The following is a 56,412-nucleotide window of genomic DNA, read 5'->3' on the forward strand; positions in this document are numbered from 1 at the left end:
CGTCGAACCTGTCCCCCCGGCCATTGCCACGGAACTCGTCGAACCTGTCCCCCCGGCCATTGCCACGGAACTCGTCGAACCTGTCCCCCCGGCCATTGCCACGGAACTCGTCGAACCTGTCCCCCCGGCCATGGCCACGGAACTCACCGAACCCGCGGAACTCACCGAACCTGTCCCCCGGACGAGCGCGGAACTCGCCGAAGCCACGGAACTCGCCGAACCTGTCGCCCCGGCCACCACCGGGGAACTCACCGAAACCACGGAACTCGCCGAAGCCGCCGACCTGTCCATGGCCGGGTCCGATCCCCGGACCGAATCCGGGGCCGAATCCGGGGCCGAGCCCGAACCCCGGACCCACTCCCGGCCCGAACCCCGGCCCCACTCCCGTGCCGCCTCCCGGGCCCACTCCTGGGCCGCCTCCCGGGCCCACTCCTGGGCCGCCTCCCGGACCACCGCCCGGAACGCCTCCTGGAACGCCTCCCTGGCCTCCTCCCACGCCGCCGTCCCGTGCGATGCCGGGGACTTCGCCGCCCTTCGCCACGGCCGCCGGGGCGGCGAGCCCTACCGCGGCGACCGCCGCGGCCAGCACCACCAAGGGAGTCGAGGGGGCCGAGAGGGTACGAGTAGTACGCATGTGATCCTCCGTGGAAGGCGCCCCGGGGACCCGTACCCGGTCGATCGGTGACAAAGCACCTCCCGCCACCGACCCTCGGACGCGCTCCACGCGGGCGCATTTCGGGAGTGGTCCGTCTCGGTGAGCGAATTCACCAGGACTTTCACCCCATTGAATATCGATGCAGGTCACGGACCGTCAGAATTGACCCTTCCGGACCGCCTCGGATGGCGCACGGAAAAACGGCGCCGCCACCCGTTCGCGTGCGTCCCGTCGCCGGTTGCGCGCGCCGGACTTAGCGTTCTCGCATGCGCGATTGACGCGGCGACGGCCGGGTCGAGAGGGGACGTCGAATGCCTGCGAGAGAGCTGACCGGATTCATCGAGGAGGAGCGGGAGCCACCGAGGAAGCGGGCACCGTGGGGCGTGATAGCGCTTGCCCTGCTGACCGGACTCGCCCTGATCCGCAACGGCTCCGGGGAGTTCGACGTCGGCCCGCCACAGCCCGCGACGGCGGCCGCGCCGGACATCAGGCACACGCCGCTCCCCTCGGGCGCGGGGCCGCAGCCTCTGGCGCGCTCGGTGCCGGGTCGGATCAGGGTCCCCGTGATCCAGGTCGACGCGCCCATCACACCGGTCGGCGTGGACGCGGACGGCTGGGTCGCCGCGCCGCCGCCGCAGGACCCGAATCTGGCCGGCTGGTTCAACGGCGCGGTCACGCCCGGGGAAAAGGGCACGTCGGTCGTCGTCGGCCATGTGGACAACGACGCGGGACCCGCCGTTTTCTACGGACTCGGCGCCCTGCGGAAGGGAAACCGCGTCGAAATCAACCGCCAGGACGGGAAGACGGCCGTATTCGAGGTGTACGGCGTCGAGGTGTTCGAGAAGAACAATTTCCCCGGAGACCGTGTGTACGGCTCGAAGGGCACGCCGGAACTGCGGGTCATCACCTGTGGCGGCGGTTACACGAAGCAGAGCGGATATGAGGGGAACGTCGTCGTGTTCGCCCGCCTGGCCGAGGTTCGCTGAGCGGACCCCGGCCGGGCGGGCGGCGGGCCGTGCGCGTGGCCCGGCTCAGGTGTACTCCCGGCGCGGCACGGTGAAGTGGTGGCCGTCGTCGAGGAGCTTGGGGAGGTACTTGCGCAGCGCGCGGACGGTCTGCGAGCGGTCGCCCCCGGCATCGTGGGAGAGCACCACGACCCCGGGGGCGGCGCCGTGCTCGATCCGGCGCACGATGGCGCCGGTGCCGGGGGTGGTCCAGTCGAGGCTGTCGACGGTCCAGGCCAGCGGTTCCATGCCCAGGTCGGCGTTGATCTCGAACACGTCGCGGTTCCAGGCGCCGTAGGGGGCCCGGAACCACAACGGCCGCTCGCCGTAGGTCTTCTCGACGATGTCGCTGGTGCGTTCGATCTCGTCGCGGACGCGGCGGCGGCTGAGCTGGGTGAGCAGCGGGTGGCTCCAGGTGTGGTTGCCGACGACGTGTCCCTCGTCGGCCATCCGGGCCAGCAGGTCCCGGTTCCAGCCGGCCATCTCCCCGCAGACCATGAACGTGGCCCGGACGTCGTACTGGGCGAGGATGTCCAGGACGTGCGGGGTGAACTCGGGGTTGGGGCCGTCGTCGAACGTCAGCATCATGGTGTCGCCGCGGCCGGAGAAACGCAGGATCGGCGTGGTCCGCACCTTGGCGGGCAGCGGCGCGGCCCGCTGCGGGACGTCGCCTGCAAGGGGCTGCAGACGGTAGGCGGAGGACTTGAGGGCGCTGCGCGCCTCGGGGCCCGCCGCGGGGGCGGACGGTACCGGAGTGTCGGAGGAGCCGGAGAGCAGCAGACCGGCCGTGCCGGCCGCTCCCGCCGCTCCGAGAGCGAAGGCCCCGGCGAACAACGCCCGGCGCCGCGTGAGCAACTGATCCTTCTGCATGACTCATCAGTGTCCGGGCCTTCCGCCTCTCCACCGGCACGGCGACCCGAAAGCACCCGCCCGGCCCAGCGCCCGGCGGCAGTTGCGCGCGGGTGCCTCAGCGGCGGCGCACGAGCGGGAACGGCAGCGTCTCACGGATCGTCAGGCCGGTGAGCAACATGACCAGCCGGTCGACGCCGAGGCCGAGGCCGCCGGTGGGCGGCATGGCGTACTCGAGGGCGTCGAGGAAGTCCTCGTCCAGCTCCATCGCCTCCGGGTCGCCCCCGGCGGCGAGCAGGGACTGGGCGGTCAGCCGGCGGCGCTGTTCGACGGGGTCGGTGAGCTCGGAGTAGGCGGTGCCCAGTTCAGTGCCGAAGGCCACGAGGTCCCAGCGTTCGGCGAGCCGCGGGTCGGTGCGGTGCTGCCGGGTGAGCGGGGAGACCTCGGTCGGGAAGTCCTTGTAGAAGGAGGGCGGCCCGGTCCTCTCCTCCACCAGCCGCTCGTACATCTCCAGGACGATCTCGCCGGGGGTGTCGTCCGCGGTGTACGGCACGCCGGCGCGGTCGCAGTGCCGGCGCAGTGCCTCAGGGTCGGTGCCCGGGCCGATCTCCTCCCCGAGCGCCTCGGAGATCGCGCCGTGCACGGTCCTGACCGGCCAGGGCCCGGAGATGTCGTACGCGGTGCCGTCCCTGTGGACGACCGGGCGGCCGAAGGCGGCGGTGGCGGCGCCCTGGATCAGCTCGCGGGCGAGGTCGAGCATGACGTCGTAGTCGGCGTAGGCCTGGTAGGCCTCCAGCATCGTGAACTCGGGGTTGTGCTTGTGGGAGACGCCCTCGTTGCGGAAGGTGCGGCCCATCTCGAAGACCTTCTCCAGACCGCCGACGCACAGGCGCTTGAGGTACAGCTCGGGCGCGATGCGCAGGTACATGTCGAGATCGTAGGCGTTGATGCGGGTGGTGAACGGTCGGGCGTTGGCGCCGCCGTGGATCTGCTGGAGCATCGGCGTCTCGACCTCGAGGAAGCCGCGGTCCAGCAGTCCCTGGCGCAGGGCCTGTAGGGCGGTGGAGCGGATGCGGAGGACCTCGCGGGCCTCGGGGCTGGTGACCAGGTCGAGGTAGCGCAGGCGCACCTTGGCCTCGGGGTCGGCCAGGCCCCGGCGTTTGTCGGGCAGCGGGCGCAGGCACTTGCCGAGCAGCCGCCAGGAGGTGACGAAGACGGTCGGCTCGCCCTGGTCGCTCCTACCCGCCCGGCCGGTGGCGGTGATGTGGTCGCCGATGTCGGTGTCGGCGATGAAGCGCTTCAGGGCGGCGGGCCCGGTCCGGTCGCGGGTGAGGGCGAGTTGGTGGTCGCCGGACCAGTCGCGCAGCACGACGAAGACGATGCCGCCGAAGTCCCGGACGAGCAGGATCCGGCCGGCCACGGTGAGCTGCTCCCCTTCGCGGACCTCGGCGAGGGTGCGGGTGCGGGTCTGCGTCCCCACCGGGTAGGGGTCGGTGCCGGCGGCGCGCAGCCGGTCGAGCCTGGCGTGCCGGACGCGGACCTGCTCGGGCAGGCCGGCGAGTGGACGGCCGGCTCCGGCCCGTGTCTCCTCGTCGAGTCCGAGCGCCGTCAGCGGGGGCAGGCCCGCGGTGGTGGCCGGGCGTGGTCCGGTGGCGGGGTGGGCCGGGTGGCCCTTGCCCCAGAGGGTGCGCAGCGAGGGTACGGCGACGAAGCCCTCGGCGATGCCGGAGGCCAGGCCGATCCGGGCGAGGGAGGCGGTCTCGCCGTAGCAGATGAAACGCGGGTACCACTCGGGGTGGTACTTGGCGTTGGACCGGTACAGGGCCTCCAGCTGCCACCAGCGGGACAAGAACAGCAGCAGGCCGCGCCACAGCCGCAGCACCGGTCCGGCCCCGATGCGGGCGCCCTCCTCGAACACCGAGCGGAACACCGCGAAGTTCAGCGAGATGCGGCGTACGCCGAGTTTCGGGGCGGCCGCGCAGAGTTCGGCGACCATGTACTCCATGACGCCGTTGGGTGCGGCGCGGTCCCGGCGCATCAGGTCCAGGGAGACGCCGTCGCGGCCCCAGGGCACGAAGGACAGCAGGGCGAGCAGCCGGCCCTCCGCGTCGAGGGCCTCGACCAGGAGGCAGTCGCCGTCGGCAGGGTCGCCCAGGCGGTCCAGGGCCATGGAGAAGCCGCGCTCGGTCTCGGTGTCGCGCCAGGTGTCGGCCCTGTCGACGATCTCCTCCATCTCGGCCTCGGTGAGGGTGGCGTGCCGGCGGACGCGGCAGATGGCGCCGGTGCGGCGGACGCGGCGCACGGCCTGCCGGGTCACGCGCATGTCCCGGCCGTCGAGGTCGAAGCCGGCGACGTGCACGATCGCCTCGTCGCCGAGCTGGAGGGCACCGAGTCCGGCGCGGGCGTAGGCCCGGGCGCCCTCCTCGGAGGCGCCCATGACGGCGGGCGCCCAGGCGTAGCGGCGGGCCACGTCCAGCCAGGCGGCGATGGCGTGCGGCCAGGCCTCGCGGTCGCCGACGGGGTCGCCGCTGGCCAGGCACACGCCGGCCTCGACGCGGTAGGTGACGGCGGCCTTGCCGCTGGGTGAGAAGACGACGGCCTTGTCGCGGCGGGTGGCGAAGTAGCCGAGGGAGTCGTCCTCGCCGTAGGCCTTGAGCAGGGCGCGGATACGGGGTTCCTCGTCGCCGTGCAGGGCCGCCTCCAGGCGCTGCGAACGGAACAGCGTGGCGGCGGCGTTGAGCAGGGCGAGCGCCCCGAACAGGCCGAGCAGGAAGGTCACCGGGCGCGGCGGGCGGCCGTCGAAGTCGCGGGCGGAGACCAGTCCGCCCATGACCCGGTTGGCGGACCACGCCAGGTGCAGGCCGGAGGGCAGGGTGCCGGGGAAGAGCGCGACCAGGCCCCAGCCGGCCAGGACGGCCACGGCGAGGCCGGCGGCCAGCACGGCCAGCGCCCGCCACCAGGCGCCGCGGCGGGAGGCGGCGTAGAACTCCCCTCTGGCCGCGATCAGCAGCACCAGCGCCAGACCGCACAGGACGAGGGACGGCGCCGACTCGGCGTACTCGCCGACCGCGAGGCCGAGGACGTCGCTGAGGATCACCAGGCTCAGGTAGCCGACGACCAGCCACCAGGCGACCTTCTTGCGGGCGGCGGTCGCGCCGGCCAGCAGGACGAGGAAGACGGCGTAGGCGAGGTTGGCGCTGACCGGGACGAGGAGCAGGTCCAGGACGCGGACGACGGGGTGGAGCAGGACGCGCAGCGGGGCGATGAGGTCCAGCAGCGCGCACAGCAGGGCCAGAGCGCCGAAGAAGGTGGCGAAGCCTTGCGGCACCCTGCTGAGGAGGCCGCGCCCCCGCGGCGGCCGGGCGGGGTCGGCGGCGCCCCGGGACGGGACGGCGCCGGTGGTGGCGGTCATGGCTCTGACGTGGTGGCGCTCATGGTTCCGACTGTAGGAACAGGGCGCGCGGGGCGCCCGTCGAGAGGCGCCCCGCGCGGCTGTGTGAACCGGGGATTCCGATAGCCTCGCACATGTGACGGAACAGCACGAGCAGCACGAGCGGCACGCGCACCGGTTCGAGCGGGGCACGGACGGGCCGAAGGTCATCGTCGCCGGCGTGGACGGCTCCGACTCGTCGATGCGGGCCGCCGCGTACGCCGCCGGTCTCGCCCGCCGGCAGGGCGCGCTGCTGGCCGTGGTGTACGTGCAGCCGGTGATGACGGCGGGGGCGGCGCTCGGGGCGCCGGTGGCGGACACGACCGACGAGATCGCCGAGGACCTCGTGCAGCAGATCCGGGAGTCCGCGGAGCGGCTGAAGGGGATATTCGAGGTCCGCTGGGAGTTCCACACCTTCCGCGGGGACCCGTACAACGGCCTGGTGAAGGCCGCCGGCGAACTGCGGGCGGACGCGGTGGTGGTGGGCGCCTCCGAGCAGGCCGGCCACCGGATCATCGGCTCGGTCGCGGTCCGCCTGGTGAAGGCGGGGCGCTGGCCGGTGACGGTGGTTCCGTAGGGCCCGTTCCCGGTGCCCGGACTCCGCGGCGGGCGACCTGGACCGCCGCCGGGTCGGTGCGTGGCGTCTTCCGTACCCGGGCGGTGGTGGGCCACCATGACCGCCGTCAGCCGTTTGCCGTCTGTGAAGAGGTGAGACGCATGGCCGGGCTCCGGATGGGTGAGGGCATTCTCCGCCGTAAACCCATCGAACACATCGAGGAGACGGAAGCCGCCGAGGGACCACGGCTGGAGCGATCACTCGGGTTGTGGCAGCTGACCGCGATCGGCGTGGGCGGCATCATCGGCGCGGGCATCTTCACCCTCGCCGGCACGGTGGCCAACGGTACGGCGGGTCCCGCGGTACTGGTGTCCTTCCTCGTCGCCGGTGTCGCCAGCGCGGCGGCGGCCCTGTCGTACGCCGAGTTCGCGGGCCTGATCCCGAAGGCGGGCTCGGCCTACACCTACGGGTACGCGGTGCTCGGCGAGTTCGCCGGCTGGTTCATCGGCTGGGACCTGCTCCTGGAGTACACGGCGATCGTGGCGGTGGTCGCGATCGGTATCTCCGGCTACTTCAGCTTCCTGGTCGAGGACATGGGAGCTCATCTGCCCGCCTGGATGCTGGGCGCGCCCGGCACCGGCGCCGGGCACAAGATCGACCTGTTCGCGGCGATCCTGTGCCTGCTGATCGCCTGGCTGCTGAACCTCGGCATCCGCAGCGCGGCCCGCTTCGAGACGCTCGTGGTGGCACTGAAGGTGCTGGTCGTGCTGGTCGTGATCGTGGTCGGCGTGTTCCACATCAACACCGCCAACTACCACCCGTTCTTCCCCTACGGCGTCGGCGGGGCGTTCACCGGTGCGGCGACGGTGTTCTTCGCGGTCTTCGGCTACGACGCGATGTCGACGGCGGCCGAGGAGTCCAAGGACGCGCAGCGGCACATGCCGAAGGCGATCATCTACTCGCTGGCGATAGCGATGGTGCTGTACGTGGCGGCCTGTCTGGTGCTGACCGGCATGCAGAACTACAAGGGCATCAACAAGGAGAGCGGCTTCTCCACCGCGTTCAAGTCGGTGGGGCTGAGCCGGCTGGCGGACGTGATCGCGGTGGGCGCGATCATCGGCATCCTCACCGTGATGTTCACGTTCATGCTGGGCGTGACCCGGGTGTGGTTCGCCATGTCCCGGGACGGGCTGCTGCCCAAGTGGTTCGCGAAGACGCACCCCACGCGGCACGTGCCGACGCGGGTGACGTGGATCGTCGGGGTGGCGTCGGCCGTCATCGCGGGGTTCCTGCCGATCGCGGAGGCGGCCGAACTGACCAACATCGGCATCCTGCTGGCGTTCGTGGTGGTGTGCACGGCGGTGATCGTGCTGCGCTACCGGCAGCCGGACCTGCCGCGCGGTTTCCGTACACCGTGGATGCCGTTCGTGCCGGCGCTGGGTGTGGTCTTCTCGCTGTGGCTGATCACGTTCCTGAAGTGGGAGACCTGGGTGCGGTTCGCCGTGTGGTTCCTGATCGGGTGCGTGATCTACTTCGGGTACTCGTACAAGCGCTCGGAGCTGGCCGGGCGTTAGGGTCTGCCGGGCCTGGGGCCGGGGCGGCGTTCAGCGGGCCGGGAGGGCGCGGAGGAAGTCCGCGACGATCTCGTTGAACTCCTCCGGCTTCTCCAGGTTCGGGTAGTGGGCGGTGCCCTCGATCGTCACGGAGCGGCCGTCGGGGACGGTGCGGGCGAGGCGTTCGGCCTCGGCGATGAGGTCGGGTGCGTCGAGGGCGCCGTTGACGGTGAGCACGGGGACGCCGATCTTCGGCACGCGGTCCCAGGTGCCCGTCAGGGGCACGTGCCGGTTCTCCTCATCGGCGGTGTGCTTGGACAGGGTGTGCAGGGCCATGTCGCGCAGCCGGCGCAGGATGTCCTGGTCCATGTCGTCCGGGGTGCGGTACGGGCCGGGCGCGAAGCTCAGGAAGGACGTGAGCCAGCCGTCGATGTCGCCGGCGCCCAGGGCGCGGTCCGACTCGGCCTGCATCTGCCGCGCCCAGGGGTCGGTGTACTGGAACTCGCTGGTCGCGGCGCCGCAGGCGACCACCCCGCGGACCAGTTCCGGGTACTCCAGCACGGTGTCGGTGGCGATGGCGCCACCCATCGAGACGCCGACGAGGACCGCCGGTCCGGCGTCGAGGTGGCGCAGCAGTGCGGCAAGGTCGTCGGCCCACCGGAACGGCTTGGTCGCGTTGGCGGAGAAACCGTGGCCGCGTACGTCCGGGGCGAGGACCCGGAACTCGGCGGCGAGGGCCGAGGTCTGGGCGTCGAGGACGCGGTGGTCGACCCAGCCGGAGTGCAGCAGGACCACCGGGTCCCCGCTGCCGGTGTCGAGGTAGGCGAGGTCGCCGTCGGAGGAAGGGAGGAAACGCAGATCCGCAGCAGCATTCATGACAACCAGGGTGTCATTCCGCAAGGTGTTTGGCAACCCAGGTGTCATGATGGGGCGATGAGCGACATGGACAGCGAGATCGAGGACAGCCCCGACGCTCCCCTCCCGCCGGACGAACTCGGCCACCGCCTCACCGAGGTGTTCGACCTGGTGGGCCCGCTGTACCGGCGGGTGCAGCGCAAGGTCGAGCAGGGCGAGGCCGTCGAGGGGCTGTCCGTCGGCGTACGGGCCGTGCTCGACCTGCTCCACAAGCACGGCCCGATGACCGTCCCGCAGATGGGACGCGCGCAGGCGATCAGCCGCCAGTTCGTGCAGCGCATGGTGAACGACGCGGCGGCCCGCGGCCTGGTGCGGAGCGTCCCGAACCCGGCGCACCAGCGCTCGTCGCTGATCCGGCTCACGGACGCGGGCCGGGCGGCGATCACCGCGGCGCTGGACCGTGAGCACCTGCTGCTGCGCCGGGTCGGGGGCGATCTGACGGAGTCCGAGGTACGGGCGTGCCTGCGCGTGCTCGGGGAGATGCTCGACCTCTTCGAGCACGTGGACGTCGACTGACCGGCCTCACTCCCCCATGACGAGCCCGTCCTTCGCCGCTCCCCGGCTGAGCACCGCGGTGCGGATCCGGTCGCGCACGCCCTGGAGGTCGGCGCCCCGGGCGATGGCCTTGCCCAGGTTCACCACGCGGCCGGCGTCGAGGTCGAAGACCTCGGGCACGAACTCGGCCCGGGCCACCTCCCAGCGTCCGCCCGGCCGGGCGGGCGGGGAGAAGGTGAAGCGGGCGAGCGTGCTCTGGTTGGCACGCGGGTTCGGCCGGCCGCTGTCGTCGGTCGCCGCACCGGCGATCTGGTCACCGAGGCCGTAGACCACCCAGGTGCCGTTGACCTTCTCGTAGGCCTGCGGGACGTGGGCGTGGCTGCCGAGGATCAGGTCGACGTCGGGCCGGCCGCCGGCGTGTGAGGCGGTCAGCTTCCGGGCGAGGTCCAGTTGCTGCGCGTCGGGCGCGTCCTGCCACGCCTGGCCCCAGTCCAGGGACACGACCACGACCTCCGCACCCGCCTGGCGGGCGGCTCTGGCGTCCTCGACGATCCGCTTCTCGTCGATCACCCGGACGGCCCACGGCTGATCGGGCGGGAGGTCGTCGTTCGTGCCGTCGGTGTAGGCGAGATGGGCGACCACGGTGCGCCCGGCCTGGAGGAGTGTGCCGCGCGCCTCGACCTCGCCGCGCGCCGAACCGGCGTGCCGCAGCCCGGCCTCGTCGAGGGCGTCCAGGGTGCGCCTGACGCCGTCGGCGCCGTCGTCCAGCGCGTGCTCGGAGGCGGTGGAGCAGCTGTCGTAGCCCGCCGCGGCGAGGGACGGCGCCAGTTCGGGCGGGGACTTGTAGTCGGGCGCGCCGGTGTAGGGCGGGCTCGCGCCGAAGACGGTGCCCAGGTGACACAGCGCCAGGTCGGCCCGGGAGACGATGTCCTTGACGCCTTCGAGCATCGGCCGGAAATCGTGGCCCGCGCCGCCCGCGTCGAAGGCGGACCGCTCCAGTACCGAGGCGTCCGGCAGGATGCCGCCGGAGGCGACGAGTGTGAACGCGCCGGGCGCGGTCGCGGCGTTCGGGGCGGCCGGGGCGGCCCGTCCGGGCGGAGTGTGCTGGTCTTCCCGTTGGTGGGCCTGGCAGGCGGCGGCCGCGGCGAGGAGGGCCGTCACGACCAGGGACACCTGCTGTCTGCGTGCGATCATCAGTTCACCCCATGGCGGTCGTATGGACAGACAAATGGGTACGAATCTGACGGCTTTCGCAAACGGTATCGGCCCTTCGTTAGCCCGTCCGTGTGTGGCAAGGGGCCTGACGGACCGTTCGTCGTACCGTTCGTCGACGCGATCGACCGTCCGTCGCACAGCGGTGTGCGCGCCCTGTCCCCGTGCGGTCCCCTGCGATGCCATACGGCCATGACGGCCGGAACCACCCTCCCGCACGGGACGACGACCGCCGAGCACGAGCTCGCCGCATTGCAACGCGAGCACGGCCGACCGCTCTTCGCACTGCTGCTGCGTCTGTGCGACGGCGACCGCCAGCGCGCCGAGGACCTGCTCCAGGAGACGCTCGTACGCGCCTGGCAGCACCCCGAGGCGCTGCGCGCCGACGCCTTCGACTCGGTGCGGCCGTGGCTGCTGACCGTGGCGCGCCGGCTCGCCATCGACGCGCGCCGCGCCCGTCAGGCCCGGCCGCCGGAGGTCGGGGACGCGGACCTGGAGAACGCGCGGGTCATCGCCGACCACGCCGAGCGGTCCGCCGCGACGCTCGACGTCCGGGAGGCTGTGAAGACACTCACTCCCGAGCACCGTGAAGTCCTGGTGCTGGTGTACTTCCGGGGGGCCAGTGTGGCGGAGGCCGCCCGGACCCTGGGGATCCCGCCCGGTACCGTGAAGTCCCGCGCGTACTACGCGCTGCGCGCCCTGCGCCGGATGCTTCCGGGATACGCGGCCGACCTGCGGTGAAACCGACTGCCGAGTCAAACCTCCGTAAAGCGCCTTGCCGTGGACCACCGTTGAGTAATCGGCTGTCCTCATCCGTGTTCCGACGGGGCGGGCCCCCGGGACCCGGGGTCGGGCGAGGAGCGCGCACCGGAGGAAGGCAGGAAGGGATGCTGCACAGAGGTCACGAGAGCACTGACGGCCCGGGCGGCGGCGAACTGGCCGTCCCCATGGCCTGGTTGTACGCCGAGTACATCGCCGACGAACTGCTGCGCACCGGCGATCTGATGCCGCCGACGTCGTTCGAGTTCCGCGCCGGGCGGGACGCGCTGGCACTCACCGTCTTCCTCTCCGACACCGGCGGCGAGCTCTCCCGTGTCCGGGTGGTCTCCCAGCTGGAGACCTGGCTGTCGCTGACCGCGTACGACCAGCCGTGGCAGGACTGGGTGTGCGAGCGGATGGCCGGCCTGGCGGCCGAGGCGGAGGCCGGCGGGGTGCCCTCGCCGGACCTGGCGCTGGCCGAGGCGGCCTGGCGCTGGCTGGAGGAGACCGAGCTGCTCGCGCCCGATCTGGACGCGGTGCCGGGCGGCGCGGGCGTGGTCGGCGAGGACGAGGGGCCGAAGGTGTGGACGCCCGCCTGGCAGCTCGGACTGCCCCTCGGGCACCTGGCCATCCACCTTTTCTAGATTCCGGCCTTTTGGATTCCGGCCAATCCGCGGGACCGGCCGCTGCGAACGTCTTGATTACGATTCGGGACATGGCTGAGTGATTCCGGTGCCGGGTGCGTACGGGTGGCAGCAAGGAGTAACCCCACCCGCACTGACAGGCACGAGGATTCGGCATGAGGTCCCTGGAACGGCATCGCGATGCCGGCGCGTACGCGCTCGGCATGCTGGACGAGGCGGATGCCTTCCGCTTCGAGGACCACCTCATGGAGTGCCCTCGCTGCGCGGCGCACGTCAGCGAGTTCGGACCCACGGCGCGGCAGCTGATGCTGTACCGGCGGGCCACGCGGCGCTACGTGCACCCCATGCCCCGGCCCGGCGCCGCGCTGCTGGACCGGCTGGTCGGCGAGGTGGCGCGGCGGCGCCGGGCCGGACGCCGGCGCGCCCTCTACGGTCTGGCCGCCTCGGTGGTGCTCGCCGTGTGCGGACCCGCGGTCGCCGCCGTCGCCGGACACCACGACGGGCCCGCCCGGTACACGGCGACCGACGCGACCACGGGGGTGTGGGCCGAGGTCAGGGCCGCCGACCGGGACTGGGGCAGCGATGTGGAGGTGCGGGTCGAGGACGGGGCGGGCCCCCATTCCTGCCGGCTCGTCGTGGTCGGCCGCGACGGCTCGGAGCAGACCGTGACCACCTGGAGCGTCCCCCCGCACGACGCGGGGACCAGTACGGTGGCGGGCGGCACGACGATGCATCCCGGCCAGATCGCCCGCTTCGAGGTGCGCACCGCGGGCGGACGGCCCCTGGCGACCCTCGACTCGCGCTGAGCCGTCACTTGAGCAGCCGGGACAGGCGCCGGTCGGCCAGCGGTTTCCCGCCCGTCTGGCAGGTCGGGCAGTACTGGAGCGAGGAGTCGCTGAAGGACACCTCACGGATGGTGTCCCCGCACACCGGGCAGGGCTCGCCGGTCCGGCCGTGCACGCGCAGGCCGCCCTTCTTCTCCGCCTTCAGCCGTCCGGCCGCAAGGCCCCTGGAGCGCGCGACCGCCTCCGTCAGGGTGGTGCGCAGCGCCTCGTACAGGGTGCGCGTCTCCCGCGGCGTCAGAGAGGCGGCCAGCTTGAACGGTGACATCTTCGCGGCGTGCAGGATCTCGTCGCTGTAGGCGTTGCCGACACCCGCGATCAGGCTCTGGTCGCGCAGGGCGCCCTTGATCTGGCGCCGCTCCCCCGCGAGCAGCCGGGCGAACCGCTCCTCGTCGAAGTCGTCGGCCAGCGGGTCGGGACCGAGGCGGGCCACACCGGGCACCTCCTGCGGATCCCGTACGACGTACACCGCGAGCCGCTTCTGGGTGCCGGCCTCGGTGAGGTCGAACCCCGCGCCGGTCTCCAGGGCGACGCGCAGGGCGAGCGGCCCCTTGCCGGGGCGGGGCGCGCCGTCGGGCAGGCGGTCCTTCCACTGGAGCCAGCCCCCGCGGGCCAGATGGGTGACGAGGTGCGGGCCGCCGTCGGTGCGCAGGTCCAGGAACTTGCCGTGCCGGTGCACCGCGGTGACCTCGCGGCCCTCGAGTGCGGTGACCGGGGGGTCGTACGTCTTCAGCACGCTGATCGCGACGGGCAGCACGCGCACGATCTCGTGGCCGACCAGGTGGTCGGTCAGGAAGTCCTTGAGCGCTTCGACCTCGGGCAGTTCCGGCATACGTCCAGAGTGCCACCGGAGCCCCGGTACGCCATGCGGTGCGGCTCTCGGCTCTCAGCTCTCCTCGGGGACCGCGAACTCGCACCACACGCACTTGCCGCCGCCGCGCGCCTCCACGCCCCACACGTCGGTGAGCCGGTCCACGAGCAGCAGTCCCCGGCCGGAGACACCGTGCTCTCCCGGTTCGCGGCGGCGCGGCAGAGCACTGGAGGAGTCCTCGACCTCGATCCGCAGCCGACGGTCGCGGCCGCTGAGGACCCGCAGGGTGACGATCGCGGCGCCCTCGGTGTGCACCAGGGCGTTGGTGACCAGTTCGTCGGCCACGAGTTCGATCTCGTACGAATCCTCCTGGGTGCCCCAGGCCCGCACCGCCGTGCGGATCATGTGCCGGGCCCGGGTCAGGGCTTCGGGGTCGCCGGGGGCCACGTACTGCTGGAGCCGGCCGACGGGCTGCCGCTCGGACGGCACTTGGCGGCGCAGCACGAGCAGGGCCACGTCGTCGTCGCCGCCGCGTGCCTCGGCCATCTCGATCAGCCGGTCGGCGAGGTCCCGTACGTCGCCGGGTCCGGCGGCGATGGACCGCGCCAGGGCCCGTAAGCCGTCGTCGAGGTCGGCGCCGGGCTGTTCGACCAGGCCGTCGGTGCACAGCACCAGGGACTGGCCCGGGTCGAGCTCCATGGTGCCGACCGGGTAGTCCAGGCTGCCGAACTCGGCGGACAGGCCGAGCGGCAGTCCCCCGTCGACGGCGATCCGGTGGCAGCTTCCGTCGTCCTGCCGGACCAGCGGGTCGATGTGCCCGGCCCGCACCAGCTGGACGACGCCGGTGGACAGGTCGGCCTCCGCGTACAGGCAGGTGGCGAAGCGGTCGGTGTCGAGTTCGTGCAGGAAGACGGAGGCGCGGGCCATCACGGTGGCCGGGGCGTGGCCCTCGGCGGCGTAGGCGCGCAGCACGATGCGGAGCTGGCCCATGACGGCGGCGGCGTGCGTGTCGTGGCCCTGGACGTCGCCGATGACGGCGCCGACCCGGCCGCCGGGCAGCGGGATCAGGTCGTACCAGTCGCCGCCGATGTCCCGGCCGAGGGAGCCGCCCGCGTAGCCGGAGCGGTAGCGGACGGCGACGTCGGCGCCGGGCACGCTGGGGATGGTGCGCGGCAGCATGGCCTGTTGCAGGCCCTGGGCGAGGTCCTTCTCCTGCTCGTAGAGCATGGCCCGCTGGAGGCTCTGCGCGATGCTGCTGCCGAGGGCGATCAGGACGTTGCGCTCCTCCGGGGTGAAGCCCCGCCGGTCGCTGTAGAGCAGGCCCACGCCGCCGATCGGGCGGGCCTGGGCGATCAGCGGCAGATAGGCCGCCGAGGTGATGTCGAGTCCGGTGATGTGCGGCCACAGGATGGGGTAGCGCTCGGCGAACTCCTGCGGGGACTCGATGAAGCGGGGGCTGAGGGTGCGCACGGCGTCGCTCATCGGGTAGGGCTCGTCGATCCGGGTGACACGGGTGCCGGGCACGGAGGAGCCCTCGGGGCCCTCGGCGACGAGCCGGATGCGGCCGGCCTCGACCAGGCCGAGCACCAGGCTCTTGGAACCGAGGAGGGCCAGCCCGTGGGAGTCCTTGACGACGTCGATGACGTCCTGCACGGTGCGCGCGTGGGCGAGGGCGGCGGTGGCGGTCTCCACGACGTTGGTCTGGTTGCGCCGGGCCGCGGCCTGGGCGGCCCGCTCCCGGCGGGCGGCTATGTCGCCCAGTTCCTCGGAGGCGTCCCGGATGATCCCGACGATCCTGCGCGGCCGCCCCGTCTCGTCGCGGCGGATGTGGCCCTGGACGTGAGTCCAGCGCAGGCCGCCGTCGCGTCGGCGCAGGCGGACGTAGGTGCCGTAGTTCTCGCGGCCTTCCTTCATCGCCTGGGCCACCAGCGAGTCCAGTCGCTCGCGCTCGGACCGCAGCAGCCGCTCGCCCACGGTGTCCGGACGGCCGTCGTTCTCCTCGGGGGTGATGTCGAAGATCCGGTGGGCCTGGGCGTCCATGTGCACGAGCCCGGCGTCCAGGTCCCAGTCGAAAGTGCCCATGCCGTTGAGCGCCAGGATGGGAGCCGGGTGGGCGGGCCAGTCCTCCGGGAGTGACAGGGCAGGCGCTCCCTGTTCAGCCATGGGGACACCTTGCCAGGGATTGACTGATTCTTCGAGCCGGGGGTGGGGTAGCCGGGGCCCGTGACTTTCCGAGAGGAGAGGAGCGCTCGACCGTGGGTTGGTTCACCGCACCCGAGTACTGGCTGAGCCGGCTGGTCTTCCAGCGGGCGCTGGCCGCGGTGTATCTCGTCGCGTTCCTGACGGCGGCCCTCCAGTTCCGCGCGCTGCTCGGCGAACGGGGCATGCTGCCGATCCCCCGTTTCCTCGAGCGGGTGCCGTTCACCCGGGCGCCGAGCCTGTTCCACCTGCGCTACTCCGACCGGCTCTTCGCCACGGTCGCCTGGACCGGCTGCGCGGTGTCGGCGGCGCTGGTCGCGGGCGTGGACTCGCTGGTGCCCTTGTGGGCCGGGATGCTGCTGTGGCTCGTCCCCTGGGCGCTGTATCTGTCGATCGTCAACGTCGGGCAGACCTGGTACGGCTTCGGCTGGGAGTCGCTGCTGCTGGAGACCGGGTTCCTCGCGATCTTCCTCGGCAACGACGAGGTGGCCCCGCCCGTCGTCGTGCTGTTCCTGCTGCGCTGGATCCTCTTCCGCGTCGAGTTCGGCGCCGGGCTGATCAAGCTGCGCGGCGACACCTGCTGGCGGAAGCTGACCTGTCTGCACTACCACCACGAGACGCAGCCGATGCCGGGCCCGCTGAGCTGGTTCTTCCACCACCTGCCCGGGCCCCTGCACAAGGCGGAGGTGGCCGCCAACCACGTCACGCAGCTGATCGTGCCGTTCCTGCTGTTCACTCCGCAGCCCATCGCCACGGCCGGTGCCTCGCTGATGATCGTCACCCAGCTGTGGCTGGTGCTGTCCGGGAACTTCTCCTGGCTGAACTGGATCACGATCGTGCTGGCGCTGTCGGCGGTCCGCTTCCCGGGGAGCGCGCCGTCCGTGCCGGCCGCGCCGCTGTGGTACGAGGTCGTGGTCCTCGCCGTGGCCGCGCTGGTGGTGTTCCTGAGCTACCGCCCGGTGGTGAACATGGTCTCCCGCCGGCAGGTCATGAACCGCTCCTTCGACCCGCTGCACCTGGTCAACACCTACGGCGCGTTCGGCAGCGTCAGCCGTGTCCGCTACGAGGTGGTGGTGGAGGGCACGCTGGACGAGGTGCCGCACGAGGACGCGGACTGGCGGGAGTACGAGTTCCGGGGCAAGCCCGGTGATCCCCGGCACTGGCCGCGCCAGTTCGCGCCCTACCATCTGCGCCTGGACTGGATGATGTGGTTCGCCGCGCTGTCCCCGGCCTACGCGGGCGTCTGGTTCGGCGCCATGGTGGAGCGGCTCCTGGAGAACGACCGAGACACCCTCAGGCTGCTGCGCCGCTCCCCCTTCCCGCCCGACGAGCCCCCGCGCTACGTCCGCGCCCGGCTCTTCCGCTACCACTACACGACCTGGCGGCAGCTGCGGGCGACCGGCGCCTGCTGGGACCGCACCTATGTGCAGGACTTCCTGCCGCCGACCCGGCTGGCCACCGGCACCCGGGAGCCGTGACCCGGCCCCGTTGCCGGGCCGGTACGGCCACGGTCATGAGAGCCACGGGCACCTTCACCGTGAAGTCGTTCAGCCCCACCGGTCGAGCGGCACGGCGCGATCCTGCCGCGCCGCCTGCGGTTCCGGGCCTCACACGCGCCGCAGCCGCAGCGTCACCAGCTCGAACGGCCGCAGCCGCAGGACGATCCGGCCGCCGTCCCGCTCCGGTGCCGCCATCTGGGGCAGGGGCCGCTCCAGCAGGTCCGTCACCGTCACGTCCGCGACCTCGAACCCGGCTGTGAGCGTCGCCCTCGCCCGGCCGCCGTGGGCCTCGTGGAAGCGGACCACCACGTCACCGCTGCCGTCGTCGGCCAGTTTCACCGCCGTCACGACCACGGCGTCCTCGTCCACCGCCACCAGGGGAGCCACGTCCCCGCCCCCGGTCAGCCGCCGCTCGGGCACGTTGATCCGCCAGCCCTCGCGGACCGCGTCCCCGATGTCCGCGCCCGGCACCAGGGCGTGCCGGAAGCGGTGCACGCCCTGGTCGGTCTCGGGGTCGGGGAAGCGGGGGGCGCGCAGCAGGGACATCCGGACCGTGGTGGTGGTGCCCCGGTCGCCTTCGGTGCGGACGGTGCGGGTCACGTCGTGGCCGTACGTGGAGTCGTTGACGACGGCGACGCCCCAGCCGGGCTCGGCGACGTACACGAAACGGTGGTTGCAGGCCTCGAACTTGGCCGCGTCCCAGGAGGTGTTGGTGTGGGTGGGCCGGTGGAAGTGCCCGAACTGCGTCTCCGACGCGTACCGTTCGGCGTGCACGTCGAGCGGGAAGGCCAGCTTGAGGAACTTCTCCGTCTCGTGCCAGTCCACCTCCGTGTCCAGCACCAGCCGCCGCTCACCCGCCGGAAGCGACAGCACCTGGGTGACCCGGGAGTCTCCGAAGGACCGTACGACCCGCACAGAGGCGCCGTCCTCGCCGGCCGTGACGGACTCGGCGTCCGTGAGGTCGGCGACCGTGTTGCGGTAGAACTCCTCCACGTCCCAGGCGTCCCACATGTTCGGGAGGTCCGGGTGCAGTTGGAGGAGGTTCGCGGCCCGGCCCGGAGCGATCGTCTCGCGGCCGGCCTCGATGTCGTACGCCGAGACGACCACACCCCGGTCGTCGATCCCGATCCGCAGCAGTCCGTTGTCCAGTTCGTGGCCGCCGCCCGCGCGGGGCCTCAGCTCCGTGCTTCCCCCGGTGGCCGGGGTGGCGGCGCCGCCTGCCGGGACGCCCGCCCGCGCGTGCGGCGCCGCGTTGAAGACCTGCGGTGTGGTGCCCTCACCAGCCAGCGCGCGCTGGGCGGAGTCGATGATCCGGTTCAGCTCCCCGGCGATCCGCTCGTACGTGGCCCGTGCCTCGCGGTGCACCCAGGCGATGGAGGAGCCGGGCAGGATGTCGTGGAACTGGTGCAGCAGCACGGTCTTCCAGATCCGGTCCAACTCCTCGTAGGGGTAGGCGAACCCGGTGCGTACGGCCGCCGTCGCCGCCCACAGCTCCGCCTCCCGCAGCAGGTGTTCGCTGCGCCTGTTGCCCTGCTTCGTGGCGGCCTGACTGGTGAGGGTGGCGCGATGCAGCTCCAGGTACAACTCACCGACCCAGACAGGGGCTTGCGGATACTCGGCCTCCGCCTTGTCGAAGAAGGCCCGCGGTGTCTCCCACACCACCCGCGCCGAGCCCTCGAGGTCGCGCAGCCGGGCCGCCTTGGCGACCATCTCCCGGGTGGTTCCGCCGCCTCCGTCGCCCCAGCCGGTGGGGGCGAGGGAGTGCCGGGCGGCGCCCTTGTCCTTGAAGTTGCGTGCCGCGTGGGCGATCTCGCCGCCGGTCATGGAGCAGTTGTAGGTGTCGACGGGCGGGAAGTGGGTGAAGATCCGCGTGCCGTCGATGCCCTCCCACCAGAAGGTGTGGTGCGGAAACGCGTTCGTGCGTGACCAGGAGATCTTCTGCGTGAGCAGCCGGGTGGAGCCCGCTGCCCTGATGATCTGCGGCAGGCCGGCGGCGAAGCCGAAGGTGTCGGGCAGCCAGGCCTCGTCGTTCTCGATGCCGAACTCGTCGAGGAAGAACCGCTTGCCGTGCACGAACTGCCGGGCCATCGCCTCCGAGCCGGGCATGTTGGTGTCGGACTCCACCCACATGCCGCCGGCCGGCACGAACCGCCCGTCCGCCACGGCCTTCTTCACCCGCGCCCACACCTCGGGCCGCCGCTCCTTGAGCCACGCCCACTGCTGGGCCTGGGACATGGCGAAGACGAACTCCGGCTCCTCCTCGAGCAGCGCGGTCATGTTGGACGCGGTGCGGGCCACCTTGCGCACGGTCTCGCGCAGCGGCCACAGCCACGCCGAGTCGATGTGGGCGTGCCCGACCGCGCTGATCCGGTGCGCGGAGGCGACGGCGGGCGCGGCCAGCACCTCGGTGAGCCGGGCACGGGCCCGCTCCGCCGTGCCGTTCACGTCCTGGAGGTCCACCGCGTCGAGCGCCCTGTCCACCGCGCGCAGGATCTCCCAGCGGCGCTGCGAGTCGATTGGCAGCTCGGCCATCAGCTCGCCCAGCACCTCCAGGTCGATGACCAGCTGCCACACGCTGTCGTCGAACACGGCGAGGTCCATGCGCGTGAGCGTGTACTGCGGCTCGTCGCCCGCCGTCTCCGGGTCGCCGAGCGGGGTGGGCAGGAAACCGGGGACGACGGGGTTGGAGGCGGCCTCGATGTGCAGGCGCACCTCCTCGCCGCCCAGGGCGGGGGCGCCGACGCGGACCCACTGGGTGCGCGGGTTGAGCCCTTTCACCGGGGTGCCGTCCGGCCGGTAGACCAGGCCCTCGCACTGGAAGCCGGGCATGTTCTCGTCGAAGCCGAGGTCGAGCAGCGCTTCGACGGTTCTCCCGGCCCATGCCTCGGGCACGGTGCCGGTCACCCGGAACCAGCTGGTGCCCCACGGCGCACCCCACCGGGTGCCCACCTCGATCGGCTCGGGCTCGGCGGCGAGCCCGTCGGCGACCGGCACGGGCTCGCCGGGCGCGTGCCACACCGCCACCTCCAGCGGGACGGACTCCGGATGGACGGCGGGACGGATGCGCTCGTCGAGCACACGCCGGAGGCGGGCCTCCACCAGGCTGCGGTCGTCATGCATGAGGGAGGCTCCGTGGGGTGGGCGGGCGGCGGTTCGGGCCCGGCGCGGACATCAGTGGGTGCGGGGGCCCGGCCGTTCCCCGTCTGCCGTGCCCTCGCCCGGCTCGTCTCCCTCGGCATCCGGCTGCGGCGCGCTCGGGCCCCGCAGTTCGAGCCGGCCGTCGCCCTGCTCGGGGCGGCCGCCGCCGGACTTCCGGTCGCCGTGGCCGTTCAGGTTCTGCCGGACAGAGTCCAGGATCGTCAGGCCCTGGGCGACCAGACCGGCCGCGATCTCGCCGAGTCCGTCGGCGCCGTTCAGGACGTTGACGTTGGCCCCGGAGAGGCCTCCCGCCGCCTCCTTCACGATCAGCGGCAGCTGGTCGATCAGCATCCGGTCCAGGGCGACACGGTCGTACGACGACGCCGCCTCGGCCTGGATCTTCATCCGCTGCGCCTCCGCGGCCGCGAGGACCCTGACACGCTCGGCCTCGGCCTCGGCGGGCTTCACGATCTCGGCCACCAGCTCCTGCTGGCGCAGCCTGGCCTGCCGCTGAGCCATTTCGGTCTGGGCGTCGAGCACCTCCTGCCGGGCGTGGGCCTGCGCCAGCGGGCCGGCCTGGGCCGCCCGTGCCTGGGCCCGGTCCACCTCGGCCGAGTACTCCGCCTTCACCACGGCGGTCTGCCGGGCGTATTCGGCCTGCTTGCGCGCCGCCTCCTGCTCCGCCTGGGCGGCGGCCTGGTTGGCCTGGGCCTGGGCGATCTGGGCCTGCCGCCGGATGGCCGCCTTGTGCGGTGCGGACATCGCGTCGATGTAGCCGGTGTCCCCGTCGTCGATCGACTGGATCTGCAGCGAGTCCACGATCAGGCCGATCTTCGCCATCTCGGTCTTCGAGGTGTCCAGCACCTCGGCGGCGAGCTTCTGCCGTTCGGTGACGATCTCCTCGACCGTCATCGAGCCGATGATGGCCCGCAGGTGTCCGGCGAAGATCCGTCCGGTCAGGACCGACATCTGGTCCTGGTCGGAGAGGAACCGCTGGCCCGCGTTGATGATGCTCTCGGTGTCGTTGCCGACCTTGAAGGCGATGACGGCGCGCACGTGCAGCGCGATGCCCTGCCTGGTGACGCAGGTCTCGACGACCTCGGACTCGCACATCGACAGGGTGAGGAAGCGGACCTTGCGGAGGACGGGGAGCACGAACTTGCCGTGTCCCGTCACCACCCGGAACGGCGCGCCCCCCAGTCCCCGCCTGCCTCCTGAGACCAGCATCGCCTCGTCGGGGGCGGGAACGCGGTAACCGAACATGGCCTGTCCTCCTTAGTCCGGATCAGCCCGGATCGACAGGATCGTCCCGCAAACACTCCAAGGGGTCGCCCCACGCGATGACGTCGACCTCACGGCATCCGCGTGATTCGACCACGAGCACCGTCGCACCGATCGGCAGCGGTTCCTGCGACCAGGCGAGGAAGGTCTCGGAACCGCCTCTGACCCGCACCAGGATCTCGCCCGGACCGGCGGAACCGCGCGTTCCGATGAGAAGCTCCCCCGTGCAGCCGATCACGGCCTCGTCCTGTGCCATCGCCGACCGGTTCCCCTCGTACGCGTCCTCTGCCTTCGACCTTAGACCCACTCGGACGAGCCGCACACGCCGCTGCACCGGCCTTTCCGCGACGGGCCACCTCTCGACGTGGTACCCGCCGCCGGGCACAGTTCTCCCTACGCACTCGCGAGTACGAAACCGCCCGCCCCCTTCCGAGGAGCGCCCGTGACCAGCTGGTGACCAGCTGGGCCGGCCGCAGGTGCCGCCGAGATCGCCGCGGCCGTACTCGAGGAGCGGGCCACGCCCCGCGAGATGGTGGCCGAGCACCTCGCCCGGATCGAGCGGCTCGACGCCGCGTCGGCGCCTTTTGCACCGTCCGCGCCGAGAGACCGCGCTGAAGGTGCCGGCGGCCGTCGCGGCCTCCAGGACGTGCTCGGCCAAGGCGCGGCCGACGCCCGGCCGGCCCGGTCGGGGTCGGCCATGAAGCCCGCGTTGGCGACACGGGCGGCGGGACCGCCGTAGTTGGGGGTGACGTAGGCGGAGCCGACGGCCGCCCCGGTGTCGCCCTCGGCGACGTACACGCGTTTGGCGGGGCCCATCCACAGCGCCCGGGCATCCTCCTCGGAGGTGTCCGGGTCCCAGGCGTAGGTCTCGGCGGCGGCGACGATCCGGTGCCAGAAGGGCCAGATCCGCGGCCAGTCCTCGGCCGTGGCCTCTCAGATCTGCATGGGCGTGAGTCTGGCACGCCCATGCGGTCGGCGATCGCGACGGGATCCCGCCGGGTCAGTCCACGCTGGGCAGGATGTGCGGCTCGGCCAGGTCGTCCTCGTAGCCCGCCAGGCGGATCGGGGCCGAGCGGGCCCACACGTCGAGGCTGCCCAGGTCTGCGGGCCGCCGGCCCGCGCGCTCCGTGCGTTCGTTGGGGCGCTGCTCGCGATTCGTCTTCTCCGGTGTCACCGCGCACTCCTTATGTGTCGGTCACCCTCGGGGCATACGGCCGGTCGGCACCGCGCCGCCCGAAGCCCGCTCGGGTCTGGTCTTAGGCATCTCGGACGCGGTGGCGTCGGCAACTGAGGTGCGAGCAGGCCGTGGTGCACCGGCTTGCCCCGGGACGGACCATGGGTGTGGATGGAACCCCTAGTCGCTGTCCGTCCACCCCAGATTAACCAAATGAGCGGCCCCCCGCTCGATGGGGCTGCAAAGAGCAGGTAACTATCTGACGTCGCGCGTGTTGATTGGACCACTTACAGGGTGATTTGTCGCATCATGTGCCGGGCGGGATTCATCCCTGGGGGCTACCCGGCGCACCCGTGGGACCGTTCAGGTTCCGTTGGCCCCGCCGCAAGCTCGCCATGATCTGCTGACCCACCACGACGGCTTTCTCGCGGGAGGACCGACGCATGGAGCTGCGCAGCGCCGAGGAGCTCATGGACCTGCTGTACGCCTGCCCGCCCGATGCCCGCGCCCACGCGCTGCGCACGGCCGCCCTGCTGCGCCGGCGCCACCCGGCCGACAAGGAGCTCCAGGTGGCGGGCCTGGTCCACGGCATCGGCCGGCTGTTGCGACCGGGCGGCGGGGCCGGTGCGGGCGACCCGGCGGCGGACGCGGTGCGCGCGCTGCTCGGCGGGCGCGTCTCCCGCCTCGTACGGTGGCATGCGGCGCCCGCCGACGGCCGCCTGCCCGAGGATGACGCGCTGTCGCTGCGCCAAGCGGCCGAGGAGGCCCGCACCGCCGGCTTCGACGCCGGTGTCCTGGAGGACTGGCGCACGGTCCTGGAGCTGGTCGCGGCGGGCAACTTCCGGCTGCGGACCGTGGACTGACACGGTGTCGGACGGGCCCGGCCGAACAACCGGAGGGCCGTCCCGGTCAGCGGTTCACCACTTGCCCGGCGCGTAGTCCTTGAGAAAGACGCCGTACAGGTCCTCGCCCGCCTCGCCGCGGACGATCGGGTCGTAGACGCGGGCGGCGCCGTCCACCAGGTCGAGCGGGGCGTGGAAGCCGGCCTCGGCGAGGCGGACCTTGTCGGGGTGCGGGCGCTCGTCGGTGATCCAGCCGGTGTCGACGGCCGTCATCAGGATGCGGTCCTTCTCGAACATCTCCTCGGCGCTGGTGCGCGTGAGCATGTTCAGGGCGGCCTTGGCCATGTTGGTGTGCGGGTGGCCGGCGCCCTTGTAGCCGCGGTTGAACACGCCCTCCATCGCGGAGACGTTCACGATGTAGGTGCGGCGGGCAGCGGCGGCCGCCATCGCCGGGCGCAGACGGCTGATCAGGATGAAGGGCGCCGTCGAGTTGCACAGCTGGACCTCCAGCAGCTCCACCGGCGTGACGTCCTCCACCGCCTGGATCCAGCTGTTGGTGTCGTGCAGGTCGGGCACCAGCCCGCCTGCGTCGATGGCCGTGCCGGCCGCGATCCGCTCCAGGGACGCCGAGCCGGAGACCAGGGCCAGGTCGGTGACGTCCTGGGCGGTGAGCGCGCCGCCGCCCGCCACCGGCAGCTCGGCGACCGCTCCCGAGCCGAACGTGCCGATCACCTCGGCCGCGGGCAGCTCTCCGGCCGGCAGCGGGGCCGACTCGGCGGCGACCAGCTCGCTGTAGGCCTGCGGGGAGCGCCGCACGGTCTGGGCGGCGTTGTTGATCAGGATGTCCAGCGGTCCCTCGGCCGCGACCGAGTCGGCGAGGGCCACCACCTGGGCCGGGTCGCGCAGGTCGATGCCGACGATCTTCAGCCGGTGGATCCACTCGTCGCTGTCGGGCTGGGCCTTGAAGCGGCGGATGGCGTCAGTGGGGAAACGGGTCGTGATCGTGGTGTGCGCGCCGTCACGCAGCAGCCGCAGAGCGATGTACATGCCGATCTTGGCGCGGCCGCCGGTGAGCAGGGCGCGCTTGCCCGTGAGGTCGGCGCGGGCGTCCCTGCGGACGCGGTTCTCCATGGCGCACCGCGGGCAGAGCTGGTGGTAGAAGTAGTCGACCTCGACGTAGCGGGTCTTGCAGACGTAGCAGGAGCGCGGGCGCTGGAGTATGCCCGCGATCTGCCCCGCCCGAGTCGTGGACGAGGGCAGGATGCCCTCGGTCTCGTCGTCGATGCGCTGCGCGGAGCCGGTGGCCGTGGCCTCCGTGACCGCCTTGTCGTTCGCGGTCTTGGCGGCCCGGCGCTCCTGGCGGCGGCGCTGCTTGACCGTGCGGTAGATGTGCGAGGTGGCCCGACGCACGGCGATGGCGTCCGGGTGGTCCACCTCGATCCCGTCGAGCTCCTTGAGCACGCTGAGGCACACGGCGAGGCGTTCGGGGTCGATACCGGGCCCGTACACCACTTCGTCCGTGGCCGTCGAGCCGTCGTCTGTCACCGTCATCGCGCTGCCGTTCCCTGATCACCCGTGCGGCGCTCCGACTCGCGCCCGCTTTCGAACCGGGGATTTTACGGCAGCACCGGGCCGCTGGGCCAAACCACGGTGATCAGGGCCCGCAGACCGTGATCAGGGTCTCCACCTCCTCGGACACGGCGCGGGCGAGCCGGTTCAGGTCGGGCACGGCCTTGGCGTCGGCGACGAGCCCGTAGTGGACCTGGCCGCGGTAGGTGGAGACCGCGACGGCCAGGGACTGCCCGCGGGCCAGCGGCGCGAAGGGGTAGACCTCGGTCAGCGGGTGGCCGCCGAGCTTCAGGCCGATGCCGGGCAGCGGCACGCTGGTGACCAGGATGTCGAACCACAGCCGGGCGGCCTGGGCCACCAGCGGTCCGCCCAGCCGGTGGCCGAGGGCGGGCACGTGGTCGGCGAGCAGCGCGACGGCGCCCGCGCCCCGGTTGGGTCCGGCGTCCTTGTTGCGGTCCATCGCGGTGCGGACGGCGCCGAGGCGGCGCAGCGGGTCCGGGTCGCAGACGGGGAGTTCCATCAGGTAGCCGGAGAGCCGGTTGCCCTGCGGGTGGGCGCTGCGCGGGCGGCGCCTGGACACCGGGATCAGGGCGCGGGGCGCGACCCCCTCGGTGCCCTCGCCCCGCTCGTCGAGCCAGCGCCGCAGGGCGCCGGCGACGACCGCGATCAGTACGTCGTTGACGGTGCCGCCCACGGCCTTGCGGACCAGGTGCACGTCGTCGATGTCGACGACCGCGCCGGCGGTGCGGCGGGTTCCGGTGGGCTCGGCGGTGAGCGCCGGGGTGGAACGTGTGGCGAGGGACGAGCGGGCGACCGACGCGCCGATGTCCAGGGCGCGGCCCACGTCGGACAGGGCGCCGCGCAGCGCCTCGGGCAGCTTGCGGACGTCGGGCAGCGGACCGCGTGCGGGCGCGGCCCGGTGGGGCCGCGGGGTGGGCATGTCCATGGGGTCCAGGACGGCCGCGGCGAGGGTCAGGGCGCGCAGGCCGTCCGCGAGGGCGTGGTGGAACTTGAACAGCACGGCGAAGGAGACGCCGTCCTCGCCCGGCAGCACGTGTGCCTCCCACGGCGGGCGGTTGCGCGCCAGCGGGCGCTGCATGAGCCGGCCCGCCTCGGCGTGGAAGTCCGCGGCCGGGGCGTGCAGCCGGACGTGGTTGAGCGGGTCGAAACCGGGGTCGGGCTCGCGGGCCGCGCCGCCGAAGCCGAGCGGAGGACGCAGCGCCTGGGCGAGTGGCCGGCGCAGGTCGAGCGGCCGCCACACGTCCCGGATGCGCATGCGCAGGCCGGGCACGCCGGCCGCGCGGGCGGCGAGCAGGTCGGCCGCGTGGGCTCCGGCGGTCGGCGAGTGCGCGGAGAAGACCCCGAGGGCTCCGAGGTGCATGGGGTGGTCGGCGGACTCGATGTTCCAGAACGCCAGGTCGAGGGGAGCGAGCAGGTCGGGAGTCAATGGCTTGCCTCGCATCGGCGGTGGGTGTCTTAGCAGTCAACCGCGCTCGACTGATTACAGTCAAGTACGATCAAGCTACGCTCAGTTAACAACAGATTAAGTGCGACCCTGGGAGAAAGCGGTGGGACACATGGGGCCTTTGTGGTCACTTCGGGCCCGCCGCGGGTGTCACCGCAGCGCGGGCGGCGCGGCCTGCGCGGACGTGCCCCACGCCGAGGGCCGCGGTCCCACGGTGCAGCTGAGGGTGCCGAGCGACCGCAGGGCGCGGGTGGTCAGATACGTCCGGTCGTGCGGCACTGCGCCGGCCCGGACGGACTGGATGTAGCGGTCCTCCCGCGAGGTGCCCGGCGCCGTGATGGTGAGGCCGCCGCCCGGGTGGAAGCCGCGGTCCAGGCGCAGGTCGACGCGTTCGAAGACGGGCGTGGACAGGCCCCAGGTGGGGTGGCCCGGCTGGATGGGGAACAGGCCGATGGAGGCCAGCACGTTCCAGGCGGACATGGTGCCCAGGTCGTCGTTCCCGCTCAGCCCGGCCGGCTCGTCGGTGAACAGGGTCAGCGCGGCGTGCACCACGTCGGTGGTCTTCCACGGCTGCCCCGTCGACAGGTAGGTGTACGGCGCGCCGAGGTCCGGCTCGTTCATCGGGTTGTACTTGTCGGTGCCGTAGTAGGCGTACGGCCCGCTCACCCATGTCTCGCGGACGGTGCGCTCCGGGTCCTTCAGCAGGTCGGCGTAGGCGAAGAACGCGTCGAGCCGCTCGTTGGCGGCGCGCCGGCCGCCGATCAGGCGCACCAGGCCCGGCAGGTCCTGCGGCACCAGCCACTGGTACTGCCAGGACGTGCCCTCGTGGAACCCCGCGCTTCGGGCCGGGTCCGCCGTCCGTTGAAGGCGCCGGAGGCGTCGCGGGCGCGGAGGAAGCCGGTGGCAGGGTCGAACAGCGCGCGGTAGCCGCGGGAGCGGGCGGCGTACCGCGCGGCGTCCCCGTGGTGGCCGAGAGCACGGGCCATCCGGGCGAGCATCGCGTCCGACAGGGCGTGCTCCAGCGTCGCGCGCTTCGGCGGCCGGTGCGGCGGCGGGAGCGGCGGTCAGCGCGGACGCTGCCACCGCCCCCGCCGCGCACAGGCGCAGGCGCCGGGTCCATCTCATGCAGGAAGACCTCCGAAGGAGACGTCACTGCCTGCATGATCGGGTCTGAAGGCCCGTCAGCCCGGCAACCGGCGGGTGTCGCGCGCGACGCGTCGCGGATCAGCGCCTCGTGCGCGCCCCGGGACCGCGCCGCGCCGGACTTGAGAAACCCTGCGGCCGTAGATCGTCGGACCGTCGGACTCGTCGCGGACGCCCGCCGGGCTACGGGACGCGCTGTCCCTTGCCGAGGGCGATCACACCGCCCTGGGAGACGGTGTACAGCTCGGCGTCCCTCTCGGGATTGACGCCGATCGTCGCTCCGGGCGGCACCTCGACGTTCTTGTCCAGGACCGCGCCGCGCACGATGGCGCCACGGCCCACCCGGACGTTGTCGTGCAGCACCGAGCCCTGGACGACCGCGCCCGGGTCGACCCGGACACCCGGCGACAGCACGGAGCGGGTGACCTGCCCGCGGATCAGGCAGCCGGCGCTGATGATCGACTCGCCGGCGATCCCTCCCGCGTTGAACCGGGCGGGTGAGAGCTGACCCGAGTGGGTGTAGATCGGCCAGTCGCGGTTGTAGAGGTTGAACGCCGGGCGCTCGGCGATCAGGTCCATATGGGCGTCGTAGTACGCGTCGAGCGTGCCGACGTCCCGCCAGTAGCCCTGGTCACGGCTGGTCTCGCCGGGCACGTGGTTGGCGCCGAAGTCGTACAGCTGCGCCTCGCCGCGGTCGGTGAGCTGGGGCAGGATCGAGCCACCCATGTCGTGCACCGACCGGTCGTCCTCCGCGTCCCGCTGGAGCGCCTCGATCAGCACCTTGGTGGAGAAGACGTAGTTGCCCATGGAGGCGAAGACGCACTCCGGGTCGTCGGGCAGCCCCGGAGGTTCGGCGGGCTTCTCCAGGAAGCGCTGCACGGTCTGCCCGTCCGAACCGGGGGTGATCACCCCGAACGACGACGACTCGGCGCGCGGCACCCGGATGCCCGCGACCGTCACTCCCGCGCCGCCCTCGATGTGCTGCTGGAGCATCTGCCGCGGGTCCATGCGGTAGACGTGGTCGGCGCCGAACACCGCGACGTAGTCGGGCTGTTCGTCGTGGATCAGGTTGAGCGACTGAAGGATCGCGTCGGCGCTGCCCAGGTACCAGCGGGGTCCGAGCCGCTGTTGCGCGGGGACCGGGGTGATGTAGTTGCCGAGCAGGCTGGACATCCGCCACGTGGTGGTGATGTGCCGGTCCAGCGAGTGCGACTTGTACTGGGTCAGCACGCAGATGCGCAGGATGTCGCCGTTGACGAGGTTGGACAGGACGAAGTCGACGAGCCGGTAGGTGCCGCCGAAGGTGACCGCGGGTTTGGCGCGGTCCGCGGTCAGGGGCATCAGCCGTTTGCCCTCTCCGCCCGCGAGGACGATCCCGAGGACCGAAGGTCCACCACGACGCATGGTCGCTCCCCTCACCCGGTTGCCTGCCTCCTGCCCCTGAGCAGGAGGGACTGAGCCCTAAGCCTGTTCGAGGATCTCCTCGTAGAGCCGCACGGTGCGCCGGGCGACCACGTCCCAGCCGAACTCCTCCACCACGCGCCGCCTTCCGGCCTCGCCCATGCGGCGGGCGCCGTCCCGGTCCGCGAGCACCGAGTCGAGGGCGCGGGCGAGCCCGGTCTCGAAATCGTCGTCCACGGGCACGAGTACCCCCGTCCCGCCGTCCTCGACCACCTCGGGGATCCCGCCGACCCTGGAGGCCACGACGGGAGTGCCGCACGCCATCGCCTCCAGGTTGACGATGCCCAACGGCTCGTAGACCGAGGGGCAGACGAAGACGGCGGCATGGGTGAGGAGCTGGATCACGTCCGGGCGCGGCAGCATCCGCGGAATCCAGTGCACGCCGTCGCGGGTCAGGCTCAGCTCCTGGTACAGGTCCCGGAACTCCCGGTCGATCTCCGGAGTGTCGGGCGCCCCCGCGCACAGCACCACCTGCGCGGCGGGGTCGATGGCCCGTACCGCCCGCAGTAGGTGGGGCACGCCTTTCTGCCGGGTGATGCGGCCGACGAACAGCACGTACGGGCGGTCCGGGTCGAGGCCGACGCGGTCGAGGGCGGCGGTGCCGTGGTCCGGCCGGTACAGGCCGGTGTCGATGCCGTTGTGGATGACGTGCACCCGGGCCGGGTCGAGCGCCGGGTAGCAGCCGAGGATGTCCTCGCGCATGGCGCCGGAGACCGCAACGACCGCGTCGGCGGACTCGATCGCGGTGCGCTCGGCCCAGCCGGACAGGGCGTAGCCGCCGCCGAGCTGTTCGGCCTTCCAGGGGCGCAGGGGCTCCAGGGAGTGCGCGGTCATCACGTGCGGCACGCCGTACAGGAGTTTGCCGAGGTGCCCGGCGAGGTTGGCGTACCAGGTGTGGGAGTGGACGAGTTCGCGGCCCTGGAGCGCGGCGGCCATGGCGAGGTCCACGGAGAAGGTGCGCAGCGCGTCGTTGGCGCCGTCCAGCGCGGACCAGGGGCGGTGGCGTACGACGCCGTCGGCGCGGCCCTCGCCCCAGCAGTGCACCTCCAGGTCCACCAGCGGCCTGAGCTCCCGCGCGAGGAACTCGACGTGGACGCCCGCACCGCCGTACACGTCCGGTGGGTACTCCCGGGTCAGCAGTCCCACGCGCACCCGCAACCCCCTGGTCCGAAGCGGCCGGTCGCCTTCATGGTCACTCAGATGTGGCCCGTGGGGAAGAGCCCGGCACCCGGGTGAAGCAGCAATCCCCGCAGAGTCCGCCGCCGGGGACGCGGTAGTAGAGGCAGCAGCTGCGCCGCCGGAAGCCGGGGCGGGGGCCGGGGCCGGTGAGCGTGCCGGCCCCGTCGAGGAGGGGATGGGCGAGGAGCCGTGCGGTCAGTTCCCGGGCGTGGTCGCCGACCTCGGTACGGCCGGTGTCGCGCGCCCGGTTCTCCAGCAGGCGGGCCGCGGCCGCCAGCGCGGAGGCCGCGTTGCCCCGCAGCAGCCCCGGCGCGAGGCGGTACCGGGCACGCAGGGCGACCGCCAGGGGTTCGAGGTGCCCGTGCAGGACGACGTCCGCGACCGTCTCCGGGTCCGCCGGGCGGGCGCGCACCTCGGTGAGCCAGAGGTCGTCCGGGGCGCTGCCGGCGGGGTCCCAGCGGATCAGGCGGGCGTCCAGGTCGGGGAGCCGCCCGTACAGCACGGCGCAGCCGAGCGCCGCCGACCACAGCCGGGCGGCGAGCGCCTGGTGCGCGACCGAGGCGGCGACCCGGGCTTCGGGGGCGCCGATCCCGTCGGCGACCCGGCGGACGCGTACCCCTAGGGGATGCCCGTCGGGGTCGGTGGCGAGGTCGGTTGTGGGGTCGTTGGCGGGATCGGCGTAGGCCTGGGCGAGGGTGGGCAGCGCCCGGTGCGGCGGGGCGCCCGTGCGCAGGACGAAGAAGCCGCCGAGGTCGTTCAGTGCGGCGAGGCCGGGGGCGAGGTTCACGGGAAGCAGTAGTACCAAGGCCCGTCGAGGGGTGCGCAAGGGGTTCCGGCAGGGGCTCCGCCGTCCCGTGTCGCCCACCCAGGGGAGGACGGCGGGCGGGACGTACTCCATCGGCAGTAGGACCTATTGACTGCTCAGGGACGACGACGGGAGGCGATCGGCACGGCAGGGTGGTCAACCATGGAAGCCGACCGTTCGTCGCGCCGGGGTCGCCGCCCCAGCCCCACGCGGAGGTGCAGCTCATGAGCGCCCTCGCGCTGTCCGTGCTGCTGTCGTCCGTGTCCGCCGTCGCCTACGCCGGTGGTGCGATCGTCCAGGAGCGGGTCGCGGTGTCCTTCCCCGGCGAGCAGTACGCGCCCCTGCGCCGGCCCGCCTGGTGGGCGGCGCTGGTGCTGAACGGTCTCGGCGGACTGCTGCACGTGGTGGCCCTGGCCTGCGGCCCGCTCAGCCTGGTCCAGCCGCTGGGCGCCCTGACCATCGTGTTCGCGCTGCCGATGGCGGCGCTGTTCGTCGGCCGGCGGGCCGGCGCCGCCGCCTGGCGCGGCGCGGTCATGGCGACGGTGGGGCTCGCGGGCCTGCTGTCCCTGGTGGGCGCCTCCCACACGCAGTCGCTGAACACCGGGCAGCGCACGGGCCTGGCCGTGGTGACCGCCGGTGTGGTCGCGACGCTCACGGTCGCGGGCCGGGCGGCGCACCGGCATCCGGCGGTGCGCAGCGTGCTGCTCGCCACCGGCTCCGGCATCGCCTTCGGCATGTCCTCGGTGTTCACCAAGACCGTCACGGTCGACTTCACCGACGGGATCGCGGCGGCGGAACTGCCGTCCCTGGCCGTGATAGGCGTCCTGGCCACGGCCGGGATCCTGCTGTCGCAGGCCTCGTACCGGGGCGGTGGTCTGGCGGCGCCGCTGGCCACGCTGACGGTGGTGAACCCGGTGATGGCGGCCGCGGTCGGGCTCACGCTGTTCGGCGAGACCTTCCGCTACGGCACGACGGGCACCGTGCTCGCCCTCGGCTGCGGTGTGGTGGCCGCGGGCGGGCTGATCCTGCTGACGACCGAGCGCATCGAGCGTACGGCTCCGGTCGTGGTGACCGGGGTGGTGACCGGGCCGGCGTCCGCCGGGGAGGCACCGCCCGCCGAGGTGGCGCTGACTGCCGAGGTGGCGCTGTCCGCCGCCGAGGCGTCCGAGGCCTCCGGGCGGGCCGTGCCGGTGGACCCGGTGGGCGCGGTCGTCGTCCCGGTCGCAGCGGCGGCGCGGGAGCAGGACCCCGCGCAGGGCGAACCGCTGCTCGTCCTCGGTCCGTTCTACGGTGCCCTCTACGGCGGGCAGTTCTACGCGAACCCCTGCGTTCCGGTGCCCGTGCCCGACCGGCCCCGGTCCCGGGTCGGATCCTGACGCCGCCGGCCCGCGGACATCAGATCCTGACGCCGCCGGCCCTCAGATAGGCGAGCGGGTCGACGTCGGTGCCGAACCCCGGCCCCGTGCGCACCTCGAAGTGCAGATGCGGTCCGGTGACGTTGCCCGTGGCCCCGGAACGGCCGATGCCGCGCCCGGGGGCGACCGTCTGCCCGACCCGCACGGATATCGCCGACAGGTGGCCGTACTGCGTGTAGTGGCCGTCGGCGTGCCGGATGACCACCTGGTAGCCGTAGGCGCCGCCCCAGCCCGCGCTGACCACCCGGCCGGCCCCGGCCGCCTTCACGGAGGTGCCGGTGGGGACCGCGAAGTCGACGCCGGTGTGGTAGCCCTTCGACCAGTGGGAGCCGGTCGCGTGGTAGGGCGTGCCGACGCCGCCGGCGACGGGGGCGACGAAGGTGTGCTCGATGGAGTGCGGCCGGGACTTGGCCGTGCCGGAGGCGGGCTTGGCCTCTCTGGCCGGGCGCGTGGCGGTGGACGTCTTGCGGTGCGGCTCGGACGTCGTACGCGACTTGGGCACCGCGAGCCGCTGGCCCGGCAGGATCAGGTTCGGGTCGGCGCCCACGGTCATGCGGTTGGCGGCGTACAACTGCCGCCAACCTCCGGAGACATGACGCTCCTCGGCGATGCCGGAGAGGGTGTCGCCGCGGACCACCGTGTACATCTCGGCGGTACCGGCCCGCGCCTGCGGCGCGGTCTGCGGCCGTACGTCGACCTGGCGGGCGGGGCTCTTGGCGCCGCGCACGGTCCGCTGGGCGGCGGTGTCCGGGTGGACGTCGGGTGCACCCCCTCCCCTGGTGAGGCCGGCCCGCGTCGAGCACACCGGCCAGGCGCCGGGCCCCTGCCCGTCGAGCACCTTCTCCGCGACGGCGATCTGCTGGTCCCGGGTGGCCAGGTCCGCGCGGGACGCGTACCGCGTCCCGCCGTACGCCGCCCAGGTGGACCGGGTGAACTGGAGCCCGCCGTAATAGCCGTTGCCCGTGTTGATGTGCCAGTTGCCGCTCGACTCGCAGGCGGCCACCTTGTTCCAGGTGGAGGCGTCGGCGGCGTGCGCGGCTCCGGCGCCGATGAGCGGAATGGCCATCCCGGCGCCGCCCGCCGTGACGGTGAGCGAGGCGCGGTTGATCCTGTTCGGCTGGTACCGGCGGTGCCGGCCGCGTACGGCCATCTCAAGCCCCCTCGACATGCGTCAGGAGGGGCGAAAGTAACCGCCGCGAACAGGCCGTGACAAGACGGCTATCGGCCGGTTCGTCACCCCAAGTGGCCGGTTGCGGCCCCTCATTGGCCGGATCCGCGGGCCGCGTGCTGAGCGGGTGGGCACCCGCCGCGCGTAGGGAAGGGTGCCGGGTCCGGATGTGCGCACGCCGTATCGGCACGTCAGGATGGTCGAAAGGGCATGAGCGGCGATACTGGCGGGCACGGCGGCGCGAAGGACGGCAGGCCGACCACGGACCGGCCGATGACGGGACCCGCGGCGGACCGGCCGACGACGGCACCGGCGGCGGACCGGCCAACGGCGGCGGGGCCAGCGTTCCACTTGACGATTCACCGGATTTTCGAGGAGCAGGCGGTATGAGCACTACAGCCCAGATCGGCGTCACGGGACTCGCGGTCATGGGCCGCAACCTCGCCCGCAATTTCGCGCGCAACGGCTACGCGGTCGCACTGCACAACCGGACGGTGGCCCGGACGCACGCCCTGGTCGAGGAGTTCGGGCACGAGGGGGACTTCGTCGCTGCCGAAACCGCGAAGGAGTTCGTGGCGGCCCTGGAGCGGCCGCGCCGCCTGGTCATCATGGTGAAGGCCGGCGAACCGACCGACGCGGTGATCCGGGAGTTCGCCCCGCTGCTTGAGCCCGGCGACATGATCATCGACGGCGGCAACGCGCACTTCGCGGACACCCGGCGCCGGGAGCGGGAGCTGCGCGAGCAGGGCATCCACTTCGTGGGCACCGGGATCTCCGGCGGCGAGGAGGGCGCGCTGCACGGGCCGAGCATCATGCCGGGCGGCTCGAAGGAGTCGTACGACTCGCTCGGTCCGATGCTGGAGAAGATCTCCGCGAAGGCGAAGGACGGCGCGCCGTGCGTCACGCACGTCGGCCCGGACGGCGCCGGGCACTTCGTGAAGATGGTGCACAACGGCATCGAGTACGCCGACATGCAGCTGATCGGCGAGGCGTACCAGCTGCTGCGTGACGTGGCCGGGTACTCCCCCGCGCAGATCGCGGAGATCTTCCGCACCTGGAACACGGGCCGGCTCGACTCGTACCTGATCGAGATCACGGCGGAGGTCCTGTCCCACGTGGACGGGGCGACCGGCAAGCCGTTCGTCGACGTGGTGGTGGACCAGGCCGAGCAGAAGGGCACCGGCCGCTGGACGGTCCAGATCGCCCTCGACCTGGGTGTGCCGGTCTCGGGCATCGCGGAGGCGGTCTTCGCCCGCTCCCTGTCGGGCCACGCGGACCTGCGGGAGGCCTCGCGCGGACTGGCGGGCCCGAAGGCGTCCCCGCTGAGCGAGTCGGAGGCGGCCGCCGTCGCCGACCGGGTGGAACAGGCGCTGTACGCCTCGAAGATCGTGTCCTACACCCAGGGCTTCCACGAGATCGCCGCGGGCAGCGCGGAGTTCGGCTGGGACATCGACCTCGGCGCGGTCTCCGCCATCTGGCGCGGCGGCTGCATCATCCGCGCGGCCTTCCTGGACCGGATCCGCGCCGCGTACGACGCCCGCCCGGACCTGCCGAGCCTGCTGTCCGACGACACCTTCGCCCAGGAGATCGCGGCGGCGCAGGACGACTGGCGCGAGGTCCTGGTCGCCGCGACCCGGCAGGGCGTGCCGACCCCCGGCTTCTCCGCCGCCCTCGCGTACTACGACGCCCTGCGCGCCGAGCGGCTGCCCGCCGCGCTCACCCAGGGGCAGCGGGACTTCTTCGGGGCGCACACGTACCGGCGGGTGGACCGTGACGGTTCCTTCCACACGCTGTGGGGCGGGGACCGGTCGGAGGTGACGGCGTAGGGATGGCGCTTCGCCGGCCGCCTCGGCCGGGAGCAGCTGCGTAGAAGGCGGAAGACGGTGGGCGGCTGGGGAGCCGCCCACCGTCTTCCTTCGTTCGTTGGCGGACGGGGCGAGAGGTGCGGACGCCCGCGCGGCCCCGGGGGCCAGGTCAGGTCCGGGGTCGGGTCGGGCGTCGGGTCAGGGGTGGTCCCGGCTCCGGGTTCGGGACCGGCTCCGGGCCCGGCGGGATCGGGGACGGCGGGGGCTCCGGGGGCGGAGGACCGGGTGGAGGACTGGGGATCGGGCCCGGGGGCACGGGCGGGGTCGGGCCGGGACCCGGCGGCGGGGCCGGGGGCGGAGGCGGGGTCGGGCCTGGACCGGGCGGTGGGCCCGGCGGACCTGGTGGTGGGCCGGGTGGGCCCGGCGGCGGCCCTGGCGCCGGAGGGGGCTGCGGGGCCGGGGGCGGCTCCGGTGTGGGCACGGGGTGCGGTTGCGGCTGCGGATGCTGGGGGTCCGGACCCGGCATGGGCGAGGGCGAGGTGGGGTCCGGGTACGGGTCGGTCATGGCGTCCTCCGGCCAGTCGGTCGACATCGGCTCTGGACTACTCCCCCACCTACCCGGCCCCCGCGCCACCAGTCACCCGACGGGGGCACGGCGAGGAGCCGGGCGGACTCATGGGTGTGCGGGCGGCCTGTTCGGCTGCGTGGGGATGTCGAGCGGTCGGTCGGGGCTGTGCCGTGCCGCGCGTGCCGCTGCCTCGAAGCCCGGACGGGGGCTGGAGAGGACGGGGATCGGAGTCGTCGTGAAGTGCTGGACGGGGGCCATGGAGGCTTGGGCGAGGACGATCGCGTCGGCGTGGGTGACCCGGTCCGCCGCGGTGGCCACCTCGCGCACGTACCCCTCGGTGTCACCAGCCTCGAAACGGGACCAGGCGACGTCGACGAGCACGGGCCGGACGGTGACGGTGCGCCCGGCGCGGCGGGCCTCCTCCTCGATGAGCGCGGTGGTCGGCGCGAGGGTGCTCGCCAGCGCCGCGAGGAGGACCACCCGCGGCCCGGCGGCGACCGCGGCGGCCGCCATGGGCCGGTCCACCCGCAGCACCGGCACGGCGAGCCCCGCCGCCCCCGCCTCCTCCGCGACGCCCCCGAGGGTGGAGCAGGTGCACAGGACGGCCCGGGCACCCTCGGCGACCGCCCTGCGCAACACCACTCCCACCGCGTGCGTCACCGCCGCCGGACCTTCCCGGCGGGCCCGGCGCAGCAGCTCCTCGTCGACGAAGTGCCGTAGCCCGAGGCCGGGGTGGGTCTCGTCGCGCAGCGCGTCGAAGACCGGGACGTGCACCGGCGAGGTGTGCAGCAGGGCGAGCATCGACCGCTCAGAACCGTTCCGGATGCGCCGCGAGCCACTCCCGCGCGGCGCCCGGCAGCTCGGGGTCGGCCGCCGGGGCCTCGTCGCGGTGACGTTCGGCCCACTTGACGACGTACGGACACAGCGGGGCCACGGCGGCACCCTCGCGCCCCGCGATCGCGTACAGCTCGGGCGCCAGCGAGTCCGCGCTGCCCCTGCCCTCATGGGCCGGCTCCACGATCGTGTGCACGGGCACCGGCGCGCGCCCGGGCCGTTCGAGGACGAAGTACTCGATGCGGCCGACGACCGCACCACCTGCCAGCGCCTCGAGGCGCCCCGCCGTCCGGTCGTCGCGGATCTCGGTGTCGCTCACGGTCACGCTCCTGGTCGATCAGCTCGATGCGGCCTGCGGGCTGCGCTCCTGGCCGGAACCCGGCACCGGCTCCGACGGATCGGCGCCGAGCGCCACGATACGGTTGTCCGCGTCGACGTGGACGACCCGCGGCTGAGAGGCCCGCGCTTCGGCGTCTGTGACCTGGGCGTAGCTGATGATGATCACCAGGTCTCCGGGGTGGACGAGATGCGCGGCGGCCCCGTTGATCCCGACGACTCCGGACCCGCGCTCCCCCTCGATGACGTACGTCTCCAGACGAGCACCGTTGGTGACGTCGACGATGTGGACGAGCTCCCCGGGCAGCAGATCGGCGGCGTCGAGCAGGTCCGCGTCGATGGTCACCGATCCCACGTAGTGCAGGTCGGCCTGGGTGACGGTGGCGCGGTGGATCTTGGACTTGAGCATGATACGCAACATCGGGGCACTCCCACAAGTAGGCTCCCTGCCTGCGTTTTTGCAGGTCAAGGGCTGTTTCCACACCCTACAACGAGTCGCGTGTTCGGGCAGCTTTCCCTAGGTTTTCAGGACTCGTGCTGACCGCTTGCCGACTTTACTGACGGGTCGTCAGGCAACTGCGGAGGGCTACGCTCGCTCTCCCCTACCCCAACGCGACGACGGCGCAAGCCTACGCAGCACCCCCCGAAGGGCAGCCGTGATCACCGTCCCCCGGGCGTTCTGGGCGGCAGTCAGGAGCGCAGGCGGTCGACCGGGAGTAGGGCCACGCGCCGCCATGGGTCAGCCGGTCCAGGCCCCCGTCCGTCGACCGCCCGTCAAGACCTGGCATGACCACAAGCCGGGTCACGCGGTCACCGCCCAGCGCAGCACGGTGTCCCACTTCCACGCTCTCCTCAGGTCCGGTTTTCGGCCAGGATCCCGTTGCCCAGTGTCGTGATCAGGCCGAAACGGTCGTAGGTGGCCCGCAGCCTGCGCGGACGCCTCACCGGGCCCCGACGCCTGGCGCCCGGACCAGTACAACAACCCCGACAACATCGCCGCCTACGCCCACTCGCCCACGAACTCATCGCCCAGCTGGGCCGCATCGACACCCTCGTCGTCTCCGTCGGCACCGGCGGCCACTCCGCAGGCATCGGCTCCGTCCTGCGCGACCAGTTCCCGCACCTGCGGATCGTCGGGGTCGTCACCTCGGCTCGACGATCTTCGGCCAGCCCGCCGCGGCCCGCCTCATGCGCGGACTGGGCTCCCTTACCTCGCCGCTGACCTGTCCGACGGGCTCGGGCCGGCCGCCTGGGCCGTCGGACTCGTCGTCGGCGTCCGCAACTTCTCCCAGCAGGGCATGTTCCTCATCGGCGGCACCCTCGCCGACCGCCTCGGCTACAAGATCCTCATCATGGCCGGGTGCCTGCTGCGCACCCTGGGCTTCGGCCTGCTCGGCTGGGTCGACAACCTGCCGGCCCTCATCGCCGCCTCCGCCGCCACGGGCTTCGCCGGAGCCCTGTTCAACCCGGCCGTCCGCGCCTACCTCGCCACCGAGGCCGGCGAGCAGCGCGTGGACGCCTTCGCCTTCAACGTCTACTACCAGGCCGGCATGCTGCTCGGTCCACTCGTCGGACTCGCCCTCCTGGCCGCCGACTTCCGCCTGGTCTGCACGGTCGCCGCGGCCGTCTTCGCCGGGCTCACCACCATCGACCAGTCGCCGGAGCCGTCCACGTCCAGCCGGACACCCAGCAGGGCACGGGTGAAGGCGTTGCCCCAGTTGCCGTCGGTCATGGCTTCGAGGGCGCCGCCGCGGCGGTCCATGTAGGCACGGGCGGCCTCGGACTTGAAAAGAGTACGCAGCACTGAGCGCTCCCTGAGGTCAGCTCCCTGCCCGCTTCTTGCAGGTCAAGGGCCGTGCGCTGACTCTACAACGGCCCGCTTCGGTCATTTCTGGCACTGCGGGCACCAGACCGTGCGGCGTCCGCCGACGCGGTTGGAGCACAGGGGCCGGCCACAGCGAGGACACGTCGGCTCGCTGTCGTCCCTGTGCCCGGTGAGCCAGGAGCGCCTCGGCGGCACGCACCCGGCACGCACGGATGTCTCAAGGACCCTGCCCATCCCTACATGGACACGCCGAATCTCGTCGTCGCTCAGGTCCCGCGCCGGGGTCCGCGGCGCCACACGGGCCCGCCAGAGGATCTCGTCGCACAGGAGGTTGCCCAGACCCGCGATCACGGACTGGTCCATCAGCGCGCTCTTGACGGCACGCCGTCGTCCCGAAAGCAGTTCCCGCAATTCCGGTCCGCGCACGGTGAGGGCGTCGGGACCCAGCCCGTCCACGATCCGTGCGATCTGCGCTTCGTCGACCAACTGCAGGCCCTGGAGCTTGCGTTGATCGCGGTAGCGGAGGTGCCGGGAGTCGTCGAGCGTCAGCACGACGCGGTCGTGCCGTTCGACCGGTTCGTCCGGGGAACAGCACCGCAGCGATCCCGTCATGCCGAAATGCCAGACAAGTGTGGGACCACCCCCGTCCGTGGGACCGTCGTCCATCGGCACGAACAACCACTTGCCGTGCCGCCACGCCTCCCCCAGACGCCTGCCCTTCAGCTCCCTCCGCAGCCGCTGCGCGCTGACACCGCGCAGAACTCCCGCGTCCCGCACCTCGACGTCCGTGACGCGCCGACGCCGGCCGCAGGTCATCAGCACCTCGCGGAATCCCTCGACATCCGGCAGTTCGGGCATGTGTTCGCCCCCGGCTCTTCGTCCTACGGCCCTCAGTCCGCCGCACGCGCAGACGGGTACCCGTGGAGGGCGACCGAACGCGCTCGGTCCCTCCACGGCACCGTCGTGCGCGAACTCGCCGAGGAAACCGGGCTCGTCACGCGCCCTGAAGACGTGACGCCGCTGGGCACACTCCTCGACCACGTCGACGACGTCGTACGCGTCACCGTCGGCGCCGTCGTCACGGCCTGGCAGGGCGAGCCCCCCGACCAGCCGCACGAAAGCGTGGGCGACTGGCGGTGGTGGGCCCTGGACGAGCTGCCGCAGGGACTGTTCGTGTGCAGTGCCCAGATCCTCACGTCCTGGCGCCCCGACTTGCCGCCGATCGACCACGCACCAGCGCACTTCACCCCGTACGCAGACCGGACACCGACCTACTAAGACGAACAGCACACGGCAACGTGATGGCTGCGGGATGTCACGGGTTGCGGGTGCCGCTCGCGGCCTAGTTGTATTGCCCCGAGAGGTTGGGGACGCGGCTGGCGGGTGGTTGGCCCTTCAGCGCGGTGTGTCCGCGGTGGTGATTGTAGGTGTGCAGCCAGCCGGGGAAGGCGTCGCGTCGTTCCTGCTCTGAGCGGTAGGGGCGGGCGTAGGCCCATTCGTCGAGCAGGGTGCGGTTGAAGCGTTCGACCTTGCCGTTCGTCTGTGGCCGGTAGGGCCGGGTGCGCTTGTGGGTGATCCTGGCTGCGGCCAGGGCATCGCGCCAGTCGCGTGAGCGGTAGCAGGAGCCGTTGTCGGTCAGCACCCGCTCGACGGTGATTCCGGCCTGGGCGAAGAAGGTGTGGGCCCGGGTCCAGAAGGTTGTGGCAGTCTCCTTCTTCTCGTCCGTGTGGATCTCGCTGTAGGCCAGGCGGGAGTGGTCGTCGACGGCGGTGTGGAGGTAGCTGTAGCCGGCGTTCGTGCGGTTCTTGCGGCCTGCGGCCCGGCCGAGGACCCTGTGGCCGCCGCCGTCGGGGATGTTGCCGAGCTTCTTGATGTCCACGTGCACCAACTCGCCGGGCCTGTCGCGTTCGTAGCGGCGTATGACACGGCCGGTGGCCCGGTCCAGGTGGGCGAGCCGGGCCAGGCCATAGCGGGTCAGCACCCGGTGCACGGTGGCCGGGTTCAGTCGTAGCAGGTGCGCGATGCGGGCCGGTCCCCAGCGGCGCAGGACGCGGACCTTGATGATCCTGCGCTCGGTGCGCGCCGGTATCCGGCGGGGGCTGCGGTGCGGGCGGCTGGAACGGTCGGTCATGCCCGCCTCGCCGAGCGCTCGGTAGCGGTCGGCCCATCGCTGGGCCGTGGTCGGCGAGACCTGGAAACGTTCTGCCGCACGTCTGAGTGTCCAGCCGTCCTCGACTACGCAGCGGGCCAGGCGCAGGCGGCCGGTCTCGGTCAGGGGTGCGTTACGGTGTGGCACGAGGGCCTTTCGCTTGGTGTAGACGTCGCAATCCACACCGAACCGGAAGGCCCTCACCTGTTCAAGATTCCTCAGCCGAGACCTGGGTCACCCGTCCACAACCTCCCGGGCCAGTACACCTAGTTCCGCGGTGCCAGGGTGCGTAGGACGCAGAACTCGTTGCCCTCGGGGTCTGCCATGACCACCCAGTTCCGGTCCGGTCCCTGGCCGACATCCGTCTTGGTGGCGCCGAGGCCGAGCAATCTGGTCACCTCGTCCTCGGTGCCGCCGTCGATCGGGCTGACGTCGAGGTGAAGCCGGTTCTTCGCGGTCTTGCCCTCGGGCACCCGGATGAACAGCAGGGTGGGCGGCATCTGGCGGGCCCGAACATCCTCGACGGTCGGCACCCAGGAGCCGATCTCGACCTTGCCCTCGCTCCGGTCGATCACCTTGAAGTCCAGGACCTCGCACCAGAAGGCCGCGAGCCTCTCCGGGTCATGGCAGTCAACGGCCAACTCGGTGAACCTACTTGTCATGACTCTCCCAGACAGTGCGGACGGGGCCTCAGAGTATGCCGCCCGTCCGACAGAACCGAGATCTTCCATGCTTACCGTGATGTGGGCTGTCGGGCGACCGCCGCCGCGGCGACGGCGTGCCCGCCGAGCCGGGCTGCGGCGAGGACGCAGATCGTTACGGCGGGGTGCAGACGGAGGCGGTCGCCAGGAGGCCGCCGGCCGCGGCGCCGAGCGGCATGAACGCCACCGACCGGGATTCGACTGTCCGCCGATGGGCGGTACGGGGCGAGCGCGTCCATGATGTTCGTGGTGTCCAATGCGCCCGATTCCGCGACCGTCCCCGCCGCCGCGGCGGTACCGCAGTGGTACTCATCCGGCAGTGGGCCCTACGAGCGCACGGTGAGGAGGGCCATGAGGCGATGACGGTGTTCGCCGTCAACCCGACGGACAGCGCCTCGGTGCTGGCCGCCTTCGGTGCGCTGGGGGTCCTGGTCGTGACCTTCGCGGAGTCGGGTCTGATCGTGGTCGGCTTCTTCCTTCCCGGTGACACGCTGCTGATCCCGGCCGGTGTGCTGTGCGCGCAGTCCGACAGCCAGGCGCCGCGACTGGCGTTGTGGCAGGTGCTGTTGTGCGCCGCCGTGGGCGCGGTGGCCGGTGGGGAGGTGGGGTTCCTGCTCGGGCGGCGGGGCGGGCGTACCCTGCTGGCCCGCACCTCCAACCGGCGTCTGAAGCAGCGGGCGGCGCGGGCGCAGGAACTCCTGGCCCGCTACGGGCAGGGCAAGGCGCTCGTGATCGGCCGCTTCATCCCGATGCTGCGGACCGTACTGCACCCGGCGGCCGGGGCGCTCGGCGTGCCCACGCGGACCTTCACGCTCTGGGCGACCGTCGGGGGCGTGCTCTGGTCCCAGAGCCTGGTACTTGCCGGATACGTCCTGGGGGCGTCGGTCCCCGACATCGGCGACTATCTCCTGATCATGGTCGCCGTGCTCGTCGTGCTCACCCTGGTGCCCTTGCTGGTGCAGGCACGCCGTACGCGGCACGCCCGGCAACCGCCCTCACGGTGAGCGCGCCCTCACGGTGGCCGGGGAGACGGCGGCCGACCGCGTGTGCCTCCCCGCCCCCGGTGCCTCCCCTGGCGTCCGCCTACGCCACCGCCTCCCCGGCCGCCACCTCCCCGGCCGCCACCTCCCCGGCCGCCTGGATTCCCCGCACCTCCCCCGCTTCCCGGGCCTCCCCGGCCCTCTGCTCGTACTGCGTGCGGTACAGCTCGGCGTACCGGCCCTCCGCCGCCAGGAGTTCGTCGTGGGTGCCGCGTTCGACGATCAGTCCGTCCTCGACGACCAGGATGAGGTCGGCGGCTCGCACCGTGGACAGCCGGTGGGCGATCACCACCGCGGTGCGGCCCTCCAGGGCCTCGGCCAGCGCCTCCTGGACGGCCGCCTCCGAGGTGTTGTCGAGGTGGGCGGTGGCCTCGTCGAGGATGACCACCCGCTGTCGGGCCAGCAGCAGTCGGGCGATGGTCATGCGCTGGCGCTCGCCGCCGGACAGGCGGTAGCCGCGCTCACCGACGACGGTGTCGAGGCCGTCGGGCAGGGAGCGCACGAGGTCGTCGAGGCGGGCCCGGCGCAGGGCGTCCCACAGTTCCGCGTCGGTCGCCGAGGGGCGGGCCGGCAGCAGGTTGGCGCGCACGGAGTCGTGGAAGAGGTGGCCGTCCTGGGTGACCATGCCGAGGGTCGCCCGCAGGGACGCGAAGGTCAGGTCGCGTACGTCGACGCCACCGATACGCACGGCACCCTCGTCGACGTCGTACAGGCGCGGGAGCAGTTGCGCGATCGTCGACTTGCCGGCGCCGGAGGAGCCGACGAGGGCGACGGTCCGCCCGGCCTCGGCGCGGAAGGAGACGCCATGCAGGACCTCGGCGCCGTCGCGGGTGTCGAGGCCGGCGACCTCCTCCAGCGAGGCGAGGGAGACCTTGTCGGCGGAGGGGTAGCCGAAGCGGACGCCGTCGAACTCCACGGCGAGGGGGCCGTCGGGAACCTGGCGGGCGTCGGGCTTCTCCTCGATCAGCGGCTTGAGGTCGAGCACCTCGAAGACCCGCTCGAAGCTGACCAGGGCGCTCATCACCTCCACGCGCGCCCCGGCGAGCGCGGTGAGCGGCGCGTACAGCCGGGTCAGCAGCAGGGCGAGCGATACGACGGCGCCCGGCTCCAGGGTGCCGCGCAGGGCGAAGTACCCGCCGAGTCCGTAGACCAGGGCCAGCGCCAGCGCGGACACCAGGGTCAGCGCGGTGATGAAGGCGGACTGCGCCGTCGCCGTGCGGATGCCGATGTCCCGTACCCGGCCGGCGCGGGCCGCGAACTCCTCCGACTCCTGCTCCGGGCGGCCGAAGAGCTTGACCAGGGTGGCGCCGGGGGCGGAGAAGCGCTCCGTCATCCGGGTGCCCATCGCCGCGTTCAGCGTGGCCGCCTCCCGCTGCATACGGGCCATCCGGCTGCCCATCCGCCGGGCCGGCACCACGAACACCGGCAACAGCACCAGGGCGAGCAGGGTGATCTGCCAGGACAGGGTGAGCATGACGGCGAGGGTGAGCAGCAGCGTGACCACGTTGCTGACGACACCCGAGAGGGTGTTGCTGAAGGCCCGCTGGGCACCGATGACGTCGTTGTTGAGCCGGGAGACGAGCGCTCCCGTACGGGTGCGCGTGAAGAACGCCACCGGCATGCGCTGCACATGGTCGAACACCGTCGTGCGCAGATCGAGGATGAGTCCCTCGCCGAGCGTGGCCGACAGGCGCCTGCCGACGATGCCGAACGCCGCCTCGGCCACCGCGATCAGGGCGATGAGCAGGGCCAGGCGTATGACCGTGCCCTGGTCGCCCCGGGACACGATCACGTCGACGACGCGCCCGGCGAGCACGGGGGTCGCCACCGCGAGCAGTGCGGTCACCACCCCGAGGGCGACGAACTGCGCGATACGGCGGCGGTGGGGCCGGGCGAACGCGCCGATGCGGCGCAGCGTCGCTCGGGCGAGCGGGCGCCGCTCCTGCTGGGCGGTCATGACGCTGTGCAGCTGCGTCCAGGCGGTGGTCTCCATGCTCATGGAGAAGAACCTAGAACCTCAAGCATCGTTGAGGTCAATGTGCGCACCCCGAAGGCCCCGACGGCTCCGCCTCCTTCACACCCGATTCCCGCTCGTAAGACGCCGTCCTCGGTTCCGCCACCCGCCGTTGGCGCGGCGGGGGGAACGTCTCCGGATGTGACCCCGGATGCGAAAGCGGTCGACCCCCCCGATCTGCGGCCAGGACGGCTCCCGCGGCGCCTGCCCGTCCGCCAGGTGCTGTGCCTGCTGCCGCTACTGCTCGTGGCGGTGGCCGCGGTGCGGCACCGGTCGGTGCTGGCCGAGGGCTTCGCGCTCCTGCGGAGCGCCGCGTGGCCGTGGCTGCTGGCGGCGGTCGGCACGACCTGTCTGACCTGGGTCGCGGCGGCCGTCACCCGGCAGGGCGCGGTCGTCCAGCGGTTGCCGAGGCGGCGGCTGCTCGCCACCCAGTTCGCGGCCGGCGCCGCCAACCACCTGTTGCCGACGGGCCTCGGGGCGAGCGCGGTGAACCTGCGGTTCCTGTCGGTGTGCGGGGTCTCCCTGGCCCGGTCCTCCGCCGCGCTCGCGCTGTACATGCTCGCGGAGAGCATCGCCCGGCTGGCCCTGCTCGCCGCCCTGCTCCTCGCCTTCCCGGACGCGCTGCGGCTCGGCGGCCTGCTGCCCTCGGGCGTGGCCGGTCCGCTGCTGTACACCGCGGGCGCGGTCCTGGTCGTCGCGACCGGGGCGGCGTTGTGCGTGCGGCGGCTGCGCGCGGCGGTGGCCGCCTTCCTGCGCACCGCGCTGAGCGAGGCGCGCTCGGTGCACTCCCGTCCGGCGCGGGCGCTCGCGCTGTGGGGCGGCTCGCTGGCCTTCCCGGTCCTTCAGGCGGTCTCCCTGGTCGCGGTGGGGCGGGCGCTGGCGCTGCCGGTGCCGTCCACGCACATGGCACTGGCGTACCTGGCGGCCACCACCGCCGTCGCGCTGGTGCCCACGCCCGGCGGGCTCGGCTCGGTGGAGGCCGCGCTCGTCGTGGCGCTGGTGGCTGCGGGCGGGCCGGCCGCGGTCGTCACGGCGGTGGTGGTCGCCTACCGGATCATCACCGTCTGGCTGCCCCTGCTGCCGGGGGCGCTCACGCTGGGGGCGTTGGTACGGCTGAAGGTCATCTGACCTTCGTCTCCCGCACGCTGCAGCCGCCCGCGCACCGGCGTCTCCCTCACGCTCTCGTTCCCCATACGCTCTCGTTCCCATACGCTTCGTTCCCCGTACGAGTCGTTCCCCGTACGAGGTGACCGAGGAGTAACCTGCCGTCCCACCACGCAGCAGGAGGTCGCCGCCATGCCGGTCCGGATCGAGCGCCAGGGGTACGTCACCACGGTCGTCCTGTCCCGGCCCGGGGCCCGCAACGCGGTGGACGGCCCGACGGCCGTCGAACTCGCCGACGCCTTCCGCCGGTTCGAGTCCGACGCGGAGGCCAGGGTGGCGGTGCTGTGGGGTGAGGGCGGCACGTTCTGCGCGGGCGCGGACCTGAAGGCGGTCGGCACCGGGCGGGGCAACCGGGTCGCGGAGGACGGCGACGGGCCGATGGGGCCGACCCGGATGCGGCTGTCCAAACCGGTGATCGCGGCCGTGGCCGGCCACGCCGTGGCGGGCGGTCTGGAACTGGCGCTGTGGTGCGATCTGCGGGTGGCGGAGGAGGACGCCGTGTTCGGTGTGTTCTGCCGCCGCTGGGGCGTGCCGCTGATCGACGGCGGCACGGTACGGCTGCCCCGGCTGATCGGCACCAGCCGCGCCATGGACATGATCCTCACCGGACGGCCGGTCCCGGCCCGCGAGGCGTACGAGATGGGCCTGGCGAACCGGCTCGTCCCCACCGGCCGTGCCCGCGCCGAGGCCGAGCGGCTGGCCGCCCGGCTCGCCGGCTTCCCCCAGGCCTGCCTGCGCTCGGACCGCGCCTCGGTCCTGGACCAGGAGTCCCTGGACGAGGCGTCGGCCCTGCGCGGGGAGCTGCGGCACGGCATGGGCGTACTGGGCGAGGGCCTTCAGGGCGCGGCCCGGTTCGCCGCCGGGGCGGGGCGGCACGGCTCGTTCGCGGACGGGTGAGCCCGCCTCCGGATCCGGGGCGGACCCCTGTCGAGTCGGAGACCGTCACGAGATATCTTGATGTCGAGCAATGTTGCAGACGTGGAGCGGAGCACCCGGTGACTGACTCGACCATCATCTACACACACACTGACGAGGCCCCGGCCCTGGCGACGTATTCCTTCCTGCCGGTGGTCCAGGCGTACGCCTCGCAGGCGGGTGTCACGGTGGAGACGCGTGACATCTCGCTGGCCGGGCGCATCATCGCCGTGTTCCCGGAGTACCTCACCGAGGACCAGCGGATCCCGGACGCGCTGACCGAGCTGGGCGAGCTCGCCAAGACGCCCGAGGCCAACATCATCAAGCTGCCGAACATCTCGGCCTCCATCCCGCAGCTGAAGGCCGCGATCGCCGAGCTCCAGGGCCAGGGGTACGCGCTGCCGGACTACCCGGACGACCCGAAGACCGACGAGGAGCGCGAGATCCGCGCCCGTTACGACAAGGTCAAGGGCTCCGCGGTGAACCCGGTGCTGCGCGAGGGCAACTCCGACCGCCGCGCCCCCGCCTCGGTGAAGAACTACGCCAAGACCCACCCGCACCGCATGGGCGCCTGGACCGCCGAGTCCCGGACCAATGTGACGACCATGGGCGTCGACGACTTCCGCTCCACCGAGAAGTCCGTGGTGATCGCCGAGGACGGCGCGCTGCGCATCGAGCTGAAGGGCGACGACGGCTCCACCACCGTGCTGCGCGAGTCCGTGCCCGTCCTGAAGGGCGAGGTCGTGGACGCCTCCGTGATGCGTGTCGCCGCGCTGCGCGAGTTCCTCACCGCCCAGGTCGCCCGCGCCAAGCAGGAGGGCGTCCTGTTCTCCGTGCACCTGAAGGCCACGATGATGAAGGTCTCCGACCCGATCGTCTTCGGTCACGTGGTGCGCTCCTTCTTCCCGAAGACGTTCGCGAAGTACGGCGAGGCGCTCGCCGCGGCCGGTCTGACTCCGAACGACGGTCTCGGCGGCATCTACAAGGGCCTGGAGAACCTGCCGGAGGGCGCCGAGATCAAGGCTTCCTTCGACGCCGAGCTCGCCGAGGGCCCGGAGCTGGCGATGGTCGACTCCGACAAGGGCATCACCAACCTGCACGTCCCCTCCGACGTGATCGTCGATGCCTCCATGCCCGCCATGATCCGCACCTCCGGCCACATGTGGGGCCCGGACGGCCAGGAGCACGACACCCTCGCGGTCATCCCGGACTCCAGTTACGCGGGCGTCTACCAGACCGTGATCGACGACTGCCGCGCCCACGGCGCCTACGACCCGTCGACCATGGGCTCGGTCCCGAACGTGGGCCTGATGGCGCAGAAGGCCGAGGAGTACGGCAGCCACGACAAGACCTTCGAGATCCCGGTCACCGGCACCGTCCGCCTGGTCGACCAGGCCGGCAACGCCGTGCTCGAGCAGACGGTCTCGGCCGGTGACATCTTCCGCGCCTGCCAGACCAAGGACGCCCCGATCAAGGACTGGGTGAAGCTGGCCGTCACCCGCGCCCGCGCCACCGGCGACCCGGCCGTGTTCTGGCTGGACGAGGGCCGCGCCCACGACGCCAACCTGATCGCCAAGGTCCAGCAGTACCTGCCGGAGCACGACACCGAGGGCCTGGAGATCAAGATCCTGTCCCCGGTGGAGGCGACGAAGCTGTCGGTGGAGCGCATCCGGCGCGGCGAGAACACCATCTCCGTCACCGGCAACGTGCTGCGCGACTACCTCACCGACCTGTTCCCGATCCTGGAGCTGGGCACCAGCGCCAAGATGCTCTCCGTGGTCCCGCTGATGGCGGGCGGCGGCCTGTTCGAGACGGGCGCCGGCGGCTCCGCGCCGAAGCACGTGCAGCAGCTGGTCAAGGAGAACTACCTGCGCTGGGACTCCCTGGGCGAGTTCTTCGCCCTGGTGCCGTCGCTCGAGCAGTACGCCAAGACCACCGGCAACGCCCGCGCCCAGGTCCTCGCCGACACCCTGGACCGGGCCACGGCGACCTTCCTCAACGAGAACAAGTCCCCGACCCGTCGCGTCGGCGGCATCGACAACCGCGGCAGCCACTTCTACCTGTCCCTGTTCTGGGCGCAGGAGCTGGCGAAGCAGACCGACGACGCCGCTCTGGCCGAGGCCTTCGCGCCGCTCGCCGAGACCCTCACCGCCAACGAGCGGAAGATCGTCGACGAGCTGATCGCCGTCCAGGGCAAGCCGGCCGGGATCGGCGGCTACTACCAGCCCGACCCGGCCAAGGCCGCCGAGGTCATGCGCCCGTCGGCCACCTGGAACGAGGCGCTGGCCACCCTGAGCTGACCCGGGCCCCGGCACCCCGCCGGGCCCACGACCCTCACGGCTCCGCCCCGACCGGCACCCCGCCGGCCGGGGCGGAGCCTTTTGTGACGGCTGCATGCCATACCTCGTCCGGCGCTGGTGCGCCGCGGGGCGCGGCCGGCCGGGCCCGGTCATCCCACGCCGGGCTGGTGGGAGGGAGCTGATCGACACGCTGCTCGACCGGCTGCCGGGTCTCCGGCTCGCGGTCCCCGCCGACCAGGTCGCCTGGCGACGGAAGACGATGATCCGCGGCCCGCGGACCCTGCCGGTCGCCCGGTGAGACGGGCCGAGCCGGGCAACTGGTGAGACGGGCCGGCCCGGTCGGTGAGGCGGGCCGGCCCGGTCACGCCCGCATCCACTCCGTGACCACGACCTCGGCGCCCGCGCGCAGCCGCAGCGCGAACGGGCCGGCGGGCGGTGCGTCGCCGGTGAACCGGCCCAGTTCGTCGGCGGTGAGCGCGGGGTTCGGTCGCCGCGGGCCGGTCAGCACCTCGATCCGGGCCGGCTGCGGCGGCAGCACCTGCCCCATCAGCCCGTCCCCGGTGACCTCGACGTCCACGGTCAGCTCACCGGCCTGGAAGGTCAGCATCCGCGGTGTGTCCGTCGCGCCCCGGACCGGAACGGCGTCGACCAGCGAGTCGAAGGTCAGCTCCGCGATCCGGGCGTCGAGGTCCCGCAAGGCGAAGGCCTCGACGGCGAGTTGACGCAGATGGCCGGGCACCGGGTCGAGGATGACGGCGGCCTGCCGCAACTCCTCCTCCAGCAGCCCCGCGGCCATGTCCTCCTCGCCGAACGCCCCTTCCCGGCCTAGGAGTTCGCCGCCGGCGTCGTCGTTGTCGCAGGTGTCGTTTCCGTCGCTCACACTGTCCCCCGTGCGTCGAGTCGTGCGCGCAGGCGCCGCAGACAGCGCTGGCGCAGTGGTCCGATGCTGCCCACGGCGACGCCCAGGGCAGCGGACACCTCCTGGTAGCTGGGCGGCGGCGAGGCGATCAGCACCCGCAGCAACTGGCGGCAGCGGTCGCCGAGTTTCTCGAACTCCTGCCACAGCCTGCGGATCCGCTCGCTCTGCGCGGCGGCCTCCTCGGAGTCGAGCAGCGACTGCTCGGGCGTACGGTCCTCGCTGACCCGGTCCAGCAGCTGCGGATCACTCGTCACCGTCAGCCGGCTCAGGCTCCTGAGCGTCTTCAGGCACTCGTTGCGCGCGGTGCTCGCCAGCCACGAGCCCGCCTTGTCGGGTTCCCGGATCCGCCCGAGGTGCTGGGCGAAACGGAACCACACGGTCTGGTACACCTCGTGACCGTCGGCGTCCGAGAGCCGGTGCGCGCGAACGACCGACCACACCAGCGGACTCAGCCCCTCCACCAGTGCCTTCCAGGCCGCCGCGTCACCGCCGACGGCGGACCGGACGAGCACGCCGACTTCTGCACGATCCACGGACTCACCCCTCGAATACGGCATGTCATCGTACGCCGCGGAGGGGACGGTTCCGGACCTCATGCCGGCGGAGCGAGCCGGACCACGGGGACCGGACGCCAGGTGGGCGGACGCAGCGCCGGGACGTGCGCCCCGCGTACTTCCGCGTACTCGGTGTTCGCCTCGAGCAGTTGGCGCCGGGCCGCGCGCGGGTCGCGCTCCTTGTGCGCCGTCATGTGCGCCGCGATCATGCCGGCGGCCACGGGGGTGGCGAAGGAGGTGCCGCTCCACTGCGCGAAGCCCTCGAACATCACCCGGTCGGCCTTGGCCGGGGGGCTCTGCTCCGCCTCGCTGAGCACACCGGTGTGCCGCGGGGACTGGCAGGTGCAGGCGTAGGCGAAGCCGAACCGGCAGGCGTCGTAGGTGGAGTGCTGGTAGACGTACGGCACGGGTGCCTCGAAGCCGGTGAGGGCGCTGGTCAGCCGCTCGCCCGGCGCGTACGCCTTCACCCAGGCGCCGTGGTTGCTGAAGCACGCGCCGTGCTCGCCGTCGCCGCGCAGGGCGCCGACCGACAGCACGGACTCGGCGTAGTCCGGCAGGCCGGCGTAGGCGGCGGGCCAGAACGGTGTGCCGCTGGCGTTGTTGCCGGCGGCCGCGACGAGCAGGGTGCCCCGGGCGCGCAGCTCCCGCATGAAGGCGTCCACCCCGAGCAGGCCGTCGGTGCGGCCGTTGGAGGTGCCCGCGGACAGGCTGAGGATGTCGGGCCAGCCGCCCGCGTCGACGGCTTCGAACAGCCGGTGCCCGAAGTCGGACTCCAGGACGGCGCCGGCGTCGTTGAGGGTGCCGCGCACCGTGATGTCGGTGTTGGGGGCGACGGCCGCGACCAGCCCGGCGATGAACGTGCCGTGGCCGACGTACTGCTGGAGGACGCCGGCGTCGTCGGTCTCCGCCACCTGCGCGTCGCCCTGGACGTGGGCCAGCATCGGGACCGAGCGGTAGTCGTGCATGAGGCCGGTGTCGACGACGAGGACGCCGACGGCGGTGTCCTCGTCGTAGGTGGTCTCGGCGGGCGCCGGGTTGGGGCCCTCGGCGAACGGGGCGGGGACCGGCTCGTCGCCGGGGCAGGCGTTGACCGCGATCGACACCACGTGGTTGCGGCTGACCAGCCGCCGTCCGGCCCTGCCCTCGTGCTCGCGCAGGGCGCGCAGGGCGTGCGTGACCGCGAGGTCGCCACGGCGGTCGCCGCGGCCCGGGTCGTCGACCTGGATACGGGTGACGCCGGTGCGGTTGGTCTCCGGGCCCGCCCGGCGCACGCGGTCCGCGGTCAGGTCGGGCGCGGCGGTGAAGTGCGAGCGGACCGTGTCCTCGACCAACCGGGCCTCCTCGCCGTCGCGGGCGAGGACGACACCCTTCTCGTAGCAGAACTCGGCCGCGTCGTCCGGCCCCATCGCGAGCGGCACGTCCGGCATCGAGCGCTGGATCTGGGCGAACTGCTCGCGGAATCGCTGAGGTGCCATGGCGTGTCCTCCCGTTGGTGCGACAGTCGTCAGTCTGAGCCATGCGGCTCCCGCTTGATACAGCGTCAACCCGCGTGCGCCGGTTCCAGGGGTACCACCAGGCCACTAACATCCGACCCGTGACAGCGGGAAGCGACTCGGTCCTCGAACTGCTGCCCATGGTGTTCGCCGCGCCGGGCGAGGCCCTGGCGCGGGCCCGCGGGCTGCTGGAGGCCGGTCCGCCGCCGTTGCACGGCTCCGTGGCGCACCAGGTGATCGGCATCTGGCAGCGGGACTTCGGCGACACCCGGCTGGCGCTGCGGCATCTGCGGCGGGCCCGGGACCTGGCGGCGCGCGCCGACTCGGCCGAGCGGGAGGCCGACGTACTGGCCACGCTGGGGGTTGCGTTGGTGCACGCGGGGCGCACACGGCAGGGACTCGCGGCGTTCGAGCGCGGGGTCGTGCGCGGGACGGGCCACACCCGGGCGCGGGTGCTGTTCCGGCGGGCGTACGTGTGGTGGGTGCTGGGCCGTCATCGTGAGGCGCTGGAGGACGTACGGCGGGCGATTCCCGTGCTGCGGCAGGCCGGCGACGTGATCTGGACGGCGCGGGCACTGACACTGCGGGCCACCGTGCACCTGGCGCTGGGCGCGGTGGAGCGGGCGGACGCCGACTTCACCGCGGCTCAGGCGCTGTGGGACACCACCGGCCAGGAGCACGACAAGGCGGACGCCGTGGAGAGCCGGGGCCTGGCGGCCTTCCGGCAGGGCGACATCCCGGCGGCGCTGCGGCTCCTCGACGAGGCCGAGGAGCAGTACGCCAAGCTCGGCACGCCGACGTTCATGCTGGACATCCGGCGCTGCGAGGTCCTGATGGCGGCCGGACTGGCCCCCGAGGCGCTGGCCGGGGCGGACGCGGCGATCGCCGAACTGGACGGCATCGGCGGCCAGTCGACCCGCAAGGCGGAACTGCTGCTGGCCGCGGCGCGGGCGGCGCGGCTGGCGGACGACCCGCACACGGCGATCGCGCGCGCGGCGCTGGCCGTGCGGCTGTTCGCCGGGCAGCGGCGCACCTGGTGGGAGACGCACGCCCGCCTGGTCCTGATCGAGGCCCGGGTGGCAGACGGGCGCCGCTCGGGGCGGCTGGTCGCGGACGCCGCGGCGGTGGCCGAACGGCTGGCCTCCTTCGGCTCGCCGGCCGCGCCGGAGGCGTCGCTGCTGGCGGGCCGGATCGCGCTCGCCCTGGGCCGGCCGGCGGACGCGGAGAGCCACCTGATCCTCGCCGCGCGCAGCCGGCACGGTGGACCGCCGCTCGCCCGGATGACGGGCTGGGCGGCGCAGGCGCTGCGGGCACGGGCGGCGGGCTCCCGCCGAGGCGTGCTGGAGGCGTGCCGGCGCGGGCTCGACGTGCTCGACGACCACCGGATGACGCTGGGCGCCTCGGAGTTGCGTGCCCGGGCGACCGCGCAGGGCGCCGAACTGGCCGCGCTGGCCCAGGAGGCGGCACTCGCCTCCGGTGAGCCGCGGCGGCTGCTGGTGTGGAGCGAGCGCTGGCGGGCCACCGTGCTGTCCGCGCCGCCCACCCGGCCGCCCGCCGACCCGGCCCTGCTCAGCGGGCTGACCGCCTTCCGTGAGATCGCCGCCCGCGCGCAGGACGCCCGCCGGGACGGCCACCCGGTGCCCGCGCTGGAAAGGGAACAGCGGCGCCTGGAGCGGGAGATCCGCTCACGCACCCTGCGTCTGCGCGGCGAGGCGCCCGGCGGCGGCGACCGGTTCGACCCCGGCCGGCTGCTGGCGCGGCTCGGGGACGCGCGGCTGGTCGAACTGGCCGTACTGGACGGGCGGGTGCACGTGCTGCTGTGCGGCGAGGGGCGGGTACGGCGCTTCGAGGCCGGCCGGCTCGCGGACGCGGTGACCGAGGCGGAGCACGTGCAGGCGGGACTGCGGCGGCTGGCCCACCCCGGTGCGGCGGCCCGGCTGCCGCTGGTGGAGGCGGCGGGGCGCCGCCTGGAGGAGCTGCTGCTGGGCCCGGCCGCCCGGCATCTGGGCTCCGGGCCGGTCGTGGTGGTGCCGCCGGGCTCGCTGCACCGGGTGCCGTGGGCGCTGCTGCCGTCGCTGCGGGAGCGGGTGCTGAGCGTGTCGCCGTCGGCGAGCAGCTGGCTGCGCGCCCGCGAGACCGAACCGCCGCCGGGGGGCCGCTGGGTACTGGTGCGCGGCCCTGGTCTGGCGACCGGGGGCGCGGAGGTGCCCGAACTCGCCGACCGCTGCGGCGCTCCGACCGTGCTGGAGGAGGCCGACGCGCATGTGTCGCGCGTGCTGGGGGAGCTGGACGGTGCCGCGCTCGCGCACATCGCCGCGCACGGTGCCTTCCGCGCGGACAGCCCGCTGTTCTCGTCACTGACGATGGCCGACGGCCCGCTCATCGTGCACGACTTCGAGCGCCTGGACCGCAGCCCGTACCGGATCATCCTGTCCTGCTGCGACACCGCCCGGTTCGCCTCGGTCGGCGCCGACGAACTCCTCGGCCTGGTCACGGCGCTGCTGCCGCTGGGCACCGCCGGGGTGGTGGCGTGCAGCGCCCCCGTCAACGACGAGGCGGTGGTCCCCCTGATGCTCGCCCTGCACAAGGGCCTGGACGCCGGACTCTCCCTGGCCGAGGCCCTGCGCGACGCCCGGACCGCCCTGCCGGACGACGCGACACACCAGGCAACGGGCTGGGCCTTCACGGCCTTCGGCGCCGCCTGAGCCGGAGGCCGCCGCGTCGTACGGACGACGCGGCGCCTTCTACGGGCGCTGCGCCGACGGCGACTTCGACGCCTCCGTCATCGGACACGAGTACACCCACGCCATCACCAACCGGATGATCGGCGGCCCCGACGCCGGTATCTCCGGCAGCCACGGCGGCTCGATGGGCGAGTCCTGGAGCGACCTGGTCGCCAGCGAGCGGCTGATCGAGACCGGCGTGGTCCCGGACGGGGTGGACCCGTGGGTGGTCGGCCCGTACGTGACCGACAACAACGAGCGCGGCATCCGCAACTTCGCCATCGACCGCAGCCCGCTCAACTACTCCAACTTCGGCTACGACATGGGCGGAGCGGAGGTGCACTCCTGCATCCGGGTGCGGACCCCGGCGAACTCGATCAGGTCGCGGATGCGGCGCTGGACGGTGCGCAGGCTCGTGCCCAGCTGGCCGGCGATGGCGGTGTCCGTGAGCCCGGTGAGCAGCAGCGACAGCAGGAGCAGGTCCTCCGGCGGAGGAGTCCGGTCGGATTCCCTCTCGCCGACCAGCCCGTCCTCGGTGAGGACCAGCGGGGAGGCGCCCATCCACAGGCTCTCGAAGAACGCGATCAGGGCGTCGAGCAGCGCGCCGGGGCGGACCAGGACGGCGGACGGCGGGTCGCCGGCCGGGCCGCCCGCCTCCGAGAGGCGTACGAACGGGGAGACGAGCATGGCCAGTTGCCGGTCCGCGACCACCATCTTCACCGGGACCTCCGCGGCGACCCGGGCCTGTTCTCCGCACTCGACGAACTCGCGGATCCGGTACACCTCGGGCGGTACCTCCAGCGCCGACGACTCGTAGACCGCGCGGTACGTCACCCCCGAGGCCAGGACCTCCAGTTGGGTGTCGTTGCCGCGGGACGGCACCGCCACGTTCGGCGGCTTGCACAGCGCCAGGATCTCGTCCCGGGCGCCGCGCTGAAGCTGGTCGAACGTCCGGGCCATCGCCTGCGCCCCGGTCACCGTCTCGACCGTCTCGCCCGAACCCCGGCGC

Annotated in this window: 44 protein-coding genes and 8 pseudogenes (1 of these 52 cut by a window edge); 23 read left to right on the plus strand and 29 right to left on the minus strand. The window is 72.8% G+C overall.

Translation table 11 applies throughout. The features are described 5' to 3' along the window. Both ACFY4A_RS17150 and ACFY4A_RS17155 read left to right on the plus strand, forming a co-directional pair. Window positions 1–685, plus strand: a pseudogene (locus ACFY4A_RS17150) (hypothetical protein); the annotation flags it as partial. 281 nt (window positions 686–966) lie between these two features. Further along, window positions 967–1,641, plus strand: coding sequence for a class F sortase (locus ACFY4A_RS17155; RefSeq protein WP_390830248.1), 675 nt, complete (start codon window positions 967–969; stop codon window positions 1,639–1,641). 45 nt (window positions 1,642–1,686) lie between these two features. Here ACFY4A_RS17155 and ACFY4A_RS17160 read toward each other — a convergent pair whose 3' ends face one another. Both ACFY4A_RS17160 and lysX read right to left on the minus strand, forming a co-directional pair. Continuing rightward, window positions 1,687–2,529: a polysaccharide deacetylase family protein gene (locus tag ACFY4A_RS17160; protein WP_390830249.1), complete on the minus strand. Its 843-nt coding sequence runs from the start codon at window positions 2,527–2,529 to the stop codon at window positions 1,687–1,689. 97 nt (window positions 2,530–2,626) lie between these two features. Next, window positions 2,627–5,920, minus strand: coding sequence for a bifunctional lysylphosphatidylglycerol synthetase/lysine--tRNA ligase LysX (gene lysX, locus ACFY4A_RS17165; protein ID WP_390830250.1), 3,294 nt, complete (start codon window positions 5,918–5,920; stop codon window positions 2,627–2,629). Between the two features lie 115 nt (window positions 5,921–6,035). Here lysX and ACFY4A_RS17170 point away from each other — a divergent pair, with 115 nt between their 5' ends. Together ACFY4A_RS17170 and ACFY4A_RS17175 are read left to right on the plus strand one after the other, a co-directional pair. After that, window positions 6,036–6,515 carry a universal stress protein gene (locus ACFY4A_RS17170; protein ID WP_390830251.1) on the plus strand — a complete coding sequence of 160 codons (480 nt, stop codon included), beginning with the start codon at window positions 6,036–6,038 and terminating at the stop codon, window positions 6,513–6,515. Between the two features lie 140 nt (window positions 6,516–6,655). Then, the gene (locus tag ACFY4A_RS17175; protein ID WP_390830252.1) at window positions 6,656–8,068 is read left to right on the plus strand and encodes an amino acid permease; all 1,413 of its coding nucleotides are present in this window, start codon (window positions 6,656–6,658) and stop codon (window positions 8,066–8,068) included. A 30-nt stretch (window positions 8,069–8,098) separates the two neighbouring features. On the opposite strand, the gene ACFY4A_RS17180 is transcribed toward ACFY4A_RS17175, so the two are convergent. Continuing rightward, entirely contained in the window at window positions 8,099–8,923 is an 825-nt protein-coding gene (locus ACFY4A_RS17180) for an alpha/beta fold hydrolase (RefSeq protein WP_390830253.1), read from the minus strand. Window positions 8,924–8,980: 57 nt separating this feature from the next. Between ACFY4A_RS17180 and ACFY4A_RS17185 the strand changes: the two genes are divergently transcribed. Continuing rightward, entirely contained in the window at window positions 8,981–9,478 is a 498-nt protein-coding gene (locus ACFY4A_RS17185; RefSeq protein ID WP_390830254.1) for a MarR family winged helix-turn-helix transcriptional regulator, read from the plus strand. A gap of 6 nt (window positions 9,479–9,484) precedes the next feature. Here the strand turns inward: ACFY4A_RS17185 and ACFY4A_RS17190 are convergent, their stop codons facing one another. Beyond that, window positions 9,485–10,651 carry a CapA family protein gene (locus ACFY4A_RS17190; RefSeq protein ID WP_390830255.1) on the minus strand — a complete coding sequence of 389 codons (1,167 nt, stop codon included), beginning with the start codon at window positions 10,649–10,651 and terminating at the stop codon, window positions 9,485–9,487. Between the two features lie 210 nt (window positions 10,652–10,861). Here ACFY4A_RS17190 and ACFY4A_RS17195 point away from each other — a divergent pair, with 210 nt between their 5' ends. The 3 genes from ACFY4A_RS17195 to ACFY4A_RS17205 all read left to right on the plus strand — a co-directional run bounded on the left by ACFY4A_RS17195 (window position 10,862) and on the right by ACFY4A_RS17205 (window position 12,878). Beyond that, entirely contained in the window at window positions 10,862–11,410 is a 549-nt protein-coding gene (locus ACFY4A_RS17195) for a sigma-70 family RNA polymerase sigma factor (protein WP_141355925.1), read from the plus strand. A gap of 146 nt (window positions 11,411–11,556) precedes the next feature. After that, a complete protein-coding gene (locus ACFY4A_RS17200; RefSeq protein ID WP_390830256.1) occupies window positions 11,557–12,072 on the plus strand; it encodes a hypothetical protein in 516 nt (171 codons plus the stop codon). A 155-nt stretch (window positions 12,073–12,227) separates the two neighbouring features. After that, window positions 12,228–12,878 carry a zf-HC2 domain-containing protein gene (locus tag ACFY4A_RS17205; RefSeq protein WP_390830257.1) on the plus strand — a complete coding sequence of 217 codons (651 nt, stop codon included), beginning with the start codon at window positions 12,228–12,230 and terminating at the stop codon, window positions 12,876–12,878. A 4-nt stretch (window positions 12,879–12,882) separates the two neighbouring features. Here ACFY4A_RS17205 and ACFY4A_RS17210 read toward each other — a convergent pair whose 3' ends face one another. Both ACFY4A_RS17210 and ACFY4A_RS17215 read right to left on the minus strand, forming a co-directional pair. Continuing rightward, entirely contained in the window at window positions 12,883–13,746 is an 864-nt protein-coding gene (locus ACFY4A_RS17210) for an Fpg/Nei family DNA glycosylase (protein WP_390830258.1), read from the minus strand. Between the two features lie 54 nt (window positions 13,747–13,800). After that, the gene (locus tag ACFY4A_RS17215; protein WP_390830259.1) at window positions 13,801–15,888 is read right to left on the minus strand and encodes a SpoIIE family protein phosphatase; all 2,088 of its coding nucleotides are present in this window, start codon (window positions 15,886–15,888) and stop codon (window positions 13,801–13,803) included. 92 nt (window positions 15,889–15,980) lie between these two features. On the opposite strand from ACFY4A_RS17215, the gene ACFY4A_RS17220 reads away from it, so the two are divergent. Continuing rightward, window positions 15,981–17,402 carry a lipase maturation factor family protein gene (locus ACFY4A_RS17220; RefSeq protein ID WP_390830260.1) on the plus strand — a complete coding sequence of 474 codons (1,422 nt, stop codon included), beginning with the start codon at window positions 15,981–15,983 and terminating at the stop codon, window positions 17,400–17,402. Between the two features lie 129 nt (window positions 17,403–17,531). Here the strand turns inward: ACFY4A_RS17220 and ACFY4A_RS17225 are convergent, their stop codons facing one another. Genes ACFY4A_RS17225 through ACFY4A_RS17235 form a run of 3 tightly spaced genes read right to left on the minus strand, consistent with a single transcriptional unit; the run spans window position 17,532 to window position 22,098 of the window. Next, complete coding sequence (locus ACFY4A_RS17225; protein WP_390830261.1) at window positions 17,532–20,543, minus strand: alpha-mannosidase; 3,012 nt, start codon at window positions 20,541–20,543, stop codon at window positions 17,532–17,534. 51 nt (window positions 20,544–20,594) lie between these two features. After that, window positions 20,595–21,824: an SPFH domain-containing protein gene (locus ACFY4A_RS17230; protein WP_390830262.1), complete on the minus strand. Its 1,230-nt coding sequence runs from the start codon at window positions 21,822–21,824 to the stop codon at window positions 20,595–20,597. A 22-nt stretch (window positions 21,825–21,846) separates the two neighbouring features. Next, window positions 21,847–22,098, minus strand: coding sequence for a hypothetical protein (locus ACFY4A_RS17235; RefSeq protein ID WP_390830263.1), 252 nt, complete (start codon window positions 22,096–22,098; stop codon window positions 21,847–21,849). A 197-nt stretch (window positions 22,099–22,295) separates the two neighbouring features. Between ACFY4A_RS17235 and ACFY4A_RS17240 the strand changes: the two are divergent. After that, a pseudogene (locus ACFY4A_RS17240) lies at window positions 22,296–22,445 on the plus strand (amidase); the annotation flags it as partial. 16 nt (window positions 22,446–22,461) lie between these two features. Here the strand turns inward: ACFY4A_RS17240 and ACFY4A_RS17245 are convergent. Both ACFY4A_RS17245 and ACFY4A_RS17250 read right to left on the minus strand, forming a co-directional pair. Then, a pseudogene (locus ACFY4A_RS17245) lies at window positions 22,462–22,748 on the minus strand (GNAT family N-acetyltransferase); the annotation flags it as partial. 94 nt (window positions 22,749–22,842) lie between these two features. Next, complete coding sequence (locus ACFY4A_RS17250; RefSeq protein ID WP_141355952.1) at window positions 22,843–23,016, minus strand: hypothetical protein; 174 nt, start codon at window positions 23,014–23,016, stop codon at window positions 22,843–22,845. A 443-nt stretch (window positions 23,017–23,459) separates the two neighbouring features. Between ACFY4A_RS17250 and ACFY4A_RS17255 the strand changes: the two genes are divergently transcribed. Next, complete coding sequence (locus ACFY4A_RS17255) at window positions 23,460–23,879, plus strand: hypothetical protein (RefSeq protein ID WP_390830264.1); 420 nt, start codon at window positions 23,460–23,462, stop codon at window positions 23,877–23,879. A gap of 54 nt (window positions 23,880–23,933) precedes the next feature. Here the strand turns inward: ACFY4A_RS17255 and ACFY4A_RS17260 are convergent, their stop codons facing one another. From ACFY4A_RS17260 to ACFY4A_RS17285, 6 genes and pseudogenes are all read right to left on the minus strand, one after another. After that, window positions 23,934–25,409, minus strand: a complete 1,476-nt coding sequence (locus tag ACFY4A_RS17260) for an SDR family NAD(P)-dependent oxidoreductase (RefSeq protein ID WP_390830265.1) — start codon at window positions 25,407–25,409, stop codon at window positions 23,934–23,936. 103 nt (window positions 25,410–25,512) lie between these two features. Next, window positions 25,513–26,874 (minus strand): wax ester/triacylglycerol synthase family O-acyltransferase, encoded by a 1,362-nt coding sequence (locus tag ACFY4A_RS17265; protein ID WP_390830330.1) that lies wholly within the window; start codon window positions 26,872–26,874, stop codon window positions 25,513–25,515. A 168-nt stretch (window positions 26,875–27,042) separates the two neighbouring features. Continuing rightward, a pseudogene (locus tag ACFY4A_RS17270) lies at window positions 27,043–27,920 on the minus strand (glycoside hydrolase domain-containing protein); the annotation flags it as partial. A gap of 298 nt (window positions 27,921–28,218) precedes the next feature. Further along, the gene (gene glgC, locus ACFY4A_RS17275) at window positions 28,219–29,439 is read right to left on the minus strand and encodes a glucose-1-phosphate adenylyltransferase (protein WP_390830266.1); all 1,221 of its coding nucleotides are present in this window, start codon (window positions 29,437–29,439) and stop codon (window positions 28,219–28,221) included. Window positions 29,440–29,496: 57 nt separating this feature from the next. Next, the gene (gene glgA, locus ACFY4A_RS17280; RefSeq protein ID WP_390830267.1) at window positions 29,497–30,648 is read right to left on the minus strand and encodes a glycogen synthase; all 1,152 of its coding nucleotides are present in this window, start codon (window positions 30,646–30,648) and stop codon (window positions 29,497–29,499) included. Between the two features lie 40 nt (window positions 30,649–30,688). Next, window positions 30,689–31,462, minus strand: coding sequence for a (2Fe-2S)-binding protein (locus ACFY4A_RS17285; protein WP_390830268.1), 774 nt, complete (start codon window positions 31,460–31,462; stop codon window positions 30,689–30,691). Window positions 31,463–31,704: 242 nt separating this feature from the next. Between ACFY4A_RS17285 and ACFY4A_RS17290 the strand changes: the two genes are divergently transcribed. Beyond that, complete coding sequence (locus ACFY4A_RS17290; RefSeq protein WP_390830269.1) at window positions 31,705–32,856, plus strand: DMT family transporter; 1,152 nt, start codon at window positions 31,705–31,707, stop codon at window positions 32,854–32,856. A 19-nt stretch (window positions 32,857–32,875) separates the two neighbouring features. Here the strand turns inward: ACFY4A_RS17290 and ACFY4A_RS17295 are convergent, their stop codons facing one another. After that, window positions 32,876–34,045: a transglycosylase family protein gene (locus ACFY4A_RS17295; protein WP_390830270.1), complete on the minus strand. Its 1,170-nt coding sequence runs from the start codon at window positions 34,043–34,045 to the stop codon at window positions 32,876–32,878. A 404-nt stretch (window positions 34,046–34,449) separates the two neighbouring features. On the opposite strand from ACFY4A_RS17295, the gene gndA reads away from it, so the two are divergent. Then, window positions 34,450–35,889 carry an NADP-dependent phosphogluconate dehydrogenase gene (gene gndA, locus ACFY4A_RS17300; RefSeq protein WP_390830271.1) on the plus strand — a complete coding sequence of 480 codons (1,440 nt, stop codon included), beginning with the start codon at window positions 34,450–34,452 and terminating at the stop codon, window positions 35,887–35,889. 652 nt (window positions 35,890–36,541) lie between these two features. On the opposite strand, the gene ACFY4A_RS17305 is transcribed toward gndA, so the two are convergent. The 3 genes from ACFY4A_RS17305 to panD are packed head-to-tail and all read right to left on the minus strand — an operon-like array spanning window position 36,542 to window position 38,027. Further along, window positions 36,542–37,237 (minus strand): arylsulfatase, encoded by a 696-nt coding sequence (locus ACFY4A_RS17305; RefSeq protein ID WP_390830272.1) that lies wholly within the window; start codon window positions 37,235–37,237, stop codon window positions 36,542–36,544. 7 nt (window positions 37,238–37,244) lie between these two features. Then, a complete protein-coding gene (locus ACFY4A_RS17310; protein WP_390830273.1) occupies window positions 37,245–37,589 on the minus strand; it encodes a GNAT family N-acetyltransferase in 345 nt (114 codons plus the stop codon). A gap of 18 nt (window positions 37,590–37,607) precedes the next feature. Then, window positions 37,608–38,027, minus strand: coding sequence for an aspartate 1-decarboxylase (gene panD, locus ACFY4A_RS17315; RefSeq protein ID WP_390830274.1), 420 nt, complete (start codon window positions 38,025–38,027; stop codon window positions 37,608–37,610). A gap of 529 nt (window positions 38,028–38,556) precedes the next feature. On the opposite strand from panD, the pseudogene ACFY4A_RS17320 reads away from it, so the two are divergent. Together ACFY4A_RS17320 and ACFY4A_RS17325 are read left to right on the plus strand one after the other, a co-directional pair. After that, window positions 38,557–38,824, plus strand: a pseudogene (locus ACFY4A_RS17320) (pyridoxal-phosphate dependent enzyme); the annotation flags it as partial. Continuing rightward, a pseudogene (locus tag ACFY4A_RS17325) lies at window positions 38,809–39,250 on the plus strand (MFS transporter); the annotation flags it as partial. The pseudogenes ACFY4A_RS17320 and ACFY4A_RS17325, both read left to right, overlap by 16 nt. Window positions 39,251–39,491: 241 nt before the next feature. Here ACFY4A_RS17325 and ACFY4A_RS17330 read toward each other — a convergent pair. Then, a complete protein-coding gene (locus ACFY4A_RS17330; RefSeq protein ID WP_390830275.1) occupies window positions 39,492–40,289 on the minus strand; it encodes an Fpg/Nei family DNA glycosylase in 798 nt (265 codons plus the stop codon). A gap of 87 nt (window positions 40,290–40,376) precedes the next feature. On the opposite strand from ACFY4A_RS17330, the pseudogene ACFY4A_RS17335 reads away from it, so the two are divergent. After that, a pseudogene (locus tag ACFY4A_RS17335) lies at window positions 40,377–40,709 on the plus strand (NUDIX domain-containing protein); the annotation flags it as partial. 64 nt (window positions 40,710–40,773) lie between these two features. Here ACFY4A_RS17335 and ACFY4A_RS17340 read toward each other — a convergent pair. Both ACFY4A_RS17340 and ACFY4A_RS17345 read right to left on the minus strand, forming a co-directional pair. Then, complete coding sequence (locus ACFY4A_RS17340; protein ID WP_390830331.1) at window positions 40,774–41,727, minus strand: IS481 family transposase; 954 nt, start codon at window positions 41,725–41,727, stop codon at window positions 40,774–40,776. A gap of 119 nt (window positions 41,728–41,846) precedes the next feature. Beyond that, window positions 41,847–42,242 (minus strand): VOC family protein, encoded by a 396-nt coding sequence (locus tag ACFY4A_RS17345; RefSeq protein WP_390830276.1) that lies wholly within the window; start codon window positions 42,240–42,242, stop codon window positions 41,847–41,849. Between the two features lie 404 nt (window positions 42,243–42,646). Between ACFY4A_RS17345 and ACFY4A_RS17350 the strand changes: the two genes are divergently transcribed. Then, window positions 42,647–43,285, plus strand: coding sequence for a DedA family protein (locus ACFY4A_RS17350; RefSeq protein ID WP_390830332.1), 639 nt, complete (start codon window positions 42,647–42,649; stop codon window positions 43,283–43,285). 79 nt (window positions 43,286–43,364) lie between these two features. Here ACFY4A_RS17350 and ACFY4A_RS17355 read toward each other — a convergent pair whose 3' ends face one another. Beyond that, window positions 43,365–45,314, minus strand: a complete 1,950-nt coding sequence (locus ACFY4A_RS17355) for an ABC transporter ATP-binding protein (protein ID WP_390830333.1) — start codon at window positions 45,312–45,314, stop codon at window positions 43,365–43,367. A 162-nt stretch (window positions 45,315–45,476) separates the two neighbouring features. Between ACFY4A_RS17355 and ACFY4A_RS17360 the strand changes: the two genes are divergently transcribed. The 4 genes from ACFY4A_RS17360 (at window position 45,477) to ACFY4A_RS17375 (ending at window position 50,012) form a co-directional block, all read left to right on the plus strand. Beyond that, on the plus strand, window positions 45,477–46,463 hold the full coding sequence (locus ACFY4A_RS17360; protein ID WP_390830277.1) for a YbhN family protein: 987 nt from the start codon (window positions 45,477–45,479) through the stop codon (window positions 46,461–46,463). 168 nt (window positions 46,464–46,631) lie between these two features. Further along, complete coding sequence (locus tag ACFY4A_RS17365; RefSeq protein WP_390830278.1) at window positions 46,632–47,396, plus strand: crotonase/enoyl-CoA hydratase family protein; 765 nt, start codon at window positions 46,632–46,634, stop codon at window positions 47,394–47,396. A 98-nt stretch (window positions 47,397–47,494) separates the two neighbouring features. After that, a complete protein-coding gene (locus ACFY4A_RS17370; RefSeq protein ID WP_390830279.1) occupies window positions 47,495–49,714 on the plus strand; it encodes an NADP-dependent isocitrate dehydrogenase in 2,220 nt (739 codons plus the stop codon). Window positions 49,715–49,808: 94 nt separating this feature from the next. Next, window positions 49,809–50,012, plus strand: coding sequence for a hypothetical protein (locus ACFY4A_RS17375; protein ID WP_390830338.1), 204 nt, complete (start codon window positions 49,809–49,811; stop codon window positions 50,010–50,012). Window positions 50,013–50,075: 63 nt separating this feature from the next. On the opposite strand, the gene ACFY4A_RS17380 is transcribed toward ACFY4A_RS17375, so the two are convergent. The 3 genes from ACFY4A_RS17380 to ACFY4A_RS17390 are packed head-to-tail and all read right to left on the minus strand — an operon-like array spanning window position 50,076 to window position 52,662. Beyond that, the gene (locus ACFY4A_RS17380; protein ID WP_390830280.1) at window positions 50,076–50,594 is read right to left on the minus strand and encodes a hypothetical protein; all 519 of its coding nucleotides are present in this window, start codon (window positions 50,592–50,594) and stop codon (window positions 50,076–50,078) included. Further along, the gene (locus ACFY4A_RS17385; protein WP_390830281.1) at window positions 50,591–51,166 is read right to left on the minus strand and encodes an RNA polymerase sigma factor; all 576 of its coding nucleotides are present in this window, start codon (window positions 51,164–51,166) and stop codon (window positions 50,591–50,593) included. The genes ACFY4A_RS17380 and ACFY4A_RS17385 overlap by 4 nt, the downstream gene beginning before the upstream one ends. 59 nt (window positions 51,167–51,225) lie before the next feature. Then, window positions 51,226–52,662, minus strand: a complete 1,437-nt coding sequence (locus tag ACFY4A_RS17390; RefSeq protein WP_390830282.1) for a S8/S53 family peptidase — start codon at window positions 52,660–52,662, stop codon at window positions 51,226–51,228. A gap of 119 nt (window positions 52,663–52,781) precedes the next feature. Here ACFY4A_RS17390 and ACFY4A_RS17395 point away from each other — a divergent pair, with 119 nt between their 5' ends. Then, window positions 52,782–55,385 (plus strand): CHAT domain-containing protein, encoded by a 2,604-nt coding sequence (locus tag ACFY4A_RS17395; RefSeq protein WP_390830283.1) that lies wholly within the window; start codon window positions 52,782–52,784, stop codon window positions 55,383–55,385. A gap of 103 nt (window positions 55,386–55,488) precedes the next feature. Beyond that, window positions 55,489–55,686: pseudogene (locus ACFY4A_RS17400) on the plus strand (M36 family metallopeptidase); the annotation flags it as partial. A 32-nt stretch (window positions 55,687–55,718) separates the two neighbouring features. On the opposite strand, the gene ACFY4A_RS17405 reads toward ACFY4A_RS17400, so the two are convergent. After that, on the minus strand, window positions 55,719–56,412 hold the 3' portion of the coding sequence (locus ACFY4A_RS17405) for a TrmB family transcriptional regulator (RefSeq protein ID WP_390830284.1). Its footprint extends 305 nt past the window's final position; 694 of the gene's 999 nt are visible here — the last part of the coding sequence; its start codon lies beyond the right edge, outside the window — the gene reads right to left on this strand; it ends in the stop codon at window positions 55,719–55,721.

The organism is Streptomyces sp. NPDC001292 (assembly GCF_042896465.1).
Taxonomy (GTDB): Bacteria; Actinomycetota; Actinomycetes; order Streptomycetales; family Streptomycetaceae; genus Streptomyces.

Excerpts from the sequence above, each read along its gene's own strand:
- ACFY4A_RS17260 (WP_390830265.1), bottom strand. The coding sequence starts at position 25,409 with ATGACGGTGACAGACGACGGCTCGACGGCCACGGACGAAGTGGTGTAC.
- ACFY4A_RS17365 (WP_390830278.1), top strand. The coding sequence starts at position 46,632 with ATGCCGGTCCGGATCGAGCGCCAGGGGTACGTCACCACGGTCGTCCTG.
- gndA (WP_390830271.1), top strand. The coding sequence starts at position 34,450 with ATGAGCACTACAGCCCAGATCGGCGTCACGGGACTCGCGGTCATGGGC.
- ACFY4A_RS17160 (WP_390830249.1), bottom strand. The coding sequence starts at position 2,529 with ATGCAGAAGGATCAGTTGCTCACGCGGCGCCGGGCGTTGTTCGCCGGG.
- ACFY4A_RS17345 (WP_390830276.1), bottom strand. The coding sequence starts at position 42,242 with ATGACAAGTAGGTTCACCGAGTTGGCCGTTGACTGCCATGACCCGGAG.
- ACFY4A_RS17195 (WP_141355925.1), top strand. The coding sequence starts at position 10,862 with ATGACGGCCGGAACCACCCTCCCGCACGGGACGACGACCGCCGAGCAC.
- ACFY4A_RS17255 (WP_390830264.1), top strand. The coding sequence starts at position 23,460 with ATGGAGCTGCGCAGCGCCGAGGAGCTCATGGACCTGCTGTACGCCTGC.
- ACFY4A_RS17295 (WP_390830270.1), bottom strand. The coding sequence starts at position 34,045 with ATGGCCGTACGCGGCCGGCACCGCCGGTACCAGCCGAACAGGATCAAC.
- ACFY4A_RS17190 (WP_390830255.1), bottom strand. The coding sequence starts at position 10,651 with ATGATCGCACGCAGACAGCAGGTGTCCCTGGTCGTGACGGCCCTCCTC.
- ACFY4A_RS17305 (WP_390830272.1), bottom strand. The coding sequence starts at position 37,237 with ATGCTCGCCCTGCTGCACACCTCGCCGGTGCACGTCCCGGTCTTCGAC.
- ACFY4A_RS17155 (WP_390830248.1), top strand. The coding sequence starts at position 967 with ATGCCTGCGAGAGAGCTGACCGGATTCATCGAGGAGGAGCGGGAGCCA.
- ACFY4A_RS17290 (WP_390830269.1), top strand. The coding sequence starts at position 31,705 with ATGAGCGCCCTCGCGCTGTCCGTGCTGCTGTCGTCCGTGTCCGCCGTC.
- ACFY4A_RS17215 (WP_390830259.1), bottom strand. The coding sequence starts at position 15,888 with ATGGCTGAACAGGGAGCGCCTGCCCTGTCACTCCCGGAGGACTGGCCC.
- ACFY4A_RS17230 (WP_390830262.1), bottom strand. The coding sequence starts at position 21,824 with ATGTTCGGTTACCGCGTTCCCGCCCCCGACGAGGCGATGCTGGTCTCA.
- ACFY4A_RS17225 (WP_390830261.1), bottom strand. The coding sequence starts at position 20,543 with ATGCATGACGACCGCAGCCTGGTGGAGGCCCGCCTCCGGCGTGTGCTC.
- ACFY4A_RS17175 (WP_390830252.1), top strand. The coding sequence starts at position 6,656 with ATGGCCGGGCTCCGGATGGGTGAGGGCATTCTCCGCCGTAAACCCATC.
- ACFY4A_RS17210 (WP_390830258.1), bottom strand. The coding sequence starts at position 13,746 with ATGCCGGAACTGCCCGAGGTCGAAGCGCTCAAGGACTTCCTGACCGAC.
- ACFY4A_RS17235 (WP_390830263.1), bottom strand. The coding sequence starts at position 22,098 with ATGGCACAGGACGAGGCCGTGATCGGCTGCACGGGGGAGCTTCTCATC.
- ACFY4A_RS17390 (WP_390830282.1), bottom strand. The coding sequence starts at position 52,662 with ATGGCACCTCAGCGATTCCGCGAGCAGTTCGCCCAGATCCAGCGCTCG.
- ACFY4A_RS17185 (WP_390830254.1), top strand. The coding sequence starts at position 8,981 with ATGAGCGACATGGACAGCGAGATCGAGGACAGCCCCGACGCTCCCCTC.
- ACFY4A_RS17180 (WP_390830253.1), bottom strand. The coding sequence starts at position 8,923 with ATGAATGCTGCTGCGGATCTGCGTTTCCTCCCTTCCTCCGACGGCGAC.
- ACFY4A_RS17375 (WP_390830338.1), top strand. The coding sequence starts at position 49,809 with ATGCCATACCTCGTCCGGCGCTGGTGCGCCGCGGGGCGCGGCCGGCCG.
- glgC (WP_390830266.1), bottom strand. The coding sequence starts at position 29,439 with ATGCGTCGTGGTGGACCTTCGGTCCTCGGGATCGTCCTCGCGGGCGGA.
- ACFY4A_RS17205 (WP_390830257.1), top strand. The coding sequence starts at position 12,228 with ATGAGGTCCCTGGAACGGCATCGCGATGCCGGCGCGTACGCGCTCGGC.
- lysX (WP_390830250.1), bottom strand. The coding sequence starts at position 5,920 with ATGACCGCCACCACCGGCGCCGTCCCGTCCCGGGGCGCCGCCGACCCC.
- ACFY4A_RS17330 (WP_390830275.1), bottom strand. The coding sequence starts at position 40,289 with ATGCCCGAACTGCCGGATGTCGAGGGATTCCGCGAGGTGCTGATGACC.
- ACFY4A_RS17355 (WP_390830333.1), bottom strand. The coding sequence starts at position 45,314 with ATGGAGACCACCGCCTGGACGCAGCTGCACAGCGTCATGACCGCCCAG.
- panD (WP_390830274.1), bottom strand. The coding sequence starts at position 38,027 with ATGTTGCGTATCATGCTCAAGTCCAAGATCCACCGCGCCACCGTCACC.
- ACFY4A_RS17200 (WP_390830256.1), top strand. The coding sequence starts at position 11,557 with ATGCTGCACAGAGGTCACGAGAGCACTGACGGCCCGGGCGGCGGCGAA.